The 57,671-nt window shown below is 53.1% G+C and carries 53 protein-coding genes and 1 pseudogene; 32 read left to right on the forward strand and 22 right to left on the reverse strand.

Going from position 1 to position 57,671, the window contains the following annotated elements:
* Nucleotides 1–180: pseudogene (locus DFO56_RS25045) on the reverse strand (hypothetical protein); the annotation flags it as partial.
* 55 nt (nucleotides 181–235) lie between these two features.
* Between DFO56_RS25045 and DFO56_RS23505 the strand changes: the two are divergent.
* Nucleotides 236–925 (forward strand): FadR/GntR family transcriptional regulator, encoded by a 690-nt coding sequence (locus DFO56_RS23505; RefSeq protein WP_020455877.1) that lies wholly within the window; start codon nucleotides 236–238, stop codon nucleotides 923–925.
* Between the two features lie 11 nt (nucleotides 926–936).
* Nucleotides 937–2,340: a multidrug transporter subunit MdtD gene (gene mdtD, locus DFO56_RS23510; RefSeq protein ID WP_020455876.1), complete on the forward strand. Its 1,404-nt coding sequence runs from the start codon at nucleotides 937–939 to the stop codon at nucleotides 2,338–2,340.
* Here mdtD and rbsR read toward each other — a convergent pair.
* From rbsR to kup, 7 genes are all read right to left on the reverse strand, one after another.
* Nucleotides 2,332–3,324, reverse strand: coding sequence for a ribose operon transcriptional repressor RbsR (rbsR, locus tag DFO56_RS23515; protein ID WP_097407231.1), 993 nt, complete (start codon nucleotides 3,322–3,324; stop codon nucleotides 2,332–2,334). The two genes, mdtD and rbsR, sit on opposite strands and share 9 nt — an antisense overlap.
* A 3-nt stretch (nucleotides 3,325–3,327) precedes the next feature.
* Nucleotides 3,328–4,257, reverse strand: coding sequence for a ribokinase (gene rbsK / locus DFO56_RS23520; RefSeq protein ID WP_045514651.1), 930 nt, complete (start codon nucleotides 4,255–4,257; stop codon nucleotides 3,328–3,330).
* Between the two features lie 108 nt (nucleotides 4,258–4,365).
* The gene (gene rbsB / locus DFO56_RS23525; protein ID WP_045514654.1) at nucleotides 4,366–5,256 is read right to left on the reverse strand and encodes a ribose ABC transporter substrate-binding protein RbsB; all 891 of its coding nucleotides are present in this window, start codon (nucleotides 5,254–5,256) and stop codon (nucleotides 4,366–4,368) included.
* Between the two features lie 26 nt (nucleotides 5,257–5,282).
* Complete coding sequence (rbsC, locus tag DFO56_RS23530) at nucleotides 5,283–6,248, reverse strand: ribose ABC transporter permease (protein WP_020455873.1); 966 nt, start codon at nucleotides 6,246–6,248, stop codon at nucleotides 5,283–5,285.
* A gap of 5 nt (nucleotides 6,249–6,253) precedes the next feature.
* Nucleotides 6,254–7,759, reverse strand: a complete 1,506-nt coding sequence (rbsA, locus tag DFO56_RS23535; RefSeq protein WP_020455872.1) for a ribose ABC transporter ATP-binding protein RbsA — start codon at nucleotides 7,757–7,759, stop codon at nucleotides 6,254–6,256.
* A 7-nt stretch (nucleotides 7,760–7,766) separates the two neighbouring features.
* A complete protein-coding gene (gene rbsD / locus DFO56_RS23540; protein WP_045514636.1) occupies nucleotides 7,767–8,186 on the reverse strand; it encodes a D-ribose pyranase in 420 nt (139 codons plus the stop codon).
* Nucleotides 8,187–8,390: 204 nt separating this feature from the next.
* The gene (kup, locus tag DFO56_RS23545; RefSeq protein WP_020455870.1) at nucleotides 8,391–10,259 is read right to left on the reverse strand and encodes a low affinity potassium transporter Kup; all 1,869 of its coding nucleotides are present in this window, start codon (nucleotides 10,257–10,259) and stop codon (nucleotides 8,391–8,393) included.
* A gap of 223 nt (nucleotides 10,260–10,482) precedes the next feature.
* Here kup and ravA point away from each other — a divergent pair, with 223 nt between their 5' ends.
* On the forward strand, nucleotides 10,483–11,982 hold the full coding sequence (gene ravA / locus DFO56_RS23550; RefSeq protein ID WP_045514638.1) for an ATPase RavA: 1,500 nt from the start codon (nucleotides 10,483–10,485) through the stop codon (nucleotides 11,980–11,982).
* Entirely contained in the window at nucleotides 11,976–13,427 is a 1,452-nt protein-coding gene (gene viaA / locus DFO56_RS23555; protein ID WP_045514640.1) for an ATPase RavA stimulator ViaA, read from the forward strand. Before ravA ends, viaA begins: the two co-directional genes overlap by 7 nt.
* Here the strand turns inward: viaA and asnA are convergent.
* Nucleotides 13,424–14,416, reverse strand: coding sequence for an aspartate--ammonia ligase (asnA, locus tag DFO56_RS23560; RefSeq protein WP_045514642.1), 993 nt, complete (start codon nucleotides 14,414–14,416; stop codon nucleotides 13,424–13,426). The genes viaA and asnA overlap by 4 nt on opposite strands.
* A gap of 150 nt (nucleotides 14,417–14,566) precedes the next feature.
* Here asnA and asnC point away from each other — a divergent pair, with 150 nt between their 5' ends.
* The 13 genes from asnC to DFO56_RS23625 all read left to right on the forward strand — a co-directional run bounded on the left by asnC (nucleotide 14,567) and on the right by DFO56_RS23625 (nucleotide 26,038).
* The gene (gene asnC, locus DFO56_RS23565) at nucleotides 14,567–15,025 is read left to right on the forward strand and encodes a transcriptional regulator AsnC (RefSeq protein WP_007369362.1); all 459 of its coding nucleotides are present in this window, start codon (nucleotides 14,567–14,569) and stop codon (nucleotides 15,023–15,025) included.
* Between the two features lie 118 nt (nucleotides 15,026–15,143).
* A complete protein-coding gene (gene mioC, locus DFO56_RS23570; protein WP_045514644.1) occupies nucleotides 15,144–15,593 on the forward strand; it encodes an FMN-binding protein MioC in 450 nt (149 codons plus the stop codon).
* Between the two features lie 372 nt (nucleotides 15,594–15,965).
* Entirely contained in the window at nucleotides 15,966–17,855 is a 1,890-nt protein-coding gene (mnmG, locus tag DFO56_RS23575) for a tRNA uridine-5-carboxymethylaminomethyl(34) synthesis enzyme MnmG (protein WP_045514646.1), read from the forward strand.
* 53 nt (nucleotides 17,856–17,908) lie between these two features.
* Nucleotides 17,909–18,532 carry a 16S rRNA (guanine(527)-N(7))-methyltransferase RsmG gene (gene rsmG, locus DFO56_RS23580; protein WP_045514648.1) on the forward strand — a complete coding sequence of 208 codons (624 nt, stop codon included), beginning with the start codon at nucleotides 17,909–17,911 and terminating at the stop codon, nucleotides 18,530–18,532.
* A 617-nt stretch (nucleotides 18,533–19,149) separates the two neighbouring features.
* A complete protein-coding gene (gene atpI, locus DFO56_RS23585; protein ID WP_017458042.1) occupies nucleotides 19,150–19,530 on the forward strand; it encodes a F0F1 ATP synthase subunit I in 381 nt (126 codons plus the stop codon).
* A gap of 8 nt (nucleotides 19,531–19,538) precedes the next feature.
* Nucleotides 19,539–20,357 (forward strand): F0F1 ATP synthase subunit A, encoded by an 819-nt coding sequence (gene atpB / locus DFO56_RS23590; RefSeq protein WP_020455863.1) that lies wholly within the window; start codon nucleotides 19,539–19,541, stop codon nucleotides 20,355–20,357.
* A gap of 48 nt (nucleotides 20,358–20,405) precedes the next feature.
* Nucleotides 20,406–20,645: a F0F1 ATP synthase subunit C gene (gene atpE, locus DFO56_RS23595; RefSeq protein ID WP_007369368.1), complete on the forward strand. Its 240-nt coding sequence runs from the start codon at nucleotides 20,406–20,408 to the stop codon at nucleotides 20,643–20,645.
* A 58-nt stretch (nucleotides 20,646–20,703) separates the two neighbouring features.
* A complete protein-coding gene (atpF, locus tag DFO56_RS23600; protein ID WP_017458044.1) occupies nucleotides 20,704–21,174 on the forward strand; it encodes a F0F1 ATP synthase subunit B in 471 nt (156 codons plus the stop codon).
* Nucleotides 21,175–21,187: 13 nt separating this feature from the next.
* Nucleotides 21,188–21,721, forward strand: coding sequence for a F0F1 ATP synthase subunit delta (atpH, locus tag DFO56_RS23605; protein WP_017458045.1), 534 nt, complete (start codon nucleotides 21,188–21,190; stop codon nucleotides 21,719–21,721).
* Nucleotides 21,722–21,733: 12 nt separating this feature from the next.
* On the forward strand, nucleotides 21,734–23,275 hold the full coding sequence (gene atpA / locus DFO56_RS23610; RefSeq protein WP_017458046.1) for a F0F1 ATP synthase subunit alpha: 1,542 nt from the start codon (nucleotides 21,734–21,736) through the stop codon (nucleotides 23,273–23,275).
* 50 nt (nucleotides 23,276–23,325) lie between these two features.
* Nucleotides 23,326–24,189 (forward strand): F0F1 ATP synthase subunit gamma, encoded by an 864-nt coding sequence (gene atpG, locus DFO56_RS23615; protein WP_017458047.1) that lies wholly within the window; start codon nucleotides 23,326–23,328, stop codon nucleotides 24,187–24,189.
* 26 nt (nucleotides 24,190–24,215) lie between these two features.
* Nucleotides 24,216–25,598 (forward strand): F0F1 ATP synthase subunit beta, encoded by a 1,383-nt coding sequence (gene atpD / locus DFO56_RS23620; protein ID WP_017458048.1) that lies wholly within the window; start codon nucleotides 24,216–24,218, stop codon nucleotides 25,596–25,598.
* Between the two features lie 20 nt (nucleotides 25,599–25,618).
* Entirely contained in the window at nucleotides 25,619–26,038 is a 420-nt protein-coding gene (locus tag DFO56_RS23625; protein WP_017458049.1) for a F0F1 ATP synthase subunit epsilon, read from the forward strand.
* Nucleotides 26,039–26,373: 335 nt separating this feature from the next.
* Here DFO56_RS23625 and DFO56_RS23630 read toward each other — a convergent pair whose 3' ends face one another.
* Entirely contained in the window at nucleotides 26,374–28,491 is a 2,118-nt protein-coding gene (locus DFO56_RS23630; RefSeq protein WP_045507306.1) for a right-handed parallel beta-helix repeat-containing protein, read from the reverse strand.
* A gap of 343 nt (nucleotides 28,492–28,834) precedes the next feature.
* Between DFO56_RS23630 and glmU the strand changes: the two genes are divergently transcribed.
* The 8 genes from glmU (at nucleotide 28,835) to phoU (ending at nucleotide 37,788) form a co-directional block, all read left to right on the forward strand.
* On the forward strand, nucleotides 28,835–30,205 hold the full coding sequence (gene glmU, locus DFO56_RS23635; protein ID WP_045507309.1) for a bifunctional UDP-N-acetylglucosamine diphosphorylase/glucosamine-1-phosphate N-acetyltransferase GlmU: 1,371 nt from the start codon (nucleotides 28,835–28,837) through the stop codon (nucleotides 30,203–30,205).
* Nucleotides 30,206–30,412: 207 nt separating this feature from the next.
* Nucleotides 30,413–32,242: a glutamine--fructose-6-phosphate transaminase (isomerizing) gene (glmS, locus tag DFO56_RS23640; RefSeq protein WP_045507931.1), complete on the forward strand. Its 1,830-nt coding sequence runs from the start codon at nucleotides 30,413–30,415 to the stop codon at nucleotides 32,240–32,242.
* 66 nt (nucleotides 32,243–32,308) lie between these two features.
* Nucleotides 32,309–32,887 (forward strand): hypothetical protein, encoded by a 579-nt coding sequence (locus tag DFO56_RS23645; RefSeq protein WP_045507312.1) that lies wholly within the window; start codon nucleotides 32,309–32,311, stop codon nucleotides 32,885–32,887.
* A gap of 272 nt (nucleotides 32,888–33,159) precedes the next feature.
* Nucleotides 33,160–34,200, forward strand: coding sequence for a phosphate ABC transporter substrate-binding protein PstS (gene pstS / locus DFO56_RS23650; protein ID WP_020455856.1), 1,041 nt, complete (start codon nucleotides 33,160–33,162; stop codon nucleotides 34,198–34,200).
* Between the two features lie 123 nt (nucleotides 34,201–34,323).
* Nucleotides 34,324–35,283, forward strand: coding sequence for a phosphate ABC transporter permease PstC (gene pstC, locus DFO56_RS23655; RefSeq protein WP_017458058.1), 960 nt, complete (start codon nucleotides 34,324–34,326; stop codon nucleotides 35,281–35,283).
* The gene (gene pstA, locus DFO56_RS23660; RefSeq protein WP_017458059.1) at nucleotides 35,283–36,173 is read left to right on the forward strand and encodes a phosphate ABC transporter permease PstA; all 891 of its coding nucleotides are present in this window, start codon (nucleotides 35,283–35,285) and stop codon (nucleotides 36,171–36,173) included. Before pstC ends, pstA begins: the two co-directional genes overlap by 1 nt.
* Nucleotides 36,174–36,219: 46 nt before the next feature.
* Nucleotides 36,220–36,993 (forward strand): phosphate ABC transporter ATP-binding protein PstB, encoded by a 774-nt coding sequence (gene pstB, locus DFO56_RS23665; RefSeq protein WP_017458060.1) that lies wholly within the window; start codon nucleotides 36,220–36,222, stop codon nucleotides 36,991–36,993.
* 69 nt (nucleotides 36,994–37,062) lie between these two features.
* The gene (phoU, locus tag DFO56_RS23670) at nucleotides 37,063–37,788 is read left to right on the forward strand and encodes a phosphate signaling complex protein PhoU (protein WP_045507316.1); all 726 of its coding nucleotides are present in this window, start codon (nucleotides 37,063–37,065) and stop codon (nucleotides 37,786–37,788) included.
* Nucleotides 37,789–37,822: 34 nt separating this feature from the next.
* Here phoU and DFO56_RS23675 read toward each other — a convergent pair whose 3' ends face one another.
* The 3 genes from DFO56_RS23675 to yieH are packed head-to-tail and all read right to left on the reverse strand — an operon-like array spanning nucleotide 37,823 to nucleotide 40,029.
* Nucleotides 37,823–38,725 (reverse strand): ADP-ribosylglycohydrolase family protein, encoded by a 903-nt coding sequence (locus DFO56_RS23675; protein WP_045507319.1) that lies wholly within the window; start codon nucleotides 38,723–38,725, stop codon nucleotides 37,823–37,825.
* Between the two features lie 24 nt (nucleotides 38,726–38,749).
* The gene (gene cbrC, locus DFO56_RS23680; protein ID WP_020455854.1) at nucleotides 38,750–39,337 is read right to left on the reverse strand and encodes a PF03691 family colicin E2 tolerance protein CbrC; all 588 of its coding nucleotides are present in this window, start codon (nucleotides 39,335–39,337) and stop codon (nucleotides 38,750–38,752) included.
* A 26-nt stretch (nucleotides 39,338–39,363) separates the two neighbouring features.
* On the reverse strand, nucleotides 39,364–40,029 hold the full coding sequence (yieH, locus tag DFO56_RS23685) for a 6-phosphogluconate phosphatase (RefSeq protein ID WP_045507322.1): 666 nt from the start codon (nucleotides 40,027–40,029) through the stop codon (nucleotides 39,364–39,366).
* A 169-nt stretch (nucleotides 40,030–40,198) separates the two neighbouring features.
* Between yieH and DFO56_RS23690 the strand changes: the two genes are divergently transcribed.
* Nucleotides 40,199–41,536, forward strand: a complete 1,338-nt coding sequence (locus DFO56_RS23690) for an NCS2 family permease (protein WP_045507324.1) — start codon at nucleotides 40,199–40,201, stop codon at nucleotides 41,534–41,536.
* Nucleotides 41,537–41,573: 37 nt separating this feature from the next.
* On the opposite strand, the gene DFO56_RS23695 is transcribed toward DFO56_RS23690, so the two are convergent.
* The 7 genes from DFO56_RS23695 to rpmH form a co-directional block, all read right to left on the reverse strand.
* Entirely contained in the window at nucleotides 41,574–42,140 is a 567-nt protein-coding gene (locus DFO56_RS23695) for an NADPH-dependent FMN reductase (RefSeq protein ID WP_020455851.1), read from the reverse strand.
* Nucleotides 42,141–42,159: 19 nt separating this feature from the next.
* Nucleotides 42,160–42,903, reverse strand: a complete 744-nt coding sequence (locus DFO56_RS23700; RefSeq protein ID WP_020455850.1) for a 4'-phosphopantetheinyl transferase superfamily protein — start codon at nucleotides 42,901–42,903, stop codon at nucleotides 42,160–42,162.
* Nucleotides 42,904–43,100: 197 nt separating this feature from the next.
* Nucleotides 43,101–44,465, reverse strand: coding sequence for a tRNA uridine-5-carboxymethylaminomethyl(34) synthesis GTPase MnmE (mnmE, locus tag DFO56_RS23705; RefSeq protein ID WP_045507326.1), 1,365 nt, complete (start codon nucleotides 44,463–44,465; stop codon nucleotides 43,101–43,103).
* Nucleotides 44,466–44,537: 72 nt separating this feature from the next.
* Nucleotides 44,538–46,184, reverse strand: a complete 1,647-nt coding sequence (yidC, locus tag DFO56_RS23710; RefSeq protein ID WP_020455848.1) for a membrane protein insertase YidC — start codon at nucleotides 46,182–46,184, stop codon at nucleotides 44,538–44,540.
* A gap of 2 nt (nucleotides 46,185–46,186) precedes the next feature.
* The gene (gene yidD / locus DFO56_RS23715) at nucleotides 46,187–46,444 is read right to left on the reverse strand and encodes a membrane protein insertion efficiency factor YidD (protein WP_017458070.1); all 258 of its coding nucleotides are present in this window, start codon (nucleotides 46,442–46,444) and stop codon (nucleotides 46,187–46,189) included.
* Nucleotides 46,408–46,767, reverse strand: a complete 360-nt coding sequence (rnpA, locus tag DFO56_RS23720; RefSeq protein WP_017458071.1) for a ribonuclease P protein component — start codon at nucleotides 46,765–46,767, stop codon at nucleotides 46,408–46,410. The genes yidD and rnpA overlap by 37 nt, the downstream gene beginning before the upstream one ends.
* A 16-nt stretch (nucleotides 46,768–46,783) precedes the next feature.
* Complete coding sequence (gene rpmH, locus DFO56_RS23725) at nucleotides 46,784–46,924, reverse strand: 50S ribosomal protein L34 (RefSeq protein ID WP_000831330.1); 141 nt, start codon at nucleotides 46,922–46,924, stop codon at nucleotides 46,784–46,786.
* Nucleotides 46,925–47,529: 605 nt separating this feature from the next.
* On the opposite strand from rpmH, the gene dnaA reads away from it, so the two are divergent.
* The 5 genes from dnaA (at nucleotide 47,530) to yidA (ending at nucleotide 54,659) form a co-directional block, all read left to right on the forward strand.
* On the forward strand, nucleotides 47,530–48,927 hold the full coding sequence (dnaA, locus tag DFO56_RS23730; protein ID WP_017458072.1) for a chromosomal replication initiator protein DnaA: 1,398 nt from the start codon (nucleotides 47,530–47,532) through the stop codon (nucleotides 48,925–48,927).
* Between the two features lie 4 nt (nucleotides 48,928–48,931).
* Nucleotides 48,932–50,032: a DNA polymerase III subunit beta gene (gene dnaN, locus DFO56_RS23735; protein WP_045507329.1), complete on the forward strand. Its 1,101-nt coding sequence runs from the start codon at nucleotides 48,932–48,934 to the stop codon at nucleotides 50,030–50,032.
* Between the two features lie 146 nt (nucleotides 50,033–50,178).
* Nucleotides 50,179–51,252 (forward strand): DNA replication/repair protein RecF, encoded by a 1,074-nt coding sequence (gene recF, locus DFO56_RS23740; protein ID WP_017458074.1) that lies wholly within the window; start codon nucleotides 50,179–50,181, stop codon nucleotides 51,250–51,252.
* Nucleotides 51,253–51,280: 28 nt separating this feature from the next.
* Entirely contained in the window at nucleotides 51,281–53,695 is a 2,415-nt protein-coding gene (gene gyrB, locus DFO56_RS23745) for a DNA topoisomerase (ATP-hydrolyzing) subunit B (protein WP_020455844.1), read from the forward strand.
* A 151-nt stretch (nucleotides 53,696–53,846) separates the two neighbouring features.
* Nucleotides 53,847–54,659: a sugar-phosphatase gene (gene yidA / locus DFO56_RS23750; protein WP_045507332.1), complete on the forward strand. Its 813-nt coding sequence runs from the start codon at nucleotides 53,847–53,849 to the stop codon at nucleotides 54,657–54,659.
* A 21-nt stretch (nucleotides 54,660–54,680) separates the two neighbouring features.
* Here yidA and DFO56_RS23755 read toward each other — a convergent pair whose 3' ends face one another.
* Nucleotides 54,681–55,769 (reverse strand): FAD-binding protein, encoded by a 1,089-nt coding sequence (locus DFO56_RS23755; protein WP_045507335.1) that lies wholly within the window; start codon nucleotides 55,767–55,769, stop codon nucleotides 54,681–54,683.
* Between the two features lie 124 nt (nucleotides 55,770–55,893).
* Between DFO56_RS23755 and DFO56_RS23760 the strand changes: the two genes are divergently transcribed.
* Entirely contained in the window at nucleotides 55,894–57,120 is a 1,227-nt protein-coding gene (locus DFO56_RS23760) for a DUF3748 domain-containing protein (protein WP_045507337.1), read from the forward strand.
* A 1-nt stretch (nucleotide 57,121) separates the two neighbouring features.
* On the opposite strand, the gene DFO56_RS23765 is transcribed toward DFO56_RS23760, so the two are convergent.
* Complete coding sequence (locus tag DFO56_RS23765) at nucleotides 57,122–57,448, reverse strand: YceK/YidQ family lipoprotein (RefSeq protein WP_044489763.1); 327 nt, start codon at nucleotides 57,446–57,448, stop codon at nucleotides 57,122–57,124.
* Nucleotides 57,449–57,671: the final 223 nt, after the last annotated feature.

Below are 57,671 nucleotides of genomic sequence, written 5' to 3' on the forward strand. Positions count from 1 at the left end.
GATTGCTTCACCTGACAGGCCGGTGTGTTTGCCGTTGTGCCGTGTCAGTGGAGGCGCATTATAGGGAGTTAATTCCCGCTGACAACCCCTAATTTCAAAAAACTTTTCAACCGTCTCTTTTTTCAACAAAGCGTGGTAAAAAGCGGCATAAATTGCCGATTTCGCTGTTTTTACCACCACTGAAAGGTATCGAATGGCATACTAACCAGTGAAATAAAGAAATAAGGAAGTAAAAATGCCGCTAAACGCACAACAACTTGCCGCGCAGAAAAACATCTCCTGGGTTCTGGCTGAGAAACTGGCGCAACAAATCCTGAAGGGAGAATATGCTCCAGGAAGTATTCTGCCGGGTGAGATGGAGCTGGGTGAGAAGTTTGGCGTAAGCCGCACCGCGGTCAGAGAAGCGGTAAAGACATTAACCGCAAAAGGGATGGTGCTTCCCCGCCCGCGTATTGGTACTCGCGTCATGCCGCGCGGAAACTGGAACTTCCTTGATAAGGAACTGCTCTCCTGGTGGATGCATGAGGATAACTTCCAGGACGTTGTTCAACACTTTCTCATTATGCGCAGCAGTCTTGAGCCTCAGGCGTGTCTGCTCGCCGCCACGCTGGGTAGCGCGGAACAAAAAGCGTATCTCAATACATTAATGGAAGAGATGGTGTTGCTGAAAAAGAACTTCAACCGCGAACGCTGGGTAGAAGTCGATATGGCATGGCATGAACATATTTATGCGATGAGCGATAACCCGTTTCTTATTTCATTCTCCACACTGTTTCATTCTATCTATCACACCTACTTTACCTCTATTACACAAAATGAAGTGGTCAAGCTCGACCTTCACCAGGCGATTGTGGACGCCATCCAGGAAAGCGATGGCGACAGCGCGTTCCGGGCGTGCCAGCTATTATTGAATACGCCGAATTAACAGGACCAGGTATGACAGAGAAGAAAGCGCGCAGTATGGCCGGCCTGCCGTGGATTGCGGCAATGGCTTTTTTTATGCAGGCACTGGATGCCACGATCCTTAACACCGCACTCCCCGCAATAGCACAAAGCCTTGGGCGTTCCCCTTTAGCAATGCAATCGGCGATTATCAGCTACACACTGACCGTCGCCATGCTTATCCCCATGAGCGGCTGGCTGGCCGATCGCTTCGGCACACGGCGCGTCTTTATGCTGGCAGTTAGCCTGTTTACCCTTGGCTCGCTGGCCTGCGCACTTTCTAATTCATTACCGATGCTGGTCGTGTTCCGCGTGATTCAGGGGATCGGCGGCGCGATGATGATGCCGGTTGCACGCCTGGCTTTACTTCGGGCTTATCCGCGTAGCGAATTGCTGCCGGTACTGAACTTCGTCACCATGCCAGGGCTGGTCGGGCCGATTCTGGGACCGGTAATGGGCGGCGTGTTAGTCACCTGGGCAAGCTGGCACTGGATCTTCTTAATTAATATTCCGATTGGCCTCGCCGGTCTGTTTTATGCCCGCAAATACATGCCGAACTTCACCACGCCACGCCGCAGTTTCGATATGGGCGGTTTTTTCCTGTTCGGTTTGAGCCTGGTGCTGTTCTCAAGCGGAATGGAGTTGTTCGGTGAGAAGCTGGTCGCCAGTTGGATCGCTTTTACTATCATTCTGAGCGGCATTTTGCTGCTACTGGCCTACGTTCGCCACGCGCGCCGCCATCCAACGCCGCTGATCTCACTCAACCTGTTTAACACCCGCACCTTCTCCGTCGGGATCGCCGGGAACATAGCTTCGCGGTTGGGTACCGGCTGTGTTCCTTTCCTGATGCCGCTGATGTTACAGGTGGGGTTCGGGTATCCGGCATTGATCGCCGGTTGCATGATGGCTCCCACCGCGCTGGGTTCTATCCTCGCAAAATCGATGGTAACCCAGATATTGCGCTGGCTTGGTTACCGTAAAACACTGGTGGGAATCACGCTGTTTATTGGTTTGATGATTGCCCAGTTCGCCTTACAAACACCGGCAATGGCAATATGGATGCTGGTATTGCCGCTGTTCATCCTCGGGATGGCAATGTCCACGCAGTTCACCTCAATGAACACTATTACGCTTGCAGACTTAACTGACGAGAACGCCAGCAGCGGTAATAGTGTGCTGGCGGTAACACAGCAACTGTCGATTAGCCTCGGCGTGGCGGTTAGCGCAGCGGTGCTGCGTTTCTATGAAGGGTTTGACAGCACAAACACAGTGGAGCAATTCCACTACACCTTTATCACTATGGGCGCGATCACGCTGATTTCCGCGTTAGTGTTTATGTTGTTGAAAGCAAAAGATGGTCGCAACCTGATTAAAGAACGGCACAAAAAGTCAGGCTGAGCCGCGCTCCATCAATATTGGCGTGAGCTGCAAACGCTGCTGTTGCAGGCCAGGCTCCGCAATGCGGTGAATAAGCACATCAATCGCCAGCTCACCCAGTTCATCTTTCGGCTGATGAATAGTGGTGAGCGGCGGCGTCATGTAGCGCGCCAGTTCAATGTCGTCATAACCGACGATCGCCATATCCTGCGGGATTTTCAGCCCCGCCTGGTACAGCGCCTGATAGGCGCCAACGGCCATCGCATCATTACCAATAAATACCGCCTGCGGGCGTTCGTGCATTGCCAGCAGTGCCTGCATCGCGTCGAAACCGCCGCCAAACTCAAAATCGCTCTCGATCTCATCCCCTTCACGGATCACCAACCCGGCACGGGCCATCGCTTCGCGATACCCTTCCAGGCGCAGACGTGCAGGAGTCTTATCCAGCGGACCGGTAATGCAGGCAATACGCGTATGGCCTTTGTTGATCAAATACTGGGTCGCCATATCGCCGCCGAGCAACGAGTTGTCCTGAATCAGATCGCTGTCGCCGTCGAAGGGCGCCCAGTCCATCATTACTGTGGGAATTGAAGGGTAGCGCTGCATAATCTCTTGCGAAGGCTGGTGCGTTTCGGTACACAGCAACAACAACCCATCGACGCGTTTTTGCATCAATGTTTCCAGGTTGCGGTTCATCCGCTGCTCGTCACCCTCGGTGTTGCACAGCACCAGACTGTAACCCCGCTCGAAGCAGCTACGCTCCACGCCGCGTACCAGCTCCGAGTAAAAGGGGTTAGTACTGGCGGTGATCAGCATGCCAATCGTACGCGTCTGGTTGATCTTCAGGCTACGCGCGATAGCAGAAGGCGCGTAATTCAGCGTCTTGATCGCCGTTTCCACTTTTTCGCGGATAGCCTCACTGACAAAGCGATCTTTGTTAATTACGTGGGAAACGGTTGAAGTGGAAACGCCCGCCAGGCGGGCAACATCCTTCATGGTCGCCAAGCGTCACCTCTGCGAAGAGAGAAAATCGTCAATCTCATTGCGCCACGGCACAGACGGTTGCGCACCCTTACGCGTGACGGCAATCGCCGCCGCCGCATGAGCAAAACGAATCGCCTCATCCAGAGGTTTATCTTCCAGTAGCGCGGTCAGCAACGCGCCGTTAAACGTGTCACCCGCCGCAATGGTGTCGATGGCTTTCACTTTAAAGCCCGGTACGCGTTTGCCTTCGCCATTAACGCTGGCCCAGACACCACGGCTACCGAGAGTAATGATCACCGTTTTAATACCTTTGGCGTGCAGCGCCTGTGCAGCCCGCGCGGCGTCTTCGTCGCTGGACACCTTAATTCCGGTGAGTTTTTCCGCTTCGGTCTCATTTGGCGTGATGATATCCACCAGCGCCAGCAGTTCATCGGAAAGCTGGCGCGCCGGTGCCGGATTCAGCGCCACGGTGGTATTGTTCTGATGCGCAATACGCGCCGCAGCCAGTACGCTTTCAACCGGTGATTCCAGTTGCATTAACAGCGCAGAAGCCTGCGCAATCAGGTCATGCTGCGCGTTGACGCGATCAATTGAGAGCGCCGCATTCGCTCCCGCATGAATACCGATAACATTCTCACCTTCACCGTTGACGAAAATCAGCGCAACACCTGTGGATTCGCCCGCGACAACGCTCACCGGCGCAACATCAATATTGTCGCTCTCAAGCTGTTTACGCACGCGCGCACCGGTATCGTCATCGCCGGTACAGGCGATAAACGCAATATCCGCACCGCTACGTCCGGCAGCTACCGCCTGGTTTGCCCCTTTACCGCCAAAAGCCACCTGATACTGGTTGCCTGTCACGGTTTCGCCCGGAGTAGGGAAAGATTCAAGGTTAAGAATGTGATCGGCATTGATACTGCCAAGGACAACGAGTTTGCCTGCGGTTTTCATGATGAGCTTGTCCGTAAAATGCGCCACCTTTCGGTGGCGCGTGCCATGCTTTTCTTTTTTGTATTGTCCCTCCAGCGGCGGGATTGCGCCCTCCACCAGAATGACGAATTACTGCTTAACCACCAGCTTCAGATCAACCGGGTTTTTGGCGTAGACTTTTTCACCTTTCAGCACTTTGTCTGCGGTATCCACGCCTTTCGCGCCGATCTGCTCCGGCAACTGAGCGATAGTCGCCGCCAGTTTACCGTCGTTAACCGCTTTCACGCCGTCTGGCGTACCGTCAAAGCCGACCACCATCACATCAGTTTTACCGGCAGTTTGCAGTGCGCGCAGCGCACCCAGCGCCATTTCATCGTTCTGTGCGAAAACAGCCTGCACGCCCGGATGCGCGGTCAGCAGATTCTGCATCACGTTCAGGCCTTTAGTGCGGTCGAAGTCAGCCGGCTGGCTGGCCAGCACGTTGAATTTGTGCGCAGCAACTGCCTGCTGGAAGCCCTCACCACGTTCACGTGCAGCGGACGTCCCGGCAATACCCGCCAGTTCGATCACTTTCGCGCCTTCGCCCGCTTTCTTAGCAATGTAATCACCGGCGATTTTGCCGCCCAGTACGTTATCAGAAGCGATATGGCTTACCACTTCGCCGCTGGAAGCCACACGGTCAAGGGTGATTACCGGGATTTTCGCCTGGTTTGCCATTTTCACAGCATTACCTACAGCGTCGGAATCGGTCGGGTTGATCAGCAGCAATTTGGTGCCGCGCACGGTCAGGTCCTGCACGTTCGCCAGCTCTTTCGCCGGGTTGTTTTGCGAGTCCAGTACCACCAGGTCATAACCCAGTTTGTCCGCTTCTTTCTGCGCGCCATCCTTCAGGGAAACGAAGAACGGGTTGTTCAGCGTGGAAATCACCAGAGCAATAGAGTCTTTCGCCATCGCGTTTGCGCTTACGGTGGCGCTCAGTGCAACAGCAGAAACCAGAGTGGCCAGTTTTTTCATGTTCATTTTCATGAGTCCTGTTGTGTAGGTAATTACTGCTTTTTGTTGTCTACCAGCACCGCAAGCAGAATCACCACTGCTTTAACGATCATCTGGTAATAGGAGGAAACGCTCAGCAAATTCAATCCATTATTGAGGAAGCCAAGGATCAATGCGCCGATTAGTGTACCGACAATACGTCCTTTGCCACCTGCGAGACTGGTCCCACCCAAAACAACCGCAGCGATAGCATCCAGCTCATAACCTGCTCCCGCAGTAGGTTGCGCCGAGGAAAGACGCGCCACTTCAATAATGCCCGCCAGCGAGGCCAGAAGGCCGCACAGGGAGTAAACGATAACTTTGACTTTATCAACGCTGATACCGGACAAGCGCGTCGCCGCCTCGTTACCGCCTAATGCATAGATATAGCGGCCCAAACGGGTGTGATGCAACAGATACCACGCCGCGATAAAGACGATGGCCATCAGCCATACCGGTGTCGGAATACCGAACGGCCGACCAATACCGAACCAGCCAAACACATCCGCGTTATCAGTAAAACCGGTATTCACCGGGCTACCGTTGGTATAAACCAGCGTCACACCACGCAGCAGCAACATCATCACCAGCGTGGCGATAAACGCCTGCACGCGGCCTTTCGCGACAATCGTACCGGTCAGTGCGCCAACAGCCGCACCGAGCGCCAGCGCGCCGACAACCGCCACCAGCGCGTTAACTTCCATTCCCACCAGCGAGGCGGCAACCGCGCCGGTGAGCGCTAACAGGGAACCGACGGACAGATCGATCCCTGAGGTTAAAATAACCAGCGTCATACCGACCGCCATAATGGCGTTGACCGAGGTCTGTTGCAGAATGTTTAACAGGTTATTGACGGTAAAAAAGTTGGGGCTCATGGTCGAGACAATCGCAATCAGCACCAGCAGGGCAATCAACGATTTTTGTTCCATCAACCATGCTTTGGTGAAATAACGGCGACCAGAAACAGCCTGGGTAGTCATCTTTTTTACTCCTGATTCACACGATTAAGCTTGCCCACAGCGGCAGCCATCAACACTTCCTGAGTGGCCTGCTCGCGCGTGAATTCACCGCCGAGATGCCCTTCATGCATCACCATTATGCGATCGCTCATGCCCAGCACTTCCGGCATTTCGGAGGAGACAAGAATGATGCTCAGGCCATCGGCCTTGAACTGGTTAATTAACTGATAAATCTCTTTTTTCGCCCCAACGTCGACACCTCGCGTCGGCTCGTCGAGGATCAGCACTTTCGGCCGCGTCATCAGACCGCGAGCAATCGCCACTTTTTGCTGATTCCCGCCGGAGAGCAAACCAATGGCCTGCTCCATAGAAGGCGTTTTCACATTAAACAGACGAATAAAATCATTTACCGCCTGCTGCTCATCTTTGTGTTTCAGCGTACCGCCCGCATGACTGAAATAACGCAGCGCGGTCAGCGACATATTCTCTTTCACGGACATGCCGAGCACTAAGCCATCGCGCTTGCGGTCTTCCGAAATATAAACAATGCCGTTTGCCAGCCCGTCCTGCGGTGAGCGGGTGATCACTTCATGGCCGTCGAGCGTGACATAACCGCTGGTGCGCGGCAGCGCGCCATACAGCACTTTCATCAGCTCGGTGCGCCCCGCGCCCATCAATCCGGCCACGCCAAGAATTTCGCCTTTACGCAGTGTGAAACTGACGTTTTCCACGCCCGGCCCACAGAGCTTATCAACGGTAAGGCGAATTTCGCCCGGCGCTTTATCCAGCCGCGGATATTGATCTTCCAGTTTGCGGCCTACCATCATTTCAATCAGCGTATCTTCGGTCAGCGTGGCTACTTCGCGTTCGGCAATAAATTGCCCGTCACGAAAGACGGTCACGTCATCGCAAATCTCGAAGATCTCTTTCATGCGGTGAGAAATATAGACGATGCCGCGCCCCTGCGATTTCAGCTCGCGAATGACGCGAAACAGCGATTCGGTTTCGGTATCGGTCAGGGCATCGGTTGGCTCATCCATAATGATGACCTGCGATTCGTAGCTCATCACTTTGGCGATTTCGACCATCTGCTGATCGCCAATCGACAGTTCGCCGACCAGCCGCTCGCTTTTAAACCGCAGATTCAGCTTCGCCAGCAGTTTGTCAGCTTCGGCAAACATCTTTTTCCAGTCGATTTTGCCAAAGCGATTCACAAACTCGCGGCCGAGAAAGATGTTCTCGGCAATGGTGAGTTGCGGGATCAGGTTCAGTTCCTGGTGGATGATGCCAATACCGGCTTCCTGGGAGGATTTCGGCCCGGTGAAGGTGGTTTCTTTGCCTAACCACAGCAGCGAACCAGCGTCACGGGTGTAGATACCCGTCAGCACTTTCATCATCGTTGATTTGCCGGCGCCGTTTTCACCCACCAGCGCCATTACACGGCCTGGGTAAACATTCAGCGCCGCGCCGGAGAGGGCTTTTACGCCGGGAAAGGCTTTGTCGATGCCTTTGAGTTGTAGTAACGCGTCCATGATGGCCTCAGAAGGTCACGCCAGCACAGAGAATGATATTCGCAAACGGGGAACACTCCCCGCTGCGAATCACCGCATGACTGTCCGCGGTGTGTTTTTTAAATTGCTCGTGCGTAACGTACCGCACTTCTATGTTATTTCCCTGGTGTTGCTGCAGCTGCTCAATATGCTTGAGCAACGTTTCATGGAGCTGCGGATTATGCTGCTTAATCTCCGAGGCGATAATCGCGGACTCAACCTGCATTTCCGCCGTCACCACTTCCAGTACTTGCATAAAGGAAGGCACGCCCTGCGTTAATGCCATATCAATACGTTGCGTGTTACGCGGCACCGGCAACCCGGCATCACACACCACCAGCGAATCGGTATGACCAAGACGAGAGATGACTAACGAGATATCAGCGTTAAGCACACGACCTTTTTTCATTTTTTATGCTCCATCAGCGAAACGTTTCGCTGGATGCAGTGTAGTACGAAGAATGTGCAGAAAACCATCTTGCCGTTACAGAAGTGTGATCGATATCGAAACGTTTCGCTTGTCGAAATGATGAAAAAAACAGCTTTCCTGTTTTAAGTGAAATAGACAGTAATTAATAGCAAAAACCCCTTATAGAGAGGGGTTTTATTAGCATTAAATTTCGACCTGCGTTCCCAGTTCTATCACCCGGTTTGGCGGGATCTCAAACTGGTCTGGTGCACGCAACGCGTTGCGCTGCAGCACCAGATAAAGCTTACCGCGCAGACGCAAATACCAGGGACGTTTGCCCAGAATCAACGACTCATGCGACATAAAGAACGAGGTTTCCATCATGCGACAGTTCAGCCCTTCCAGCCCGCAACGGTGGAACACCTCTTCCACATTTGGCGTTTCGCGCCAGCCGTAGCTCGCCACCACACGCCAGAAAGTCGGCGACAATTGCTCAATCTGCACCCGGCGTACATTGTGCACGTACGGCGCATCTTCAGTACGCAGGGTCAGCAGGATCACTCGCTCATGCAGCACCTTGTTGTGCTTCAGGTTATGCATCATCGCGAACGGAATAACGTTCAATGCCCGCGACATATACACCGCTGTGCCCGGTACGCGCACCGGCGGTGATTTCTCCAGCGAGGCAATCATCGCCTCCAGAGAGTTACCGTGTTCATGCATACGGCGCAGCAGGCGGAAACGCTCGCTCTTCCAGGTCGTCATGACCATGAACATCACCAGCCCCAGGGTTAATGGCAACCAACCGCCGGAGACGATTTTATCGAGGTTCGCCGAGAACAGCGGCACATCGATAGAGAGGAATAAAAGCAGAAGCAGCCCCACCAGCACTTTGTTCCAGTGCCAGTTTTTGCGCGCCACCGTGGTGGAGAGAATGGAGGTCAGCACCATCGTACCGGTTACGGCGATACCGTACGCCGCCGCCAGGTTACTGGAGTGCTCAAAGCTGACAATAACCAGCACCACCGCAAAGTAGAGCAGCCAGTTAATGAACGGGATATAGATCTGCCCGGATTCCATCTCCGAGGTATGGATGATGCGCATCGGTGCCAGATACCCCAGACGCACGGCCTGGCGCGTCAGCGAGAACACGCCGGAAATCACCGCCTGCGAGGCAATCACCGTCGCCAGCGTGGCGATAATCAGCATTGGGATCAGCGCCCATTCCGGCGCAAGCAGGAAGAAGGGGTTTTTAATCGCTTCCGGCGTTTTCAGTAGCAACGCGCCCTGGCCAAAGTAGTTCAGCACCAGCGACGGCAGCACAACGATAAACCACGCCACGCGGATCGGCAGCTTACCGAAGTGGCCCATATCCGCATACAACGCTTCCACCCCGGTGATCGACAGCACCACCGCGCCCAGCGCCACAAAGGAGATAGCTTTATATTGCAGGAAGAAGTTCACCGCCCAAACGGGGTTCAGCGCCTGCAACACCTCAGGATTATCAATAATGCTGCGTGCACCGAGCACCGCGAGAATCAAAAACCACGCCAGCATAATGGGCGCAAACAGCTTACCCACAAGACCAGTACCGTGTTTCTGGATCGCGAACAGCAGGGTTAACACCACAATCGACAGCGGCACAATCCAGGCGTCGAGCGAAGGCGCGATAATTTCCAGCCCCTCTATCGCCGACATCACCGAGATGGCGGGTGTGATGACCACTTCGCCATAGAAGAAGCTGCCGCCAATCAGTCCCATGATCACCAGCACCGAGGTCATCCTTGCGGATGTATTGCGCCCGGCCAGCGACATGAGGGTTAAGATCCCGCCTTCACCGGCGTTATCCGCCCGCATGACAAAGGTCAGGTACTTAATGGAGACAACGAAAATTAGCAGCCAGAAGATGAGCGACAGAAAGCCGAACACAGCATCCCGTTCAACACCAAAGCCGAACTGACCGGACAAACATTCACGAAGTGTATAAAGCGGGCTGGTACCGATATCACCGTAGACAACCCCAATCGCCGCAAGCGTAACCGCGGGCAATGATTGCTTATTATCAGTGCTCATAGACTAATCTTTTAATTGAATGCCACAATGTGTGCTTAGTCCCTTGGCCCACAAAAAGCGCACAGTATGCACGATTATTTGCGAAATCGTACCCCTAAATGCGGCCACATTAATCTGGCGCAAAGAAAATAAAGCCGTTCTTCAGTCTATTACAAGCCCTTTCAGGAACGTCTATACTCGCTTTTGCAAGCCGGATAACACGGCGAAAGGACGCAAATCTATTATGGCTCACTCACATTTATTAGCAGAAAGAATTTCCCGCTTAAGCAGCGCACTGGAAAAAGGACTCTTCGAGCGCAGCCACGCCATTCGCCTGTGTTTGCTGGCGGCACTCAGCGGTGAGAGTGTGTTTCTTCTTGGCCCGCCGGGCATTGCCAAAAGCCTGATTGCTCGCCGTCTGAAGTTTGCCTTCAAACATGCCCGCGCTTTCGAATATTTGATGACCCGTTTCTCCACACCGGAAGAGGTGTTTGGCCCGCTTTCCATTCAGGCGCTGAAAGATGAAGGTCGCTATGAGCGTTTAACCAGCGGCTATTTACCGGAAGCTGAAATTGTCTTTCTGGATGAGATCTGGAAAGCCGGTCCGGCCATTCTCAACACCCTGCTGACCGCAATTAACGAACGGCGTTTTCGCAATGGTGCCAGCGAAGAGAAAATACCCATGCGCCTGCTGGTGGCCGCCTCAAACGAACTGCCCGAAGCGGACAGCAGCCTTGAAGCGCTGTATGACCGCATGTTGATTCGCCTGTGGCTCGACAAAGTACAGGAGAAGGGCAATTTCCGCTCGATGCTGATTAGCCAGCAGGATGAGAACGACAATCCGGTGCCAGCTGAGTTGCAAATCACCGATGAAGAGTACGCCAGCTGGCAACAGGAGATTGGCAAGGTCAAACTGCCGGATAATGTCTTTGAGCTTATTTATACGTTGCGCCAGCAGCTTGATGCGTTGCCGAGCGCGCCGTATGTTTCCGATCGTCGCTGGAAAAAGGCTATCCGCCTGTTACAGGCCAGCGCCTTTTTCAGCGGTCGCGATGCAGTCGCGCCGATTGATTTAATCCTGCTGAAAGATTGCCTGTGGCACGATGCGGAAGGCATGCGTCTGCTGGAGCAGCAACTGGAAGTATTGATGACCGGGCACGCCTGGCAGCAGCAATCGATGATTGCGCAGCTCACCACAATTTCGCAGCGCCACCTGCAACTTCAGCAACAACAAAGCGACAAAACAGCACTCAAAGTGAGCCGTCAGGGCGGGATGTTCAGCCGTAAGCCGCATTATGAGTTACCCGCCGGTTTAACCGAACCGGTGTTGACCCTCCTTCTGCAACAGCCGTTAAAACTGCATGATTTGCAGGTTATCCACGTCACTATTGAACGCGGTGCGCTGGAGCAGTGGCTGGCGAAAGGCGGTGAGATCCGCGGCAAACTCAACGGCATTGGTTTTGCGCAAGTGCTGAATCTGGAAGTGGATACCAGCCTGCATCTGTTGATCCGCGACGTCAGCCTGCAAGGATCGCGTCTTGCCCTGCCCGGTGGCAGTACCACTGAAAATGTGCCGGAAGAGATCAAGCAACAACTGGAAGCACTGGACAATACCTGGCACCAGCAGCACACCCGCTTTAGCGAACAGCAAAAATGCCTGTTTATTGCCGCCGACTGGTTAGGTCGCATTGAAGCCAGCCTGCAGGATGTCAGAGCGCAGATCCAACAGGCGCGGCAATGCTAACGCTGGAAACTCTGAATGTAATACTCACCATCAGTGAGGAGGCGTTAGTTGAAGAACTTATCGTCCTCCTGCTGGCTTCACCGCAACTGGCGCTGTTTTTCGAAAAATTTCCAAAACTTAAACATGCGATAATAGAAGATGTGCCGCGCTGGCGCGAGGCACTGAAAAAGCATCTGAAAGAGGCGGAAGTACCGCCGGAGCTGGCGCAAGAGGTGCTTAGCTACCAGCAAAATCAGTTGCTTTCGACTTCGCAATTTACTATTCAGTTGCCACAAATTCTGGCATTGCTGGATAAGCTGCACTCCCCTTTTGCCACCCAGGCGCGACAAATGGTTGCCGATAACCCGGTTTTCACGCCCGCGCTGCATACCCTGTTTTTGCAACGCTGGCGGCTGAGCCTGGTGGTGCAAACTACCGCTTTCAACCAGCAGTTACTGGAAGAGGAGCGTGAGCAGCTGCTCAGTGAAGTGCAGGAACGCATGACGCTCAGCGGCCAGCTAGAACCGGTTCTGATCGAAAATGAAAATGCCGCAGGCAGGCTATGGGATATGAGCGCAGGGCAGCTCAAACGCGGTGATTATCAGTTGATCGTGAAGTACGGTGATTTTCTCAAAGAGCAACCGGAACTCCAGCAACTGGCGGAACAGCTTGGCCGCTCACGGGAAGCCAGGTCGGTGCCGCGTAAAGATGCGCCGATGGAAACCTTCCGCACCATGGTGCGCGAACCGGCAATCGTACCGGAGCAGGTTGACGGACTGCACCAGAGCGACGATATCCTGCGCTTATTGCCGCCGGAGCTGGCAACGCTGGGTATCACCGAACTGGAGTATGAGTTTTACCGGCGGCTGGTGGAAAAACAGTTGCTGACTTATCGCCTGCATGGCGATGCCTGGCGGGAAAAAGTGACGGAACGCCCGGTCGTTCACCAGGATTTTGACCAGCAACCGCGCGGCCCCTTCATTGTCTGTGTCGATACCTCCGGCTCCATGGGCGGTTTCAACGAACAGTGCGCCAAAGCGTTCTGCCTGGCGTTAATGCGCGTGGCGCTGGCGGACAAACGGCGCTGTTTTATTATGCTGTTTTCCAGCGAAGTGGTGCGCTATGAACTTACCAGTGCGCAGGGGCTGGAGCAGGCGATCCGTTTTCTCAGCCAGCGCTTTCGCGGTGGCACCGATCTGGCGAGTTGTTTTCGCGCGATCATCGAACGGATGCAGGGCGGAGAGTGGTATGACGCGGATGCAGTGGTGATTTCGGATTTCATCGCCCAGCGCCTGCCGGACGATGTCGTCAGTAAGGTAAAGGAACTCCAGCATATTCATCAACATCGCTTTCACGCGGTGGCGATGTCGTCCCACGGCAAGCCCGGCATCATGCGTATCTTCGACCATATCTGGCGCTTCGACACCGGGATGCGCAGCCGCCTGTTACGGCGCTGGCGGCGTTAAAGCAGGCCGGAAACCTGCTCGCGGACGTGCGCAGGCCACACGCCACACTGCACTTGCCCGATGTGCGGTAATTGCAGCAGCAGCATGGTAAGGCGCGATTGACCGATGCCGCCGCCGATAGTTTGTGGCATCTCACCGCGCAACAGCGCCTGGTGCCACTCCAGTTGTAAGCGATCTTCATCGCCGGTCAGCTTTAACTGGCGTTTTAAGGAGTCGGCATCGACGCGAATGCCCATCGACGACAGTTCCAGCGCGTCTTCCAGTACCGGGTTCCACACCAGAATATCGCCATTCAAACCGCTGAAACCCGCTTCCGCCGCCGTGCTCCAGTCATCATAATCCGGCGCACGCACATCATGACGCTTGCCGTCGCTAAGTTTGCCGCCAATGCCCATCAGGAACACCGCGCCCAGCTCTTTCGCGATCGCTCTCTCGCGACCTTTGGCGTCGAGATGCGGAAAGCGGCTGAGCAGCGCTTCGCTGTGCACAAAGTGGATCTGCTCTGGCAGGAACGGTGCCAGACCAAATCGCTCGCTGACGGCAGCTTCAGTCTCTTTGATCCCTGACCAGATCGCCTCTACAGTGCTTTTTAACGTGGCCAGCTTGCGTTGATCATCACCGAGTACGCGTTCCCAGTCCCACTGATCCACATAGACGGAGTGAATAGAAGAAAGGCGATCTTCATCCGGGCGCAGGGCTTTCATGTGCGTGTATAGCCCTTCACCGGCGCTGAAGTCGTGCTGGCCAAGCGTCTGACGTTTCCATTTAGCCAGTGAATGCACCACTTCGAAACGGGCATCCGGTAACGTTTTCACATTGACCTGTACCGCTTTTTCACACCCCGACAGGTTATCCTGCGTGCCATCACCCACGCGGCTAAGGATCGGCGCCTGAACTTCAATCAGCCCCAGTTTCTCCTCAAGCTGGCGAGAGAAAAAAGATTTCACGAAAGCAATCTGACGTTGTCTGGCGATGTAAGCGGTTTTCATTATGTTACTCCTGTGTCCTGTTGCTATACATTAAGCAATAAAACATCGCAATAACTCAATAATTCACAATTAAAAAGCCGGTAACGCTTTTGATTCGTTAATACAGTAAGCTAAAATAGAAAGAATCATTATTCTTCATAAGAAAATTCTATGGAAAATTATCAGATCGACAATCTGGACCGCGGCATCCTGGATGCCTTAATGGCAAATGCGCGTACCGCCTATGCCGAGCTTGCCAAACAGTTCGGCGTCAGCCCCGGCACCATTCACGTGCGCGTAGAGAAAATGAAGCAGGCAGGGATCATTACCGGTGCGCGCATTGATGTAAGCCCGAAACAACTGGGATATGACGTCTGCTGTTTTATCGGCATTATTTTGAAAAGCGCCAAAGATTACCCCTCCGCGCTGGCGAAGCTGGAAAGTCTGGAAGAGGTGACCGAGGCTTATTACACCACCGGGCACTACAGCATCTTTATTAAGGTAATGTGTCGATCCATTGACGCCTTGCAGCAGGTACTTATCAACAAGATCCAAACAATTGATGAAATTCAATCCACGGAGACGCTGATCTCCCTGCAAAACCCGATCATGCGCACGATCCGCCCTTAACCGGGCGTTTTCATCCTCAAATAATACCCGTATTGTCCACAGGTAGATCCCAGCCCATTCACAGCGTACAATGCCCCCCTATTTATCGCCGAATGGCGGGTAAAACGGAGCGGGCTTCATGGCAGACATCACTCTTATTAGCGGCAGCACCCTTGGCGGCGCGGAATATGTGGCAGAACATCTGGCGGAAAAGCTGGAAGACGCGGGTTTCAGTACCGAGACGCTGCACGGCCCGCTTTTAGAGGATCTTGCTTTGCAGGGCACCTGGCTGGTGGTGAGTTCAACCCATGGTGCGGGCGATCTGCCCGAAAACCTGCAGCCGCTTTTAGACGATTTGAACGCGCAAAAACCGGATCTCTCCCAGGTACGCTTTGGCGCTATCGGTATCGGTAGCCGCGAATATGACACGTTCTGTCAGGCGATCGAAAAACTGGAAGCTTCATTAACAGCGTGCGGAGCAAAACAGATCGGCGAAACGCTGAAGATCAACATCCTTGATCACGATATTCCGGAAGATCCAGCGGAAGAATGGCTGGGATCCTGGAAAAATTTACTCAATAACGATTAAAGATCGTGCGATCAGATGTGGATAACTATACTTAAAAGCACTGATCAACCGGTAGTTATCCCATTAGCAACTGCAGTTCAGTTTTTGACTTGTGTATAACTAGCCATTCTGATCCCAGCTTATACGGTTCAGGATCACCGATCATTCACAGCTAATGATCCTGACTAATGACTTGATCTTAAAGTGATGATCAGGGTTATCCACAGCACCTGTCGATCCTAATAAGAGATCACAATAGAACAGATCTCTACATATAAAAGATCTTCTTTTTAATAGCCGGGATCCGATCCTTTCTCACTGGACTAAAGTTGAGTAGAATCCACGGCCCAGGCTTCAATCCAATTTCTAACCGCTCAGGCGAGGCATACCACCATGTTTTATCCGGATCCTTTTGACGTCATTATCATTGGCGGGGGTCATGCAGGCACTGAGGCCGCGATGGCCGCAGCGCGTATGGGTCAGCAGACCCTGCTGTTGACACACAATATCGACACGCTGGGGCAGATGAGCTGCAACCCGGCGATCGGCGGTATTGGGAAAGGACACCTGGTAAAAGAAGTGGATGCGCTCGGCGGGCTGATGGCGAAGGCGATCGATCAGGCGGGTATTCAGTTTAGGATACTAAACGCCAGCAAAGGCCCGGCAGTCCGTGCGACACGAGCGCAGGCAGACCGCGTGCTTTACCGTCAGGCAGTGCGCACAGCGCTTGAAAACCAACCGAACCTGATGATCTTCCAGCAGGCGGTTGAAGATCTGATCGTCGAAAACGATCGCGTTGTGGGTGCCGTGACCCAGATGGGGCTCAAATTCCGTGCGAAAGCGGTGGTGCTGACCGTAGGGACCTTCCTCGACGGTAAAATCCATATTGGTCTTGATAACTACAGCGGTGGTCGTGCGGGCGATCCGCCATCGATTCCGCTGTCGCGTCGTCTGCGCGAACTGCCGCTGCGCGTCAGCCGCCTTAAAACCGGTACACCGCCGCGTATTGACGCGCGCACTATCGATTTCAGCGTTCTGGCCCAGCAGCATGGCGATAACCCGATGCCGGTGTTCTCGTTTATGGGCAACGTCGCGCAGCATCCGCGTCAGGTGCCGTGCTATGTCACGCATACCAATGAAAAAACCCACGATGTGATCCGCAATAACCTCGATCGCAGCCCGATGTATGCCGGTGTTATCGAAGGGATCGGCCCGCGTTACTGCCCGTCGATCGAAGATAAAGTCATGCGCTTTGCCGATCGCAATCAGCACCAGATCTTCCTTGAGCCGGAAGGACTAACCTCCAACGAAATTTACCCGAACGGTATCTCCACCAGCCTGCCGTTTGATGTGCAGATGCAAATTGTGCGTTCCATGCAGGGGATGGAAAACGCGAAGATTGTTCGCCCTGGCTACGCCATTGAGTACGACTTCTTCGATCCGCGCGATCTGAAACCTACGCTTGAAAGTAAATTTATTCAGGGTCTGTTCTTTGCCGGCCAGATTAACGGCACCACCGGGTACGAAGAAGCTGCGGCCCAGGGGCTGCTGGCGGGGCTTAATGCCGCGCGCTTCTCTGCCGAAAAAGAGGGCTGGGCGCCGCGTCGCGATCAGGCTTATCTTGGCGTGCTGGTGGACGATCTCTGCACCCTGGGGACAAAAGAGCCGTACCGTATGTTTACCTCTCGCGCGGAGTACCGCCTGATGCTGCGCGAAGACAATGCCGATCTGCGCCTGACGGAAGCGGGTCGTGAACTGGGTCTGGTGGATGACGAGCGCTGGGCGCGTTTCAACGAAAAACTCGAGACTATCGAGCGTGAACGTCAGCGCCTGAAATCTCAGTGGGTATCGCCAGCCTCTGAACATGCGCCTGCGGTCAACGAACATCTGACTGCACCGTTATCGCGCGAAGCCAGCGGCGAAGATCTGCTGCGTCGTCCTGAGATGACCTACGAGCAACTGGTTCAGTTGGCGCCGTTCGCTCCGGGCCTGGACGATCAACAAGCTGCCGAGCAGGTGGAAATCCAGGTGAAATACGAGGGTTATATTGCGCGTCAGCAGGATGAGATCGAAAAACAGCAGCGCAATGAGAACACGCTGTTGCCCGCAACGCTGGATTACCGCCAGGTTAACGGGCTTTCCAACGAAGTGATCGCTAAGCTTAACGATCACAAACCGTCGTCCATTGGCCAGGCATCACGCATTTCCGGTATCACCCCGGCGGCGATCTCCATTCTGCTGGTGTGGCTGAAAAAACAAGGTATGCTGCGCCGTAGCGCCTAATCTTACTTATCTGCCCGGTTTTACCGGGCATTTTAATTCCACAGGTAACAACCGTGCTTAACAAACTCTCTCGTCTGCTCGATGAAGCAGGTATTTCGTTGTCCGATCACCAGCAACAACAACTGGTGGCTTACGTCGAACTGCTGCACAAATGGAACAAAGCGTACAACCTGACTTCCGTACGCGATCCCAACGAGATGCTGATCCGCCATATCCTCGACAGTGTTGTGGTTGCGCCTTACCTGCAAGGTTCACGCTTTATTGACGTCGGGACCGGCCCCGGATTACCTGGCATTCCGTTGTCTATCGTATGTCCTGAATCGCACTTCACGTTGCTCGACAGCCTTGGCAAACGGGTACGGTTTTTACGCCAGGTTCAGCATGAATTGAAACTGAGCAATATCGAACCGGTGCAGAGTCGTGTCGAAGATTTCCCGGCAGAACCGCCATTTGACGGTGTTATCAGCCGCGCTTTTGCTTCGCTGAATGACATGGTGAACTGGTGCCGGCATTTGCCTGGCGAAGAAGGGCGTTTCTATGCGCTTAAAGGGTTAGTGCCGGAAGAGGAAATTGCGCTGTTACCCGCTGATTTGTGTGTAGAAACAATTGTTAAACTGCATGTTCCGCACCTGGATGGCGAGCGTCATTTAGTCGTCGTTAAAGCAAATAAAGTTTAATTTTTATCAAAAAATGTATCATTCGTGCGGTTGCCGCGATGTTAAAAAACGACATTAAAAACGGTGATACGTTCAGTTACATTTAACCGTATTTTTACCAGGATTTTTCTGACATTTAACGCTGGGAATTTTATTCACGCTTAAAATAATCAACTGTGAAAATATCAGTCCGCTAAAAATCGGCCTCGATAACCAAATGTTGTTGTTAAATAATTATTAAAAATGTCAATAAATCGTTTTCATAGTAGATGCGAGTGTTTTAAAAAGAGTTGTGATAAATCGGCTTAAATATCAGAAAGATGAAAAGTATCAAATTCCTGCTGCGATAAATAAGGCGAGTGCATAAATGTTTATTTTGTGACCGAGTGCACGCTTTGCCAGCAGGAATTTCGCGTTATTTGCACTTTTGCTCGAAGGTTCACAGTTTCTGCAAAAGTTTAAAAATAGCGCTTGGGAAAAATATTTAAACATTTATTCACCTTTTCGCTACTTATTGTTTGAAATCACGAGGCCGCACCGTATAATTTGACCGCTTTTTGATGCTTGACTCCGGGCCCCAAAGAACGTTTTATACGACACGCGGCATACCTCAAAGGGAGCAGGAGTTAAGAAACGCAATGTCTGTGTCGCTCTATAGTCGAAACGTTGCTCGCAGGCTTCTGCTTATTCAGTTTCTGGCAGTAATGGCAAGTGGATTGCTGTTTAGCCTCAAAGACCCCTTCTGGGGCATTTCCGCCGTGTGCGGAGGTATGGCAGTCTTACTGCCGAATATGTTGTTTATGATTTTTGCCTGGCGTCATCAGGCGCATACACCCGCTAAAGGCCGCGTGGCCTGGACCTTCGCCTTCGGTGAAGCGCTCAAGGTGTTGATGACATTCGTGTTACTGGTGGTGGCGCTGGCGGTTTTCAAGGTGGCTTTTTTGCCGCTGATAGTCACGTGGGTTTCGGTGCTGGTAGTTCAGATACTGGCACCTGCTGTAATTAACAACAAAGGGTAAGAGGCATCATGTCTGCAGGAGAATACTCAACACCGCAGGAGTACATCGGTCACCATCTGAATAACCTTCAGATTGACCTGCGTACCTTCTCACTGGTGGATCCGCATAACCCCCCGGCCACTTTCTGGACGCTGAATATCGACTCCATGTTTTTCTCAGTGGTTCTGGGTCTGTTGTTCCTGGTGATGTTCCGTAGCGTAGCGAAAAAAGCCACCAGCGGTGTCCCGGGGAAATTCCAGACGGCGATTGAGCTGGTGATTGGTTTTGTTCATGGTAGCGTCAAAGACATGTACCACGGCAAAAGCAAGCTTATCGCACCACTGGCCCTGACGATCTTCGTCTGGGTATTCCTGATGAACCTGATGGATCTTTTGCCTATCGACTTCCTTCCGTGGATTGGCGAGCACGTCCTGGGTCTGCCTGCACTGCGCGTGGTGCCGTCTGCTGACGTCAACATCACCCTGTCGATGGCGCTGGGCGTATTTATCCTGATTCTGTTCTACAGCATCAAAATGAAGGGTATTGGCGGTTTCGCTAAAGAGCTGACTCTCCAGCCGTTCAACCATCCGGTATTTATTCCGGTAAACCTTATCCTTGAGGGCGTGAGCCTGCTGTCCAAACCGGTTTCACTCGGTCTGCGACTGTTCGGCAACATGTACGCGGGTGAGTTGATTTTCATTCTGATCGCGGGTCTTCTGCCGTGGTGGTCACAGTGGGTTCTGAATGTGCCGTGGGCCATTTTCCACATCCTGATTATTACGCTGCAAGCCTTTATCTTCATGGTTCTGACGATTGTCTATCTGTCGATGGCATCCGAAGAGCATTGATTTTTAACAACACTACTACGTTTTAACTGAAACAAACTGGAGACTGTCATGGAAAACCTGAATATGGATCTGCTGTACTTGGCTGCCGCTGTGATGATGGGTCTGGCGGCAATCGGTGCTGCGATCGGTATCGGCATCCTCGGGGGTAAATTCCTGGAAGGCGCTGCGCGTCAGCCGGATCTGATTCCTCTGCTGCGTACTCAGTTCTTTATCGTAATGGGTCTGGTGGATGCTATCCCGATGATCGCTGTGGGTCTGGGTCTGTACGTGATGTTTGCTGTCGCGTAGTAAGGGTTGCTTTTCAAGCAATTGTTTAGAACGTTAACCAGATAAGAGGCATTGTGCTGTGAATCTAAACGCAACAATCCTCGGCCAGGCCATCGCGTTTGTCCTGTTCGTTCTGTTCTGCATGAAGTACGTATGGCCGCCGTTAATGGCTGCCATCGAAAAACGTCAGAAAGAAATTGCTGACGGTCTTGCTTCCGCAGAACGAGCTAAAAAGGACCTTGACCTTGCACAGGCCAATGCGACCGACCAGCTGAAAAAAGCGAAAGCTGAAGCTCAGGTAATCATTGAACAGGCGAACAAACGTCGTTCTCAGATCCTGGACGAAGCGAAAGCAGAAGCCGAGCAGGAACGTACCAAAATCGTGGCGCAGGCGCAGGCGGAAATTGACGCCGAACGCAAACGCGCCCGCGAAGAGCTGCGTAAGCAAGTGGCTCTGCTGGCAGTAGCCGGCGCCGAGAAAATCATTGAGCGTTCCGTGGATGAAGCTGCTAACAGCGACATCGTGAATAAACTGGTCGCTGAACTGTAAGGAGGAGGGGCTGATGTCTGAATTTGTAACGGTAGCTCGCCCCTACGCCAAAGCAGCTTTTGACTTTGCCGTCGAAACTCAGAGCGTTGACCGCTGGCAGGATATGCTGGCGTTCGCCGCCGAGGTGACGAAAAATGAAGACATGGCAGAGCTTATCTCCGGCGCGTTAGCACCGGAAACGCTCGCTAAGTCGTTTATCGCAGTTTGTGGGGAGCAACTTGACGACAAAGGTCAGAACCTGATCCGGGTGATGGCTGAAAATGGTCGAATCAAAGTGCTTCCTGATGTTCTTGAGCAGTTTATTCAGTTACGCGCAGCCAGCGAGGCTATCGCAGAAGTCGAAGTGACTTCCGCGTCCGCACTGAGTGAAGAACAGCTTTCGAAGATCCGCGCCGCGATGGAAAAACGTCTGTCACGCAAAGTGAAGCTGAATTGCAATATCGATAAGTCTGTAATGGCAGGCGTAATCATCCGTGCGGGTGATATGGTCATTGATGGCAGCGTACGCGGCCGTCTTGAACGCCTTGCAGACGTCTTGCAGTCTTAAGGGGACTGGAGCATGCAACTGAATTCCACCGAAATCAGCGAACTGATCAAGCAGCGCATTGCTCAGTTCAGTGTTGTGAGCGAAGCTCACAACGAAGGTACTATTGTTTCTGTAAGTGACGGTGTTATCCGCATCCACGGCCTGGCCGACTGTATGCAGGGCGAGATGATTTCTCTGCCGGGTAACCGTTACGCTATCGCACTGAACCTGGAGCGCGACTCCGTAGGTGCAGTTGTGATGGGTCCGTACGCTGACCTCGCCGAAGGCATGAAGGTGAAGTGTACTGGCCGTATTCTGGAAGTTCCGGTTGGCCGTGGCCTGCTTGGCCGTGTGGTCAACACCCTGGGCGCGCCGATCGACGGGAAAGGTCCGGTTGATAACGATGGCTTCTCGCCAATCGAAGTTATCGCCCCAGGCGTTATCGATCGTCAGTCCGTCGATCAGCCGGTACAGACGGGTTATAAATCCGTTGACGCCATGATCCCAATTGGTCGTGGTCAGCGTGAATTGATCATCGGTGACCGTCAGACCGGTAAAACCGCGATGGCAATCGATGCGATCATCAACCAGCGCGATTCCGGCATCAAATGCGTATACGTCGCTATCGGCCAGAAAGCCTCTACCATTGCTAACGTGGTACGTAAGCTGGAAGAGCACGGCGCACTGTCCAACACCATCGTTGTTGTGGCAACCGCTTCTGAATCTGCTGCACTGCAATACCTGGCGCCGTATGCCGGTTGCGCAATGGGCGAATACTTCCGCGACCGCGGCGAAGATGCGCTGATCGTATACGATGACCTGTCCAAACAGGCAGTCGCTTACCGCCAGGTTTCCCTGCTGCTCCGTCGTCCGCCAGGACGTGAAGCATTCCCGGGCGACGTATTCTATCTCCACTCTCGTCTGCTGGAGCGCGCATCCCGCGTTAACGCTGAATACGTTGAAAACTTCACCAAAGGTGAAGTGAAAGGTAAAACCGGTTCTCTGACCGCACTGCCGATCATTGAAACCCAGGCGGGTGACGTTTCTGCGTTCGTTCCGACCAACGTAATTTCTATTACCGATGGTCAGATCTTCCTGGAAACCAACCTGTTTAACTCCGGTATTCGTCCGGCGGTTAACCCGGGTATCTCCGTATCTCGTGTGGGTGGTGCAGCTCAGACCAAGATCATCAAGAAACTGTCCGGTGGTATTCGTACCGCACTGGCGCAGTATCGTGAACTGGCGGCGTTCTCGCAGTTTGCGTCCGATCTGGATGAAGCGACCCGTAAACAGCTGAGCCACGGTCAGAAAGTGACCGAGCTGCTGAAACAGAAACAGTATGCCCCTATGTCTGTTGCACAACAGGGCCTGGTGCTGTTCGCAGCTGAGCGCGGTTACCTCGAAGATGTGGAACTGGCGAAAATCGGTAGCTTCGAAGCCGCTCTGTTGGCTTTCGCTGACCGTGATCACGCTCCGCTGATGCAAGAGATCAACCAGTCCGGTGGCTATAACGACGAAATCGAAGGCAAGCTGAAAGGCCTCCTCGATTCCTTCAAAGCAACCCAATCCTGGTAACGTCTGGCGGCTTGTCTTAGGGCAGGCCGCAAGGCATTGAGGAGAAGCTCATGGCCGGCGCAAAAGAGATACGTAGTAAGATCGCAAGCGTCCAGAACACGCAGAAGATCACTAAAGCGATGGAGATGGTCGCCGCTTCCAAAATGCGTAAATCGCAGGATCGCATGGCGTCCAGCCGTCCTTATGCAGATACCATGCGCAAAGTGATTGGTCACCTTGCAAACGGTAATCTGGAATATAAGCACCCCTATCTGGAAGAACGCGACGTTAAACGCGTGGGCTACCTGGTGGTGTCGACCGACCGTGGTCTGTGCGGTGGTTTGAACATTAACCTGTTCAAAAAACTGCTGGCGGATATGAAAGCGTGGTCCGATAAAGGCGTTCAGAGCGAGCTCGCGATGATCGGCTCTAAAGGCGTCTCTTTCTTTAATTCCGTAGGTGGCAACGTTGTCGCTCAGGTGACTGGTATGGGTGATAACCCGTCCTTGTCAGAGCTGATCGGCCCGGTAAAAGTAATGTTGCAAGCCTACGACGAAGGTCGTCTCGACAAGCTTTATATTGTTAGCAACAAATTTATCAACACCATGTCTCAGGTACCGACCATCACTCAGCTGCTGCCGTTACCGGCTGCAGAAGATGAAGAGTTGAAGCGTAAATCCTGGGATTATCTGTATGAACCTGATCCAAAAGCGCTGCTGGACACTCTCCTGCGTCGTTATGTTGAATCTCAGGTTTACCAGGGTGTTGTGGAAAACCTGGCCAGCGAGCAGGCCGCACGTATGGTGGCGATGAAAGCCGCGACCGACAATGGCGGCAGCCTGATTAAAGAGCTGCAGTTGGTATACAACAAAGCTCGTCAGGCCAGCATTACTCAGGAACTCACCGAAATCGTCGGTGGTGCATCCGCGGTATAACCAGGTTAATTCGTAGAGGATTCATGATGGCTACTGGAAAAATTGTCCAGGTAATCGGCGCCGTAGTTGACGTCGAATTCCCTCAGGATGCCGTACCGCGCGTGTACGATGCTCTTGAGGTTAAAAATGGTAACGAGACGCTGGTGCTGGAAGTTCAGCAGCAGCTCGGCGGCGGTATCGTACGTACCATCGCCATGGGTTCTTCTGACGGTCTGCGTCGTGGTCTGGAAGTTAATGACCTTGCGCACCCGATCGAAGTCCCGGTAGGTAAAGCTACACTGGGTCGTATCATGAACGTGCTCGGTCAGCCGATCGACATGAAAGGCGACATCGGTGAAGAAGAGCGTTGGGCGATTCACCGCGCGGCACCTTCCTATGAAGAGCTCTCCAGCTCTCAGGAACTGCTGGAAACCGGCATCAAAGTTATCGACCTGATGTGTCCGTTCGCCAAGGGCGGTAAAGTCGGTCTGTTTGGTGGTGCGGGCGTAGGTAAAACCGTAAACATGATGGAGCTGATCCGTAACATCGCGATCGAGCACTCCGGTTACTCTGTTTTTGCGGGCGTGGGTGAACGTACTCGTGAGGGTAACGATTTCTACCATGAAATGACCGACTCCAACGTTCTGGATAAAGTATCCCTGGTTTACGGCCAGATGAACGAGCCGCCGGGAAACCGTCTGCGCGTTGCGCTGACCGGCCTGACCATGGCTGAGAAGTTCCGTGACGAAGGTCGTGACGTTCTGTTGTTCGTCGACAACATCTACCGTTATACCCTTGCCGGTACTGAAGTATCCGCACTGCTGGGCCGTATGCCTTCAGCGGTAGGTTACCAGCCAACGCTGGCGGAAGAGATGGGTGTTCTGCAGGAACGTATCACTTCTACCAAAACCGGTTCTATCACCTCCGTTCAGGCGGTATACGTACCTGCGGATGACTTGACTGACCCGTCACCAGCCACCACCTTTGCGCACCTTGACGCAACCGTGGTACTGAGCCGTCAGATCGCGTCTCTGGGTATCTACCCGGCCGTTGACCCGCTGGATTCCACCAGCCGTCAGCTGGATCCGCTGGTTGTTGGTCAGGAACACTACGACACCGCGCGTGGCGTACAGTCTCTGCTGCAACGTTATCAGGAACTGAAAGACATCATCGCCATCCTCGGTATGGATGAGCTGTCTGAAGAAGACAAACTGGTGGTAGCTCGCGCACGTAAGATCCAGCGCTTCCTGTCCCAGCCGTTCTTCGTAGCGGAAGTATTTACCGGTTCTCCGGGCAAATACGTCTCCCTGAAAGACACCATCCGTGGCTTTAAAGGCATTATGGAAGGCGAATACGATCACCTGCCGGAGCAGGCGTTCTACATGGTTGGTTCCATCGAAGAAGCAGTGGAAAAAGCCAAAAAACTTTAACGCCTTAATCGGAGGGTGATATGGCAATGACTTACCACCTGGACGTCGTCAGCGCAGAGCAACAAATGTTCTCTGGTCTGGTCGAAAAAATCCAGGTAACGGGCAGTGAAGGTGAACTGGGTATTTTCCCGGGTCACGCACCGCTGCTCACCGCCATTAAGCCTGGTATGATCCGCATCGTAAAACAGTTCGGTCATGAAGAGTTTATCTATCTGTCCGGCGGCATTCTTGAAGTGCAACCGAGCAGCGTGACCGTTCTGGCTGATACCGCTATTCGTGGCCAGGATCTCGACGAAGCGCGAGCCCTGGAATCGAAGCGTAAAGCAGAAGAGCACATTAATAGCTCTCACGGTGACGTGGATTACGCTCAGGCGTCTGCGGAGCTGGCGAAAGCCATCGCGAAACTGCGTGTTATCGAGTTGACCAAAAAAGCGATGTAACACCGGCTTGAACGTTAAAAAGCCAGTCTGGTTTCCAGGCTGGCTTTTTTATGGCTGCGTTCCAGTAAATATGAAACTGAAAATGTGTTTTATTATTTTGTGATGCATATCACAAAAATGTTGATCGGTTAAAAAATGAGGCGTAGACTCTTTTTTGTGAAGTTCATCACAGAAAATAACCTTCAGTCAAAGCAGGAAACCATTATGAAACTGATCAACAAAATCATCGCTCTCTTCAGCAACATGAACATCTCTTTCGGTACGTTCAATCATTAATTGCTGATATGCCGAGTGGCGCCACGCTTACCGTTGTGTGATAAGCGAGCGCCATCTGGCTACATCTTCAGTTCCGCCAGCACCGCCCCACTATCCAGCACTTTCCCCTTGTTGTTCACGCTCTGCCCTTTCTCAATAAAATAATTCGTCTCATCAATATTTCCGACCACCGCATCGTCATAGCGGCCCGGCGCACTGCGCACGGATTTGTTGTGGGTGAATTTCCCCTGAGTGGAAGCATCACCATAGGGGCTCGGACGAAAAATAAAGTTAAAGCGTTGATTATCCGCAGCGATATTGTTCTCTACCACCAGCGCACCAGGATTAAAATTGTCGGTGAAACCGTCCAGATGGTTAGCAATCGCTTTACTGTTCCGCACCTGATGCGCCACTGGCTGCCCTTCTCCCCCCAGTTTGAAACCGTTGCTGGTATTGTTGCTGGCAATAGAATTCTCTATCACCACAACACCGTTGCCGCCGTCCTCAATCTTATTAAACAAATCAAAGCCGTCATCAATATTGTCATGGGAGTAGCATCTCTCCAGGCGGTTACCGTCACCGACGCGCATCTTCACCGCGAAGCCGTCAGCGTTGATTTTGCCGGGATCTTCATTCCCCCAGGACTCAGCATCGATCACGCGGTTATGGCTCGCCCACAGTGCGCGACCAATGTTTTCCGGTGAGGAGATCTGAATGCCGGTATCGTCATTACGCCAGGCGACCACTTTTTCGATCACGTTATGGCTACCCTGCACGCGCAGGCTCTTGTCGGTAACGCCAATACCTTTGATATGCCAGTAGCTGGCATCAACCAGTAAACCGTGGACCACCGTTTTGCCATCGGCTTGCAGCGTTTTTGGTTTATCACGCAAGCCGCTGGCGGTGAGCGGGATCTCTGCCCGGGCATAATCTCCGGCTTTCAGGTTAATCGTCCCGCCTGGTGGCAACAGAGATATAGCGGTCGGCAAATCCAGAGGTGATGCAGCGGTACCTTCACCATCCGCTTTACCATCGGCGGCGGCATATAGAGTAGAAGCCATGGTTCCGGCAACCCTTTCGACAGCGAACGTCTGCGAAATGGGCGTTATCTCTTTACCGCTTGTTGGTGTAAAGGTCAGTGCAAAGGTGTTCTCTGCCGCCAGGTGAGTTGGCAGGGTATACATTTCACCTGCTTTCACCGGTTTTTCATTACCGATCACCACTTCGTTCTGCCGCACGCTAAACAAGCCATCATAATTAGCGCGTGCCTGCACCGTGTAGGCTTCGCCAATGCTCTGGGCGGGAGAGGCTATTTGTACGACAACCGGCAACGGCTTAGCCTGCCAGGGTTTAGAATCAATAGTCTGGGCTTTGCTGGTGGTTAATGTGGCATCGCTAACCACAATTTTGGCGTTACGCGAGGCAAAAAAACCCACGTAATAGTGGTCTTTATTTTGCACCGAAATCAAATCGGCGCGCGGTACGCTGCGGCTGACCCATTTATCACTCCCCTGCGGCGCCCATGCGCTGATAAAACCGTCGTTGGTACGTTCTAGTTTCAGGCGAAAGGTTGGCGTCTGGCGAAGATCAATCTCTTCCTGATAACTCTGTTTCGATATAGTGGCACCGGCATTCCCCCACGGCTGGCTAATCCCCTCGCGGGTAATCGCTTGCATCTTCACGCGGAAATTATCTTTTTTATCCTGCGTCATAATGGCGTTCATCACCATATTTGATGCCGCCGGAAACTCTTCATAACCCTCTTTCAGCGGCTGCTGGCGCGGAGCACCAATCACGTCTCGTACCAGCAAACCTGCACCTTCCTGCGCGGCGGGTTTTGCTCCGTTTTCAGGACCGAACTGTTCAACGGTAATGGTTGCCTGTAAGACAAAATTTTCGTTACCAGGAAGTCGGGTATAAAAAAACGTCAGTCCGTCGTGAGAATTGGCAATTTTGCCGCCACGGCTTTCAATAGTGATCGGATTTGTTAACGTTGCTTCATCCGCAACAGAGAGCTTTTTACCGGCGATGGTGACATCATTGACGCCTATTTTTTCCGGTAACACATTCGATGAGAAATTCATGTCGGTAGATTGCCCAAAAGCAATTGCTTTCCAGACAGGGGCTGTTGCAGCCAACGCAGGAATGGAAATAAGTGAACTGCAAATCGTGAGGGCCAGAGGTATTTTATAATTCATTTTATTCTCCTGATTGATAATTGCCTGCCATTATCATCAAGATGAAACGGTGTTTCTTTTTTGTACGTCACACTCTTTGATAATTAAAACGCTGTTTTGTTTTTGTGCGATCTTTATTCAGGGTGAGAATAATGGCTAACTCATTGTATGAATTAGCACCAGCGGGAAATGGCGCTATTTTTCAGCGGCAAACTGATTTACTCTGCGCACCAAATAGTCTTCAAATGGCCTGAAATAGCGGAACTTGAGCGTTTCGTCGGCAATCCATTTCATGCTACAAAATATGTAGAATTTTCAACACGAAAGAGGTTTACTTCTTTCCCAAAATAGAGTCAGGACGCAAATGTTGAACACAAAAATGAGTGTGGTGATCCTTGCTGCGGGCAAAGGTACACGCATGTATTCCGATCTTCCCAAAGTGCTGCATCCGCTTGCAGGGAAAGCGATGGTTCAGCATGTCATTGATACCGCAACTGTTCTTGGCGCGAACCACGTCCATCTGGTGTATGGCCACGGTGGCGATCTGCTCAAACAACGCCTTTCTGACGATAAACTCAATTGGGTTCTGCAAGCTGAACAGCTGGGTACTGGCCATGCGATGCAGCAGGCTGCACCGTTCTTTGCGGATGACGAAGATATTCTCATGCTCTACGGTGATGTGCCGCTGATTTCGATGGAAACACTGGAACGTCTGCGTGCTGCAAAACCGCAAGGTGGGATCGGTTTGTTAACTGTAGTTCTGGATGACCCTACTGGATATGGCCGCATCACGCGCGAAAACGGCATGGTGACTGGTATTGTTGAGCAGAAAGATGCCAGTGAAGAGCAGCGTAAGATTAACGAAATCAATACCGGTATTTTGATCGCCAATGGCGGCGATATGAAACGCTGGCTTGGTAAACTCACCAACAATAATGCCCAGGGTGAATACTACATCACCGATATCATTGCACTGGCTTATCAGGAAGGGCGTGAAATCGTCGCTGTGCACCCGCAGCGTCTGAGCGAAGTGGAAGGCGTTAACAATCGTCTTCAGTTGTCACGCCTGGAACGCGCTTATCAGTCTGAGCAAGCCGAAAAATTGCTGCTGGCAGGCGTTATGCTGCGCGATCCTGCGCGTTTCGATCTGCGCGGTACGCTGGAGCACGGGCGGGATGTCGAGATCGATGCTAACGTCATCATTGAAGGTCACGTTAAGCTTGGCGATCGCGTGAAAATTGGCGCCGGTTGCGTTCTGAAAAACAGCGAAATTGGCGACGATTGTGAAATCAGCCCATATAGCGTTGTGGAAGATGCTCGTCTGGAAGCGGAATGTACCATCGGGCCTTTTGCGCGTTTGCGCCCGGGCGCTGAACTGTTGGCTGGCGCGCATGTCGGCAACTTTGTGGAAATGAAAAAAGCGCGTCTGGGGAAAGGTTCGAAAGCGGGCCATCTGACTTATCTGGGCGATGCAGAAATTGGCGACAACGTGAATGTCGGTGCAGGCGTTATTACCTGTAACTATGATGGCGCGAACAAGCATAAAACTATTATTGGTGATGATGTCTTCGTTGGTTCTGACACGCAACTGGTGGCACCTGTCACAGTCGGTAAAGGTGCGACGATTGCCGCCGGTACCACGGTGACGCGCAACGTTAACGAAAATGAATTGGTTTTAAGCCGCGTGCCGCAGGTCCAAAAACAGGGCTGGCAGCGTCCGGTGAAGAAGAAGTAACGATTTCAGGGATGAGGGGAAAGATAATTCCCCCGCCCGCATGCAGTACCTATAAAAATAACCCCACTCTCTACAAGGCTCGGGGAGTCCGATAATCGGACACTTACACTCAGTAATTCGCGTTGTACAAAGGCAGCGTCGAAGAATGACGTGTAAACAGGTTGACCGACAACAAAAGGCATAATGCCAAAATCGGAATCAAAAAATATGTGTGGAATTGTTGGCGCAGTCGCGCAGCGTGATGTAGCTGAAATCCTTCTCGAAGGCCTTCGTCGTCTGGAATACCGTGGTTATGACTCTGCTGGTCTGGCGGTGGTTGATGCACAAGGTCATATGACCCGTCTGCGCCGTCTTGGTAAAGTGCAGATGCTCTCTCAGGCGGCGGAAGAACACCCGCTGCATGGTGGCACCGGTATTGCTCATACGCGTTGGGCAACGCATGGTGAACCGTCAGAAGGCAACGCGCATCCGCATGTTTCTGACCATATTGTGGTGGTGCATAACGGTATTATCGAAAACCACGAGCCGCTGCGTGAAGAGTTAAAAGCACGCGGTTATGTGTTTGTTTCTGAAACGGATACCGAAGTTATCGCGCACCTGGTGCACTGGGAACTGGAGCAGGGCGGCACGCTGCGTGAAGCTGTACTGCGTACTATTCCTCAGTTACGTGGGGCATATGGCACTGTCATCATGGATACGCGCGATCCGGGTACGTTGCTGGCAGCGCGCTCTGGCAGCCCGCTGGTTATTGGCCTGGGCATGGGTGAAAACTTTATTGCATCCGATCAGCTGGCCTTGCTGCCGGTTACCCGCCGCTTTATCTTCCTTGAAGAGGGCGATATTGCTGAAGTGACTCGCCGTAGCGTGACTGTTTTCGATAAATCTGGCGCGCAGGTTAAACGCCCTGATATCGAATCTAATCTGCAATACGACGCTGGCGATAAAGGTATTTACCGCCACTACATGCAAAAAGAGATCTACGAGCAGCCGAACGCCATCAAAAACACCCTGACTGGCCGTATCAGCCATGGTGAAGTTGATCTGAGCGAACTGGGGCCGAATGCCAACGAACTGCTGTCGAAAGTTGAACATATTCAGATCGTTGCCTGCGGTACGTCTTATAACTCCGGTATGGTTTCCCGCTACTGGTTTGAAGCGCTGGCGGGTGTTCCGTGCGATGTCGAAATCGCTTCTGAGTTCCGCTATCGCAAATCTGCGGTGCGTCGAAATAGCCTGATGATCACCCTGTCGCAGTCTGGCGAAACGGCGGATACGCTGGCGGCACTGCGTTTGTCAAAAGAGCTGGGTTATCTGGGTTCGCTGGCTATTTGTAACGTTCCGGGTTCTTCGCTGGTGCGCGAATCCGACCTGGCGATGATGACCAAAGCCGGTACGGAAATCGGCGTTGCATCAACCAAAGCGTTTACCACTCAGCTCACCGTGTTGCTGATGCTGGTGGCGAAACTGAGCCGCCTGAAAGGGCTGGATGCGGCCATTGAGCACGATATCGTTCATGGTTTGCAGGCGCTGCCGAGCCGCATTGAACAGATGCTGTCGCAGGATAAACGCATTGAAGCACTGGCAGAAGATTTCTCCGACAAGCATCATGCGCTGTTCCTTGGCCGTGGCGACCAGTATCCGATCGCACTGGAAGGTGCGCTGAAGCTGAAAGAGATCTCCTATATTCATGCCGAAGCCTATGCCGCAGGTGAACTGAAACATGGCCCATTGGCGCTGATTGATGCCGATATGCCAGTGATTGTCGTTGCGCCAAACAACGAGCTGCTGGAAAAGCTGAAATCCAACATCGAAGAAGTTCGCGCCCGTGGCGGCGTGCTGTATGTCTTTGCCGATCAGGATGCCGGTTTCACCAGCAACGACAATATGCACATTATCAATATGCCGCATGTAGAAGAGGTGATCGCGCCAATCTTCTATACCGTGCCGCTGCAACTGCTGGCTTACCATGTTGCGCTGATCAAAGGCACCGACGTGGATCAGCCGCGTAACCTGGCGAAATCGGTTACTGTGGAATAAGGTCTTAAGCTTGTCATAGTGTAGAGAGAGGTTGCCTGATGGCAGCCTCTTTTTTTAAGGATAGCCATGAGTTTGTTGGAAAAAATGGCAGGTGCAAGATTGCTTGCACTCATCAATTATTGCCGGGGTGTTGATGCGGGAATAGCGGGTCGCAAGCTGGCACAGTTGAAGCTGGCGGCGGAGGCATTTAAAGAGATGCCAAAGGCCTATCCTGCAGGCAGAGGCGGGATGACATTTTATGGCAGCGTAACGGTAGTGTTTTATGCCTTGTTACTAAGCTATGTTTGCCTTGCGCTGACGGTGAAAACCGCCATTGGTGGCCTGGGTTTCATCGCAGGTGTAGCGGTATTTTTAGTCCTGGTCGTGGCGCTCATCGGCGTAGAAAAAGGGCGCACGCTCTCCTTAAAATTATTCCTGGCTGTCTGGTTGCTGTTATGTGTTTGCAACGTGCCAGTGGCAGGATGGCTTCTCATTGCTCCTTTTTCCGCACTGTCTCTGGTTTTTTGGGGGAGTAGTATGGTTCTGTTATGGCTGACGCGGAAAGTGATGAATGGGCCGGAACTCACGAAATTAATGCAGTGGCGTGTATCGCTAAAAATAGCCCAATTCCGGCGTCAGGCGTTGACGCAATCCAGGCGTAAATAAAGTGATAAGCGGTGGCTTTTTCTCGCGTTTTGTTAGGACTTCTTGTCAGATTCAGCTACGTTTTTAATGTCATAAAACTAAAATCTTGCTGACATTTTATCGTCATCAACTTTTTTATCTCGCTGATAAATCATCCTGAATTCGTTAAATCTGGCCGTAATCCGTTGCTGTCATCAAACAGTAACAATCTTTGCATATAACTGTCATCAAAGTGTCCTATTTTGCTCATCGTAGCCACTAAACAACGATTTACGATTCTTGCAGGAGACATTATGAACGTTATGCGTACCACTGTCGCAACTGTTGTCGCCGCGACCTTTTCTCTGAGTGCATTTGCTGTAAACGCAGCTGCCAGCCTGACAGGCGCGGGCGCAACTTTCCCGGCGCCGGTGTATGCCAAGTGGGCTGATACCTACCAGAAAGAAACAGGTAACAAGATTAACTACCAGGGTATCGGTTCGTCTGGTGGCGTTAAACAAATTACTGCTAAAACTGTTGATTTCGGTGCGTCCGATGCCCCGCTGGCTGACGACAAACTGGCTCAGGAAGGCCTGTTCCAGTTCCCGACTGTGATCGGCGGTATCGTGCTGGCAATCAACGTTCCGGGTGTTAAATCCGGTGAACTGGTGCTGGACGGTAAGACCCTGGGTGATATCTACCTGGGTAATATCAAAAAATGGGATGACGCGGCTATTGCCAAACTCAATCCAGGCCTGAAACTGCCTTCACAGAACATCGCTGTGGTTCGCCGCGCTGATGGTTCCGGTACCTCCTTCGTTTTCACCAGCTACCTGGCGAAAGTGAACGAAGAGTGGAAATCTAAAGTCGGTTCTGGCTCTACCGTTAACTGGCCGACCGGTCTGGGCGGTAAAGGTAACGACGGTATCGCCGCGTTCGTTCAGCGTCTGCCGGGCTCTATCGGTTACGTTGAATATGCTTACGCTAAGCAGAACAACCTGACCTACACCAAGCTGCTCTCTGCCGATGGTAAAGCGGTTAGCCCGACGGAAACCAGTTTCTCCAACGCGGCTAAAGATATCGACTGGAGCAAGTCTTTCGCACAGGACCTGACTAACCAGAAAGGTGCGGACGTGTGGCCAATCACTTCCACCACGTTCATTCTGGTGCATAAAGAACAGGCTAAACCTGAGCAAGGCGCTGAAGTGCTGAAATTCTTTGACTGGGCCTACAAAAAAGGCGGCAAACAAGCTAACGATCTCGACTACGCAACCCTGCCGGATAGCGTTGTTGAACAAGTTCGCGCTGCCTGGAAAGCAAATGTGAAAGACAGCAGCGGTAAAGCACTGTACTAAGTACTGGTTTTTGAAGAACATGGCGGATGGCGCTTACACCATCCGCCTTACAGATCTTCTGTAGGCCGGCAAGCGCAAGTGCCTGCGGGCAAATTCGTAAGACGTTAAACTGAAGAGTAATTTATGGCTGCAACCAAGCCGGCATTTAATCCCCCGGGTAAAAAAGGCGACATGTTATTCAGCGCACTGGTAAGACTGGCTGCGCTGATTGTGTTATTGCTGCTCAGCGGCATTATCGTGTCCCTGATTTTCTCCTCATGGCCAAGCATTCAGAAGTTTGGTTTTTCTTTCCTGTGGACCAAAGAGTGGGATGCGCCGAATGACGTCTACGGGGCGCTGGTACCGATTTACGGCACCATTGTTACCTCGGTCATCGCGCTACTTATCGCGGTTCCGGTGAGTTTTGGTATCGCGCTGTTTCTGACGGAGCTGTCGCCAAACTGGCTGAAACGCCCGCTGGGCATCGCCATTGAACTGCTGGCGGCGATCCCGAGTATTGTGTACGGCATGTGGGGGCTGTTTATTTTTGCTCCGCTGTTCGCGACTTACTTTCAGGAGCCGGTGGGCAATGTCCTTTCTAACATTCCATTTGTCGGCGCGCTGTTTTCCGGCCCCGCATTTGGTATCGGCATTCTGGCCGCCGGGGTGATCCTCGCCATTATGATCATTCCGTACATTGCGGCGGTAATGCGCGATGTATTCGAACAAACACCGGTGATGATGAAAGAGTCGGCCTACGGCATTGGCTGCACCACCTGGGAGGTTATCTGGCGTATCGTGTTGCCATTTACCAAAAACGGGGTGATTGGTGGCGTAATGCTGGGGCTGGGGCGCGCACTGGGTGAAACCATGGCGGTGACCTTTATCATCGGTAACACCTACCAGCTCGACAGTGCTTCACTGTTTATGCCTGGCAACAGTATTACCTCTGCACTGGCGAATGAGTTTGCCGAAGCCGAATCGGGCTTGCATGTCGCGGCATTGATGGAATTAGGGCTTATCCTGTTCGTGATCACCTTTATCGTATTGGCCATTTCTAAATTTATGATCATGCGCCTGGCGAAAAACGAGGGGGCACGCTAATGGCTACGCTTGAAATGCAAAGTACCGCGCAACTGGCTGAATCGCGCCGCAAAATGCAGGCGCGCCGCCGTCTGAAAAACCGCATTGCCCTGACATTGTCGATGGCGACGATGGCCTTTGGTCTGTTCTGGTTGATTTGGATCCTGCTGTCGACGGTTACCCGCGGTTTTGATGGTATGTCGCTGGCGATGTTTACCGAAATGACGCCGCCGCCAAATACGGCGGGCGGTGGCCTGGCTAACGCCCTGGCGGGCAGCGGCCTGTTAATTCTCTGGGCGACGGTTGTCGGTACACCACTGGGCATTATGGCCGGGATTTATCTGGCGGAGTATGGCCGTAAATCACTGTTGGCTGAAATTATTCGGTTTATCAACGACATCCTGCTTTCAGCGCCTTCTATCGTGGTTGGCCTGTTCGTTTACACCATCGTTGTCGCGCAGATGCAGCACTTCTCCGGTTGGGCCGGTGTGATTGCGCTGGCGCTGTTACAGGTGCCGATTGTCATCCGTACTACGGAAAACATGCTGAAACTGGTGCCGGACAGCCTGCGCGAAGCGGCTTACGCGTTGGGAACGCCGAAATGGAAGATGATTTCCGCCATTACCCTGAAAGCCTCGGTTTCCGGGATTATGACCGGCGTGCTGCTGGCTGTCGCGCGTATTGCGGGTGAAACGGCGCCGCTGCTGTTTACCGCGCTCTCCAACCAGTTCTGGAGCACCGATATGATGCAGCCTATCGCTAACTTGCCGGTGACGATTTTCAAATTCGCTATGAGCCCGTTTGCCGAGTGGCAGCAGCTGGCCTGGGCCGGGGTGCTGATCATCACTCTCTGCGTACTGTTGTTAAATATTCTGGCGCGCGTCATTTTCGCGAAGAGTAAACACGGTTAATTTTTGCGACGCGGCGAAAGCGGCGTCGAGTTGAGGAAAGAGATAAATGAGTATGGTTGAAACGACGCCGGGCAAGATTCAGGTTCGCGATTTGAACTTCTATTACGGCAAATTCCATGCACTGAAAAACATCAGCCTGGATATTGCCAAAAATCAGGTGACGGCGTTTATCGGGCCGTCGGGCTGCGGTAAGTCCACGCTGCTGCGTACGTTTAATAAAATGTTTGAGCTCTATCCTGAGCAGCGCGCGGAAGGCGAGATCCTGCTGGATGGCGACAATATTCTGACTAACACGCAGGATATTGCGCTGCTGCGCGCGAAAGTAGGGATGGTGTTTCAAAAGCCAACGCCGTTCCCGATGTCGATTTACGACAATATCGCTTTCGGTGTGCGCCTGTTTGAGAAGCTTTCACGCCCGGATATGGACGAGCGTGTGCAGTGGGCTTTGACTAAGGCCGCATTATGGAACGAAACCAAGGATAAACTGCACCAGAGCGGGTACTCTCTCTCCGGTGGTCAGCAACAGCGTTTGTGCATTGCCCGTGGTATCGCGATCCGCCCGGAAGTGCTGTTGCTTGATGAACCCTGTTCAGCGCTCGACCCGATCTCAACCGGTCGTATCGAAGAGCTGATTACGGAACTGAAACAGGATTACACCGTTGTTATCGTAACGCACAACATGCAGCAGGCGGCGCGCTGTTCCGATCACACGGCATTTATGTACCTCGGTGAGTTGATTGAGTTCAGCAATACAGATGATCTGTTCACGAAGCCGAAGAAGAAGCAAACGGAAGACTACATTACCGGGCGCTATGGTTGATTTGCCGAGCCATAAAGGTCTCAGCAACCCTGTTACAACGTGAAATCTGTCGGGCATTTGGAGTGCACCATGGACAATCTCAACCTTAACAAACACATTTCCGGGCAGTTCAACGCTGAGCTGGAAAGCATTCGCACTCAGGTAATGACCATGGGTGGAATGGTGGAGCAGCAGCTTTCTGATGCGATCACCGCCATGCACAACCAGGACAGCGAGCTGGCTAAGCGCGTTGTTGAGGGTGACAAGCAGGTCAATAGGATGGAAGTTGCCATCGATGAAGCCTGTGTGCGCATTATTGCTAAGCGTCAGCCGACGGCGAGCGATTTACGCCTGGTGATGGCGATCATCAAAACCATCGCTGAGCTGGAACGTATTGGCGACGTGGCGGATAAAATCTGCCGTACCGCGCTGGAAAAGTTCTCCCAGCAACATCAGCCGCTGCTGGTAAGCCTTGAATCGCTGGGCCGCCACACTGTGCAGATGCTGCATGACGTGCTGGACGCTTTCGCCCGTATGGATCTGGACGAAGCGGTGCGTATCTACCGCGAAGATAAAAAAGTGGATCAGGAATATGAAGGCATTGTGCGTCAGTTAATGACCTACATGATGGAAGATTCCCGCACCATTCCGAGCGTGCTGACCGCGCTGTTCTGCGCCCGTTCCATCGAGCGTATCGGCGACCGTTGCCAGAATATCTGTGAATACATCTTCTACTTCGTGAAGGGGCAGGATTTCCGTCACGTTGGCGGCGATGAACTGGATAAGCTGCTTGCGGGAAAAGATCCCAAAGAGTGATGCGAAAACCCCCTCAGCGACGAGGGGGTTTTTTTCAGGCCGATTTTGCCAGCAGCTTTCTTGCCAGCCTATCGATATCCTCATACTGCCAGAGTTTGTCACGCCACGTTTGCGGAATGCCATCTACCCCGTAGAACGCGCCAGCCAGTTGTCCGGCAATGGCGGCGGTAGTATCCGCATCATCGCCGAGGTTGGTGGCCAGCAGGATGGTTTCTTCAAAGTCGTTACCTTTGGCGAAACACCACAGCGCCGCTTCCAGGCTCTGCACGCAGTAACCGGTACCAAAAATCTCCGCCCGGTTTTTTTGCAGATAGCAACCCTCAGCGATGTGGCGCAGGTTTTCCTGCTCCGGCAACTGCGCGATATCGGTCAGCGTTTCCTGCTTACTTTTGCCCTGCAAGGCATTCATAAGCTGTTGTGCGAACAGACGGCAGCTGGCGAGTGCTTCCGGCGCGGCGTGCGTCGTGCGTGAAGAGGCTTGTGCATATTCCAGCACTTGCGCTTGATCCGGAAAGAACCACAGCACCACAGGCGCCAGACGCATCAGTGAGCCGTTGCCGGCCGTTCGCGGGTTGCTGGAACCGGCAAACGGCTCGCCATCATTGGCGAACTTCTGCAGCGCGCTGGCAACGGTCATGCCGATATCAAAACAGTGACCTGTAGAGCTTAAATAGCCCCACTTCCACCAGTTCAGATAACGGTTCATCTGATCCTTTGCGTCAAACCCGTTACAGGTAACCAGGCTTTCCGCAAGGCACAGCGCCATTGAGGTATCGTCAGTCCACTGCCCGGCCTGTAAATGAAACGGGCCGCCGCCTTCCATCCCTTTCACGGGTGGAAAGGAGTCCTTCGCGCTGAACTCCACCGTGGTACCAACTGCATCACCTGCGGCCAGTCCGAGCAGGCAACCCTGGTAACGTGCAAGTAATTCAGGCATCTGTTGTGCTCCTGTCGTTTTCCATCAGGATAAATCGGCCCACAAGCGAAGTTTCCCGCAATGCAGGCAACGGAAGAGATAACCCTGGCAATCACCGCCGTCGAGCAGGTATTCGGGGAGCTTCTCGTAATCAATGCCGAAAGCATCGCAGTCGGCCCGCAGATCGGCAAATTGGTCCAGCTTGTCGGCAATCTCTTTCCAGCCAACGTAACCCTCGAAGGCGCAAAAATCATTACAGTGCGCCAGCCAGAACTCCTGCTGCCAGCCACAATATCCCGGCGTTCTTTCGGTTAATTCAATCACGCTGGCTTCCGGCCAGGGATTTTTAAAGCCGGTAAATTCGCCTTCGTCGTCGAACTCGCTTTCTATACCCTCCAGAGAGGATTCATCCTGAAAGCTGCCGCCAAATTTCTCTGCGGCCGCACCGTCTGCAATACACCATGGGCAGAGATAATCGACATCTTGCTGGGTATAGAACGGATTGGTGTAGTAGACATTGGTCGGCTGCTGACAGCAGGCGCAGGTGACCGTTTTGTCTTCAGAGAACACCCCGGTTTCCAGAGGCTGCGGGTGATATTTAAATACCGGTAGAGGGCGATGTGTCTGGGCCATAAAAACATCCTGTTTAGTGGTTTAGATTAACGCGTAACATGCCACCCGCGAGCGCGCCACAGCTCTGGCAATTGCGCCAGGTCAGTGAACATAGTCACTTTTGGGTGGTCGATGGGTTTGTTATGCGGATCGGCGCAGAAGTAAAATACTTCCATCCCTGCCGCGATACCAGATTGCGCCCCGGCGGTGGAATCATCCACCAGAATACAGTTTGCCGGATCGACATTAAGCGCTTTAGCTGCATGGTACATTATCGCCGGATCGGGCTTCCAGCGTTGGATGTCATAGCCGCTAAACAGTTTTTCAGGAAAGTGATGTAGCATTCCAAGTTTGCCCAAAGAGTGTTGCATTTTGCTGACGGGGCCATTAGACACGACGCACATCGGAATCGCCACCGCGTCCAGCAATGCATTCGCTCCGGCAATCACTTCCAGCTCGCTGTCAAACAGACGCGCTACTTCCGCGCGATACACCGGCTCCAGCGCGCTTTTATCCAGCGGTTTACCGTACTCCTCGCCGATAACATCGATGATTTCATACAGTTTCATGCCCTTAAATCGTTTAAAAACCTCGTTCAGATCGAGCGAAATACCAAACGCTTCAAACATATGCACGTACGCGCGGGAACAAATTACTTCGCTGTCGACCAGGGTGCCGTCACAGTCGAAAAATACCGCTTCAATGTGGGACATGCCGTTTCCTGTTTTATTGCAAGTTTAACGTTTACTTAACGCAGATTACGGGACGCAATCGTTGCCGTATAAGCAAATTCAATGAAAAAAAGTGTGTGATAACCGTCAACATTGTCTCATTTTGGTATAGGATAGCGACGAATTTTCCCTCCTATTCCGGAAATTGATAATGAGCCAACAACACACTACCCAGGCTTCAGGCCAGGGGTTGCTTGACCGCGTGTTTAAACTGCGCGAGCACGGCACTTCGGCACGCACTGAGGTGATCGCCGGTTTCACGACGTTTTTGACGATGGTGTATATCGTTTTTGTTAACCCCCAGATTCTGGGCGTCGCCGGAATGGATACCAGCGCAGTATTTGTGACAACCTGCCTGATTGCTGCTTTTGGCAGCATTCTGATGGGGCTGGTGGCGAATTTGCCGGTCGCACTGGCGCCGGCCATGGGCCTGAATGCTTTCTTTGCGTTCGTGGTCGTTGGCGCGATGGGCCTCTCCTGGCAGATTGGCATGGGGGCAATTTTCTGGGGCGCGGTCGGTTTGCTGCTGCTGACTATTTTCCGCGTTCGTTACTGGATGATTGCCAATATCCCGGTGAGCCTGCGTGTTGGTATTACCAGCGGTATCGGTTTGTTTATTGGCATGATGGGGCTGAAAAACGCCGGTGTTATCGTCGCCAACAAAGAGACGCTGGTGAGCATTGGCAACCTGACGTCTCACAGTGTTCTGCTGGGTGTGCTCGGTTTCTTTATCATCGCGATTCTGGCGTCGCGCAACATTCACGCCGCGGTGCTGATCTCTATCGTTGTGACAACGCTGCTGGGCTGGCTGATGGGTGATGTGCAGTACCACGGCATCGTTTCCGCGCCGCCGAGCGTGGCGTCCGTTGTCGGCAACGTTGATCTGGCTGGTTCGTTTAATATCGGTCTGGCGGGTGTGATTTTCTCGTTTATGCTGGTTAACCTCTTCGACTCTTCCGGTACGCTGATTGGCGTGACGGATAAAGCCGGGCTGGTGGATGAGAGCGGCAAATTCCCGCGCATGAAGCAGGCGCTGTTCGTTGACAGCATCACTTCAGTGACAGGTTCGTTTATCGGCACCTCTTCCGTGACGGCTTATATCGAATCGTCTTCGGGTGTCTCTGTCGGTGGGCGTACCGGCCTGACCGCAGTGGTGGTTGGTCTGCTGTTCTTGCTGGTTATCTTCCTGTCGCCGCTGGCGGGCATGGTTCCGGCTTATGCCGCTGCGGGTGCGCTGATTTACGTTGGTGTGCTGATGACATCCAGCCTGGCGCGCGTGAAATGGGAAGATATGACAGAAGCCGTGCCTGCATTCATCACTGCCGTGATGATGCCGTTTAGCTTCTCAATTACTGAAGGTATTGCGCTCGGCTTTATCTCTTACTGTGTGATGAAGATCGGCACTGGTCGTCTGCGCGATCTGAGCCCGTGTGTTCTGGTGGTTGCGGTGTTGTTCCTGCTGAAAATCATCTTTATTGACGCGCATTAATCTTTCTCCCTCTCCCGCAAGGGAGAGGGATTTACCACTACCGCTTAACGCGCTGAATATAATCACCAAACGCCGTTAGCTGCCCGGTCAAATGGTCGAGCGTACTTTGATCAACCACTTCTCCTGTTTGCTGATCCACCTTGTTCTGGATCACGCCGCCCATAAACTCCGGCTTGTTCATTACCATCGCATCCAGGAATACCAGGATCTGGCGTAAGTGATACTGGCAGCGAGCACCACCAATCGCGCCCATTGAACTGGTCTGGATCAACACCGGTTTTCCAGCCAGCGGTTGCTCAGGCAGACGCGATAACCAGTCGATGGCGTTCTTCAGGCCGCCAGGAACGGAGTAGTTATACTCAGGCGTCACAATGACCACGCCGTCCGCAGCGCGGATTTGTGCCGCGATCGCTTCCACACTTTGCGGGAAACCTTCTTCTTGCTGAATATCAGCGTCATACAGCGGAATATCAGCAATAGAAGGTAGCGGCGTTACTTCCATTCCTGCCGGAGCGAGTTTCGGTAACGTGCGTGCAACCATGGCATTGAATGAGCCTTTGCGCAGGCTTCCGAGAAGTGTCACAACCTTAAGTTCAGCAGACATAATGACTCCTGTGTAGGGATCAATTAAGGATTAGCGCTTTTTCCGCAGGCAGGCTGGTGAATCGCATTAAGCGGGATGCGGGATCGTTAGCGCGCGTTTGCACATCAGAAAGATAACGCCACCCTTTTTGACTGTCGAATTCCCAGATCTTCAGGCTTTCGATTGCCGGGCTCACGGCTACCGACCAAATCAATACATCTTCCGCGTCACACATCACTTCCACCTGCGACAGTTGCGCAGTGCGAAGACGCCCGGAGCCTGGCAATAACTGTAGCTGGCCCGGCTCATCCTGCATCTGGTGCAGCAATTTCATTACGCTCTGGCGAATGGTCAAAAGCTGGGTTTGCGCTTCGTTAGCATCGTTTTGGTTGTTGATCCACAACTGTTCATTATTGGTGAACGTGTGTTTATGGCCGTGCGGGCTATGAAAACTCCGTGTTGCGCGCTGTAACTCCATATCCAGCCCGCATTCGCCTTCGGTGGTGATAGCCACACCGACCATGTTCCCGGCATATGCCAGTGAGAAATGCGGCAGGCTGCTGTCGACAAACCTCGGTCTTCCGCTTGGCTCAACTTCTATTTCCGGCAGTTCACTCGCGCCGTACAGCATAAACAGCATTTCGGCGAGTAACGCGCGGGAAGCGAGAAAGCGTGAGCGGCGGTGTTCAGGAAGCTGGCGCGCCGTATCGTGGCAGGTTAGTGGTAATCGGGTAGAGATGAGATGCCCTTCTGACAGAATCCCTCTAGCAAAGTGCGTCGCCATTTTTCTCTCCGTGATAATGGTCTGAGTTGATCGAATCGATAATCAATATTATCGCCCATACTGCATAGGTTTTAATGCGGAAATTCGTATCTGAAAAGTCCTAACGGGGATATTTACACTTTCTTTCGCTGATCCGAAACACTTTAGGAAAATCCACCGTAGTAACACAAACGGCCGTTAAAACGGCCGCCATGTCATTACTTACCAATACAGAAACTTGAGAAAATGCGCCCCAGCAAATCGTCCGAGGTAAACTCGCCGGTGATTTCACTTAAGTTCTGCTGTGCCAGGCGTAGCTCTTCGGCAAGCAATTCACCTGCCCATGCACCTAACAGCTGTGCTTTGCCCTGTTGCAGATGCTCTGCGGCCGTTTCCAGCGCTTGTAAATGACGACGACGCGCGAGGAAGCCGCCCTCCATGTTGGTGTCAAAACCCATGCTCTGTTTAAGATGCTGGCGTAACACCTCCACACCTTCACTGGTTCGCGCTGAAAGGCGAACCAGTGAGTGATTATTCACTTCACTGATGCCAGGCTGTTCTCCGGTCACGTCCGCTTTATTGCGTACCACGGTAATCGGTAGTTTTGCTGGCAAACGGGCAATAAAATCGGGCCAGATCGCCGCAGGGTCAACGGCATCGGTAGTGGTGCCATCCACCATAAACAACACACGGTCGGCTTGTTCGATCTCCTGCCAGGCGCGTTCGATGCCAATGCGTTCCACTTCGTCGCTGGCTTCGCGCAACCCGGCGGTATCGATAATATGCAGCGGCATACCATCGATATGAATATGTTCGCGCAGTACGTCGCGAGTAGTGCCAGCGATATCGGTAACGATTGCCGCTTCGCGTCCGGCCAGCGCATTCAGCAGGCTCGATTTTCCGGCATTTGGGCGTCCGGCAATAACGACCTTCATCCCTTCGCGCAGCAGGCTGCCCTGGCGCGCTTCGGCGCGTACGGCGTCCAGATCGGCAATAACGTTATTCAGTTGCGCTTCGATTTTGCCGTCGGAGAGGAAATCGATCTCCTCATCCGGAAAGTCAATTGCCGCTTCGACGTAGATGCGCAGGTGAGTAAGTGCTTCCACCAGGTGATTCACGCGGGCGGAAAATGCGCCCTGCAATGAGTTAACCGCCGAACGTGCCGCCTGCTCAGAACTGGCATCAATCAGGTCGGCAATTGCCTCAGCCTGCGCCAGGTCGAGCTTGTCGTTAAGGAATGCGCGCTCAGAGAACTCGCCAGGATTGGCGATACGCAGCCCTGGCAGCGTCAGGATGCGTTTTAACAGCAGATCGAGGATCACCGGGCCGCCGTGGCCTTGCAGCTCCAGCACGTCTTCACCGGTGAAAGAATTCGGGCCGGGGAACCACAGCGCAATGCCCTGGTCCAGTGCGGTGCCGTCGACATCCATAAACGGCAGATAGTCGGCATAACGCGGTTTCGGTAGCTTGCCCAGCACCGCCTGCGCTACATCGCGTGCTTTGCTGCCTGAAATACGCAGGATGCCCACGCCACCGCGTCCCGGTGGGGTTGCCTGGGCGACAATCGTGTCGTTGTGGTTCATGGTTTATTTTCCGAAATCTCAAAATAAGAAAGGCGGTCAGTTGACCGCCTTCCGTAGAGCTATGACTTACTGTCAGGAGCTTTTCTTCTCGCGGCTATGCAAACCACGTTTCTCCAGACCACGGTAAATCAGCTGCTGCTGAATAATGGTCACCAGGTTGCTGACGATATAGTACAGCACCAGACCTGACGGGAACCACAGGAAGAACACCGTGAAGATGACCGGCATAAAGGTCATGATCTTCTGCTGCATCGGGTCGGTCACGGTGGTCGGCGACATCTTCTGAATGAAGAACATCGTTACGCCCATCAGGATCGGCAGGATGTAGTACGGGTCTTGCGCGGACAAGTCGTGGATCCACAGGGCGAACGGCGCGTGGCGCAGCTCAACGGAACCCATCAGCATATAGTACAGCGCGAGGAAGATTGGCATCTGAATCAGCAGCGGGAAACAGCCACCCAGTGGGTTCACTTTCTCCGCTTTGTACATCGCCATCATTTCCTGGCTCATACGCTGTTTGTCATCGCCTAAACGCTCACGCATCGCCTGAATTTTCGGCTGCAGCATGCGCATTTTCGCCATGGAGGTGTACTGCGCTTTCGTCAGCGGGTACATGATGCCACGTACGATAAAGGTGATGGCGATGATGGCGAAGCCCCAGTTGCCGAGGAAGCTATGGATCCATTTCAGCAGTTTGAACAGCGGCTGAGAGATGAACCATAACCAGCCGTAATCCACGGTCAGATCCAGGTGCGGTGCCGCAGCAGCCATTTTGTCCTGAATCTCCGGGCCAACCCACAGGGTGCTGTTTAGCGCGGTAGTCTGGCCAGGCTGAACAATAACCGGCTGGGATTTGTAGCCGATAGCGGCCACGCCATTACCCAGATTGCTGGTGTAGAAGTTATTGGCACTGTTGCTGCTCGGGATCCACGCCGTAGCGAAATACTGTTGCAGCATCGCAACCCAGCCGCCATTGGAGCTGACGTTCAGGTTTTCGTTATCGGCGATGGTGTCGAATTTGTATTTCTCATACTTCGCGTCTGGCGTCGAGTAAGCCGCACCGCGGAAAGTATGCAACGCAAAGTTGCTGCTGCCGGTATCACGGTGAGTCGGTAAATTGATGGATTGCTTCAACTGACCGAAGGCTGCCACTTCCAGCGGTTTTTCGCTGGCGTTCTGCACGTTATAGCCAACGTTCACCGTGTATTCACCGCGTTTCAGGGTGAAGACTTTGGTGAAGGTGTTGCCAGCCGCATCGGTATAGGTCAGCGGGATAGCCAGCTCGTTCTGGCCATCAGCCAGCACAAACGCATCTTTTTCCACGTTATACAGCGGACGTGGGCCGTTCGCCGGGTTATCCGGGCCATCACGACCTGTCAGGCCACTCTGCGCCTGATAGATAAACTGCGGGGTGGTTTCCAACAGCTGGAACGGCTCGCTGGAACCCAGCTCTTTCGGGTAAGCCGGAAGCAGTGCCTGCTCAACATCACCACCACGGGTGTTGATGGTCAGCTCGAGCACATCGGTTTTAACCGTAATCAGTTTCCCCTGGCCACTGGCCGGAACGCCCTGGTCGGCTGCGTTACCCGCTGCGGTGGTCGTAGTCTGCGTGGTCTGCTGCTGCGCCGGAGGAGGATTTTTATCCTTCTCCCACGTTTGCCAGATCATGAAAGACACGAACAACAAAGCGATGATAAAAAGATTGCGTTGCGAATCCATCGTTAGTGTTCTCTGGTTTTAGAAGGTCCTGGCGGGACGGGATCGTCTCCACCCGGGTGTAAAGGGTGGCATTTTAATACGCGTTTCACTGTCAACCAACTGCCTTTTATCACTCCAAACCTGCGCAATGCCTCAATTCCATAGTGAGAGCAGGTTGGGGTGAAACGGCAGTGCGGCCCGAGTAGCGGACTAATCAGGCGTTGATAGACCCGAATGAGGGCTATCAGGACCCTTGAGCCAGGCGACAATGGCGGCGCCATAATTTTTCCAACGCTTCCGAGAGAGCACGGTTATCGAGGTCGGCAACCCCTTTCTTCGCCACCACCACAAAATCCATTGCCGGCAGTTCATGCTGGCGTAAACGGAAACTTTCACGCGTCAGACGTTTAATCCGATTGCGTTCATGGGCGCGTTTGACGTTTTTTTTGGCGACGGTAAGACCGATACGGGGATGCCCCAGCGAATTCAGGCGGCCGAGGATGGTGATTTGCGGCGTGCCAGCCCGTTGTGGCTGCTGGAAGACGAAAGTGAAATGAGTGGGAGTTAACAAACGTAACTCCCTGGGAAAAGCGAGCTTAACCACTCAGGGGTTAGCTTTATTACTTGGAAACGGTCAGACGTGCGCGGCCTTTAGCGCGACGACGAGCCAGAACCTGGCGACCATTTTTAGTAGCCATACGAGCACGGAAGCCGTGAGAACGGTTGCGCTTCAGTACAGACGGTTGAAAAGTGCGTTTCATGGCGGTTTCTACCTAAACTTGAATAAATTCACTGACTTTTGCGTATGCCTGAACGGATATCGAACGACTGGCGCGCAAGCCATGGGTAATTAAAGAGGCCGGATTGTAATAATTGTACACTCCGGAGTCAATTCTCTTTCCTTATTGCGCTCCTATTTTTGCACAGATCCGCACAAAAAATAAGCAGCATTCGACGCCCAACAAGAGCAATACGCGCCGGGGGCAGAATTATACGGAGCCAACAGCAAAGCGCAAGGATCCTCCAGGATCTTCATTAGATCGTTTAAGCAATAAATCGGCGTTACTCATTAAATTTTCCAATATGCGGCGTAAATCGTCTCGCACGTCTGGTTGGATCGTTTACACTTACCCGATTCCGAATCGCCCTGTGGATAAATAGTGAAGAATCTGTGAGAAACACAAGATCTCTGCCGCGGTTTACGCTATGATCCGCGGTCCCGATCGCGATCCAGGATCGTGAGCAGGGCAAAAAACCGTAAATAGCGGTTCGCACGTCACCCGGTTGGGTCTTATCGACGTGTGTCAAAAAACATTAATGTTTCTGTCTTTACTATTTATCGATTTTCGTTCGAGTGGAGTCCGCCGTGTCACTTTCGCTTTGGCAGCAGTGTCTTGCCCGATTGCAGGATGAGTTACCAGCCACAGAATTTAGTATGTGGATACGCCCATTGCAGGCGGAACTGAGCGATAACACGCTGGCTTTGTATGCGCCAAACCGTTTTGTCCTCGACTGGGTTAGGGACAAATACCTTAATAATATCAACGGGCTGCTGAATGACTTCTGCGGCACGGATGTTCCGCAGCTGCGTTTTGAAGTGGGCACCCGCCCGGTTAGCCAGACCCTGAAAGAACCTGCTGTTGTCGCTGCGCCCGCGCAGGCGGCGCAAGTAGTTGTGCAACGTGCGGCACCGGCAGCTCGCCCTGGCTGGGATAATGTCCCGGCACCTGCGGAACCGACCTACCGCTCAAACGTTAACGTAAAACATACCTTTGATAACTTCGTTGAAGGTAAGTCTAACCAGCTTGCTCGTGCGGCGGCTCGTCAGGTAGCGGACAACCCCGGCGGTGCGTATAACCCATTGTTTTTATATGGTGGAACCGGTCTCGGTAAAACGCACTTGTTGCATGCGGTGGGTAACGGCATTGTGGCGCGAAAGCCCAACGCTAAAGTGGTGTATATGCACTCCGAGCGTTTTGTCCAGGACATGGTAAAAGCCCTGCAAAACAATGCGATCGAAGAGTTTAAACGCTACTACCGCTCCGTTGACGCCCTGCTGATCGACGATATTCAATTCTTTGCCAATAAAGAACGATCCCAGGAAGAGTTTTTCCACACCTTTAACGCCTTACTTGAAGGCAATCAGCAGATCATTTTGACGTCGGATCGTTATCCAAAAGAGATCAACGGCGTTGAGGATCGTCTGAAATCCCGCTTCGGCTGGGGGTTAACGGTGGCGATCGAGCCGCCGGAGCTGGAAACTCGCGTCGCGATCCTGATGAAAAAGGCCGACGAAAACGATATTCGTCTGCCGGGTGAAGTGGCCTTCTTTATTGCTAAGCGCCTGCGCTCTAACGTGCGTGAGCTGGAAGGGGCGCTGAACCGCGTTATCGCCAACGCCAACTTTACTGGCCGCGCGATTACTATCGATTTTGTCCGTGAGGCGCTGCGCGATTTGCTGGCGTTGCAGGAAAAACTGGTCACCATCGACAATATTCAGAAGACGGTGGCGGAGTATTACAAGATCAAGGTAGCGGATCTGCTGTCGAAGCGTCGATCCCGTTCGGTAGCCCGCCCGCGTCAGATGGCGATGGCGCTGGCAAAGGAGCTGACCAACCACAGTCTGCCGGAAATCGGCGATGCATTTGGTGGTCGCGACCATACTACCGTGCTGCACGCCTGTCGTAAGATTGAGCAGTTGCGTGAAGAAAGCCATGATATCAAAGAAGATTTTTCCAATTTAATCAGAACATTATCTTCGTGACGCTATGAAATTTACCGTTGAACGTGAACACTTATTAAAGCCGCTGCAACAGGTTAGCGGCCCGCTGGGCGGACGTCCGACGTTGCCTATTCTCGGTAATCTGCTGCTTCAGGTTACTGAAGGCGCGTTGTCGCTGACCGGCACCGATCTCGAAATGGAGATGGTGGCGCGTCTTGCATTAGTCCAGCCGCATGAAAAGGGAGCGACCACCGTACCGGCGCGTAAATTCTTCGACATCTGTCGCGGTCTGCCGGAAGGCGCTGAAATCGCTGTGCAGCTGGAAGGCGAGCGTATGTTGATCCGTTCCGGGCGCAGCCGTTTCTCTCTTTCCACTCTGCCTGCTGCTGATTTCCCGAATCTGGACGACTGGCAAAGCGAAGTGGAGTTCACGCTTCCGCAGGCCACCATGAAACGCCTGATCGAAGCGACGCAGTTTTCGATGGCGCATCAGGATGTGCGTTACTACTTAAACGGCATGCTGTTTGAAACCGAAGGCGAAGAGCTGCGCACGGTTGCGACTGATGGTCACCGTCTGGCAGTCTGCTCGATGCCGATTGGTCAGGCGCTGCCGAATCATTCGGTGATCGTGCCGCGTAAAGGGGTGATTGAGCTGATGCGTATGCTCGACGGCGGTGATACGCCGCTGCGCGTGCAGATTGGCAGCAATAACATCCGTGCGCACGTTGGCGATTTCATTTTTACCTCGAAGCTGGTTGATGGCCGTTTCCCGGATTATCGTCGCGTATTGCCGAAAAACCCGGACAAGACCCTCGAAGCGGGTTGCGATTCGCTGAAACAGGCATTTGCCCGCGCGGCGATCCTCTCTAACGAGAAATTCCGTGGCGTGCGTCTGTATGTCAGTGAGAATCAGATCAAAATCACCGCCAATAACCCGGAGCAGGAAGAAGCGGAAGAGTTTCTCGACGTCACCTACGGCGGGAGCGAAATGGAAATCGGCTTTAACGTCAGCTACGTGCTGGACGTACTGAATGCGCTGAAATGCGAAAATGTGCGCATTCTGCTGACCGATTCGGTTTCGAGTGTGCAGATTGAGGATGCGGCGAGTCAAAGCGCAGCCTATGTTGTCATGCCCATGCGTTTGTAGTGATTAAAAGGGGCTGGTTTACTTGCCATTTCGCCTTCCGGCAGTGCTCGAAATGCTCACGTACTTCGTGTACGCTCCGCTTTCTGTGCGCTGACGGTAGACGAACTGGCTGCGACACTCACGCCCCTGGACTGATGCTCTGAACTATGTCACTGACCCGCCTTCTTATTAAAGACTTCCGTAACATCGAGAATGCGGATCTCGCGCTCTCCCCTGGCTTTAATTTCCTGGTCGGTGCGAACGGCAGCGGCAAAACCAGCGTGCTGGAAGCGATCTATACGCTCGGTCATGGGCGGGCGTTTCGCAGTTTGCAAATCGGCCGTGTGATCCGTCATGAGCAGGAATCTTTTGTTCTGCATGGGCGTTTACAGGGCGAAGAGCGGGAAACGGCGATTGGTCTGACCAAAGACAAGCTCGGCGACAGCAAAGTGCGCATTGACGGCACCGACGGGCATAAAGTCGCGGAGCTGGCGCTGCTGATGCCGATGCAGCTGATCACGCCGGAGGGGTTTACTTTACTCAACGGCGGCCCCAAATACCGAAGAGCGTTCCTCGACTGGGGATGCTTTCACAACGAAACCGGTTTTTTCACCGCCTGGAGCAATCTCAAACGTCTGCTGAAACAGCGTAACGCCGCGTTGCGCCAGGTGAGCCACTACGCGCAGCTTCGTCCGTGGGACAAAGAACTTATCCCGCTGGCCGAGCAAATCAGCCGCTGGCGTGCGGAGTACAGCACCGCTATCGCTGAAGATATGGCGGATACCTGCCAACAATTTTTGCCGGAGTTTTCCCTGACGTTCTCTTTTCAGCGTGGCTGGGAGAAAGAGACGGACTACGGCGACGTGCTGGAGCGCAATTTTGAGCGCGACCGCATGCTGACCTACACCGCGCACGGCCCGCACAAGGCTGATTTCCGCATTCGTGCGGACGGCGCGCCGGTAGAAGACACGCTGTCGCGCGGGCAGCTAAAACTCCTGATGTGCGCGCTGCGTCTGGCGCAGGGCGAGTTTTTAACGCGCGAAAGCGGACGACGCTGTTTATACCTGATAGATGATTTTGCCTCAGAACTTGATGACGCGAAGCGCGGGCTGTTAGCTAGCCGCTTAAAAGCTACGCAGTCGCAGGTTTTCGTCAGCGCTATCAGCGCTGATCACGTGATGGACATGTCGGACAAAAATTCGAAGATGTTCACCGTGGAAAAGGGTAAAATAACGGATTAACCCAAGATTAAATGAGCGAGAAACGTTGATGTCGAATTCTTATGACTCCTCCAGTATCAAAGTCCTGAAAGGGCTGGATGCGGTGCGTAAGCGCCCGGGTATGTATATCGGCGATACGGATGACGGCACCGGTCTGCACCACATGGTATTCGAGGTGGTAGATAACGCTATCGACGAAGCGCTCGCAGGGTACTGTAAAGACATTATCGTCACGATCCATAGCGATAACTCTGTCTCCGTACAGGATGATGGCCGTGGTATTCCGACCGGTATTCACCCGGAAGAGGGGGTTTCCGCGGCGGAAGTGATCATGACCGTTCTGCACGCAGGCGGTAAGTTTGACGATAACTCCTATAAAGTTTCCGGCGGCCTGCACGGCGTGGGTGTTTCCGTGGTTAACGCCCTGTCGCAGAAACTGGAGCTGGTTATCCAGCGCGATAACAAAGTTCACCGCCAGATTTATGAGCACGGCGTTCCGCAGGCACCGCTGGCGGTTACCGGTGACACCGAAAAAACCGGGACGATGGTGCGTTTCTGGCCGAGCTATGAAACTTTCACCAACGTTACCGAATTCGAATATGAGATTCTGGCGAAGCGCCTGCGTGAGCTGTCATTCCTGAACTCTGGTGTGTCTATCCGCCTGCGTGACAAACGTGACGGCAAAGAAGATCACTTCCACTACGAAGGCGGCATCAAGGCGTTTGTTGAATACCTCAACAAGAACAAAACGCCGATCCACCCGAATATCTTCTATTTCTCCACCGAAAAAGACGGTATCGGCGTCGAAGTTGCGCTGCAGTGGAACGATGGTTTCCAGGAAAACATCTACTGCTTTACTAACAACATTCCGCAACGCGATGGCGGTACTCACCTTGCAGGTTTCCGTGCGGCGATGACCCGTACGCTGAACGCCTACATGGATAAAGAGGGCTACAGCAAGAAAGCCAAAGTCAGCGCTACCGGCGATGATGCCCGTGAAGGCCTGATTGCGGTCGTCTCTGTAAAAGTGCCGGACCCGAAATTCTCCTCGCAGACCAAAGATAAACTGGTCTCTTCTGAGGTGAAATCGGCGGTAGAACAGCAGATGAACGAACTACTCAGTGAATATCTGCTGGAAAACCCGTCCGACGCGAAAATCGTGGTCGGTAAAATTATCGATGCGGCGCGTGCGCGTGAAGCGGCGCGTAAAGCGCGTGAAATGACCCGCCGTAAAGGCGCGCTGGATCTTGCCGGTCTGCCTGGCAAACTGGCGGATTGCCAGGAGCGTGACCCGGCGCTGTCCGAACTCTACCTGGTGGAAGGGGACTCCGCGGGCGGTTCTGCGAAGCAGGGCCGTAACCGTAAAAACCAGGCGATTCTGCCGCTGAAAGGCAAAATCCTGAACGTTGAGAAAGCGCGTTTCGACAAGATGCTCTCTTCGCAGGAAGTGGCGACGCTTATCACGGCGCTGGGCTGCGGCATCGGCCGCGATGAGTACAATCCGGATAAATTGCGTTACCACAGCATCATTATCATGACCGATGCGGACGTCGATGGCTCGCACATCCGTACCCTGCTGCTGACCTTCTTCTACCGTCAGATGCCGGAAATCGTTGAGCGCGGCCATGTCTACATTGCGCAGCCGCCGCTGTACAAAGTGAAAAAAGGTAAGCAGGAGCAGTACATCAAAGATGATGAAGCGATGGATCAGTACCAGATCGCAATCGCCCTTGATGGCGCCACCCTGCACACCAACGCCAGCGCACCTGCGTTAGCCGGTGAGCCGCTGGAAAAACTGGTCGCTGAATACAACGCGGTGCAGAAAATGATTGGTCGCATGGAGCGCCGTTTCCCGCGCGCGCTGCTGAAAGAGCTAGTGTATCAGCCGACGCTGGCCGAAGCCGACCTTTCCGACGAACAGAAAGTGACTCGCTGGGTTAATGCCCTGGTCACTGAGCTGAACGAAAAAGAGCAGCACGGTAGCCAGTGGAAGTACGATGTGCGTGTTAATAGCGAGCTGAACCACTTCGAGCCGATTATTCGCGTGCGTACTCACGGCGTCGACACGGATTATCCGCTGGATAATGAGTTTATTATCGGTGGCGAATACCGTCGTCTCTGCGCGTTGGGCGAAAAGCTGCGTGGCCTGATTGAAGAAGACGCCTTTATCGAACGTGGCGAGCGCCGTCAGCCGGTTGCCAGCTTCGAGCAGGCGCTGGACTGGCTGGTGAAAGAGTCCCGCCGTGGTCTCGCTATCCAGCGTTATAAAGGTCTGGGTGAAATGAACCCGGATCAGCTGTGGGAAACCACTATGGATCCGGACAGCCGCCGTATGCTGCGCGTGACCGTCAAAGATGCGATTGCCGCAGACCAGCTGTTCACCACGTTGATGGGCGATGCGGTTGAACCGCGCCGCGCCTTTATCGAAGAAAACGCCCTGAAAGCGGCGAATATCGATATCTGATCCGCTGTTTCCCCTCTCCATCCGGAGAGGGGAAAATCTAAAAGAGGCACTTCCCGCCCCGTTTCTATCCCCCTTTTCCCGCCATCTCCGTGCTGTTTTTTGAGCGGAATCGCGTTAGCATGAGCCTGGAAATATCTCATCTGGGGATCTCATGGCTATCAAACTTATTGCAATCGATATGGACGGCACGCTGCTGCTGCCGGACCACACCATCTCTCCCGCGGTTAAAAACGCGATCGCCGCTGCGCGCGAACGCGGTATTAACGTGGTGCTGACCACTGGCCGGCCATATGCGGGCGTACACAGCTACATGAAAGAGCTGCATATGGAACGGGAAGGCGATTATTGCATTACCTATAACGGCGCACTGGTACAGAATGCCAGTGATGGCAGCACCGTCGCGCAAACTGCGCTGAGCTATGATGATTATCTCTATCTGGAAAAACTCTCCCGTGAAGTGGGTTCTCACTTTCATGCGCTGGATCGCAATACGCTCTACACCGCTAACCGTGACATCAGCTACTACACCGTGCATGAATCTTACGTCGCCACCATTCCGCTGGTGTTCTGCGAAGCCGAGAAAATGGATCCGGCAATCCAGTTGCTGAAAGTGATGATGATTGATGAGCCAACCATTCTTGATCAGGCCATTGCCCGTATTCCGCAGGAAGTGAAAGAGAAATATACCGTGCTGAAGAGCGCACCGTATTTCCTTGAAATCCTTGATAAACGCGTCAACAAAGGCACCGGCGTCAAATCGCTGGCCGATGCGCTGAATATCAAACAAGAGGAGATCATGGCGATTGGCGATCAGGAAAATGACATCGCGATGATTGAATATGCCGGCATGGGCGTGGCGATGGATAACGCCATCCCGGCGGTGAAAGAGGCGGCGAATTTCGTCACCAAATCGAACCTGGAAGACGGCGTTGCCTACGCGATCGAGAAATTTGCGCTGAACTAAGCCGTAACATGCGCAAGGGCGCTACGCCCTTGCCGCTGTTGTTGGTTTTTCTGCGGTCAGCGGGATATGCGCAACGCCGCTTTTCATGATCCATTTGCGTAACCACGGTGTGGTAAGAATGCGATTTTTAATGATTTTTCCCAGCAGTTTTATGCGTAATCGCCGCGTTTTTTGGCGATAGACTTTATTCGCATTATCCGGCGCATTGCAAAGCACGCCGCTGAGTATTTCGGCGCTATCCAGCGCGTAACTGATGCCTTCGAGCGAGCTGGCGCTGATAAAACCGGCCGCTTCACCAATCAAAAATGCATTATCTTCCCCACAAACAAAATCGCCCCAGCGCGACGGGCACAGAACGGTACATTTTTCGCTTTTCACCACCTCGCCAAAGCGAAAATTGAACGTCTCAAGCCGCGTTTTCAGCGCCTCAAAATTTTCACGGCTGTTTTTCAACGCAAACGCACCGCCAAAAATAAAGTAGCCCTCTTTACTGATGCTCCATGCATAACAATCGGTGGTCGCGTTATCGAAAACGCAGGAATAGAACGGCTGCGGGTGCTTGTCTTTAAACCATTGTTGCAGCGCGACATATTTACGAATGTCATGCGCAGGGTAAATAACCCGCCGCACCATTGAGTTTGCGCCGTCTGCGCCCACCAGATAACGGCATGTCACAGTGGATTCCGCGCCTTCGGCGCAAAATGTCAGATGCCAGAGATCGTTTTCGCGCCAGATTTTTCGGCACAGCGCATCGTGGTAAACATTGACCGAGGGTGGAACCAACGATTTCATCCACAAATCAAACGCATGGCGATCGATATTCAGGTAACTGCGCTGGTAGTTTCGCGTAAGGCCACTTTGCACATCGACCGTACGCACGCTAAAAATCTGCGGATCGGCCATCACCTGCACCGGAAGCGTAATACCTGCACGGATAAACGCCCGCTGCGCATCGGGTGCCAGCAGCCCACCGCACGGTTTTTTAAAGCCGCTATTGCCCTGCTGCTGCTTTTTATCCAGCGCGATAACGCTCAGGTTCCCGGCTAACTGCCGCGCCAGTGCCGCGCCTGCTGGCCCCAGCCCGATTATTGCCACGTCAAAATGCTGCATCATTTCCTCCTGTGTTAAGGGAGGAAGGCTATACCGAGTCTGTGAAGTGACCGTGAAGTGCAGAGTAGGCGAATCCCGCCCATTGCTATACCCTGAAGCGACATTATGGCTTCAGGGTCTTTTCATGAAACAGCTCACCTTTGCTCCGCGCAATCATCAGCTTACCAATATCAACACCTGGACGGCAGACAGCCAGTGGCTGGTATTTGATGTTCGGCCCTCTGGCGCATCGTTTACTGGTAAAACCATTGAACGGGTCAATGTGCGCAACGGTGACGTTGAGGTGCTGTATACCGCAACACACGGTGCGCATGTTGGGGTAGTGACGGTGAACCCTCGGGCGCAAGAGTATGTCTTTATCCACGGTCCGGAAAATCCGGACGCCAGCTGGCAGTATGATTTTCACCATCGGCGCGGCGTGGTGTTGGCAAATGGTATCGCCCGTAACCTTGATGCGCTGGACATTACCGCGCCTTACACGCCCGGTGCATTACGCGGCGGCACACATGTGCATGTGTTCAGCCCGAATGGTGAGTTTGTGAGCTTCACGTATAACGACCATGTATTGCACGAGCGCGATCCGGCTCTGGATTTACGCAATGTCGGTGTCGCGGTGCCGTTTGGCCCGGTTACGCCGCCTTGCACGCATCCACGCGAATATGGTGGAAGCCACTGGAGTGTTTTGGTTAGCCGCACGACGCCCGTGCCACAGCCGGGTAGCGATGAGATCAACCGCGCGTATGAAGAGGGGTGGGTGGGCAATCAGCGGCTGGCGTTTATCGGCGATACCTTGTCGCACAGCGGTGAAAAAGTGCCGGAGTTGTTTATTGTTGCGCTTCCCGGCAATGAACAGGGCTGGAAAACGCCGGGCGATGCGCCATTAGCGGGCAGCGAACAAACCCTGCCCGCGCCGCCAAAAGGTGTGATGCAAAAACGCCTGACGTTTACCCATCACCGCCGCTACCCAGGATTAGTGAATGTGCCGCGTCACTGGGTGCGCAGCAATCCGCAAGCCACGGCAATCGCGTTTCTGATGCGCGACGACGATGGCATTGTGCAATTGTGGCTGATAAGCCCGGACGGCGGCGAACCGCGCCAGTTAACGCATACAACTCACGGAATTCAGTCAGCTTTTAACTGGCATCCTTCCGGCAAAGCGCTGGGATTTGTGCTGGAAAACCGTATTGCGATGTGCGACGCGCAGCATGGCGATATCACCTTTTTGAGCGCCGATCATGCAAATCCCCCGTCGGCAGATGCGGTCGTGTTTTCACCGGATGGTAAGCAGATTGCCTGGATGGAAGAGGTGGGCGGTTTCCGCCAGCTATGGATGACGGAAACCGGCAGGTAATTTAATGTGCCGGCATGGGCGCGGGGGGGATCACCGAATCGGTCGCCAGCGAGGCTTTCTCGCTTTGTTCCACCCGCGATTTGAGAGAACTATCGCGGCGGAAAAGATCCCACGGCAGCAATAGCGTATCCAGGATGGCGGTAAAGGGCATATCCAGCACCACCAGTGATTTCGTGCCTATGCCGGTGTCATCATCAGACAGCATCGCCGAACTGGCGCGTGTGCCGGGGTACGTCCCCTCTTTGCCGCCAGTATGCGACATCACGCTTGAACACCCCGACAACACCATCCCGCTGAGCAATGCAGAAACTATCAGAATCGTTTTCATTTTCGATTTGTCATCGTTGTTTATCGTTTGAATGCTATCCAGGGGGTTATAGCCTCCCGAACGAGAAAGCGACAGCATTCGAGCTCCGCTCTGTGGCGGCATTCGCACTTTAACTTTTTGTGCTGCTACCCCAGTCTATGCGTTGTGCCAGAAAGTGCAAAAAAAAGTCCGAATTGCGGGCTTGAAAACCTCTCCTTCAACCACATTTTAGGAATGTAGCCCG

This window comes from Kosakonia sp. AG348, from assembly GCF_003337365.1.
In the GTDB taxonomy this organism is placed as follows: domain Bacteria; phylum Pseudomonadota; class Gammaproteobacteria; order Enterobacterales; family Enterobacteriaceae; genus Kosakonia.

Excerpts from the sequence above, each read along its gene's own strand:
- ravA (WP_045514638.1), top strand. The coding sequence starts at position 10,483 with ATGGCTCACTCACATTTATTAGCAGAAAGAATTTCCCGCTTAAGCAGC.
- pstB (WP_017458060.1), top strand. The coding sequence starts at position 36,220 with ATGAGTATGGTTGAAACGACGCCGGGCAAGATTCAGGTTCGCGATTTG.
- pstS (WP_020455856.1), top strand. The coding sequence starts at position 33,160 with ATGAACGTTATGCGTACCACTGTCGCAACTGTTGTCGCCGCGACCTTT.
- recF (WP_017458074.1), top strand. The coding sequence starts at position 50,179 with ATGTCACTGACCCGCCTTCTTATTAAAGACTTCCGTAACATCGAGAAT.
- DFO56_RS23675 (WP_045507319.1), bottom strand. The coding sequence starts at position 38,725 with ATGCCTGAATTACTTGCACGTTACCAGGGTTGCCTGCTCGGACTGGCC.
- atpA (WP_017458046.1), top strand. The coding sequence starts at position 21,734 with ATGCAACTGAATTCCACCGAAATCAGCGAACTGATCAAGCAGCGCATT.
- DFO56_RS23765 (WP_044489763.1), bottom strand. The coding sequence starts at position 57,448 with ATGAAAACGATTCTGATAGTTTCTGCATTGCTCAGCGGGATGGTGTTG.
- rpmH (WP_000831330.1), bottom strand. The coding sequence starts at position 46,924 with ATGAAACGCACTTTTCAACCGTCTGTACTGAAGCGCAACCGTTCTCAC.
- DFO56_RS23645 (WP_045507312.1), top strand. The coding sequence starts at position 32,309 with ATGAGTTTGTTGGAAAAAATGGCAGGTGCAAGATTGCTTGCACTCATC.
- mdtD (WP_020455876.1), top strand. The coding sequence starts at position 937 with ATGACAGAGAAGAAAGCGCGCAGTATGGCCGGCCTGCCGTGGATTGCG.
- DFO56_RS23505 (WP_020455877.1), top strand. The coding sequence starts at position 236 with ATGCCGCTAAACGCACAACAACTTGCCGCGCAGAAAAACATCTCCTGG.
- phoU (WP_045507316.1), top strand. The coding sequence starts at position 37,063 with ATGGACAATCTCAACCTTAACAAACACATTTCCGGGCAGTTCAACGCT.
- glmU (WP_045507309.1), top strand. The coding sequence starts at position 28,835 with ATGTTGAACACAAAAATGAGTGTGGTGATCCTTGCTGCGGGCAAAGGT.
- yidC (WP_020455848.1), bottom strand. The coding sequence starts at position 46,184 with ATGGATTCGCAACGCAATCTTTTTATCATCGCTTTGTTGTTCGTGTCT.
- yidD (WP_017458070.1), bottom strand. The coding sequence starts at position 46,444 with ATGGCGCCGCCATTGTCGCCTGGCTCAAGGGTCCTGATAGCCCTCATT.
- dnaN (WP_045507329.1), top strand. The coding sequence starts at position 48,932 with ATGAAATTTACCGTTGAACGTGAACACTTATTAAAGCCGCTGCAACAG.
- DFO56_RS23760 (WP_045507337.1), top strand. The coding sequence starts at position 55,894 with ATGAAACAGCTCACCTTTGCTCCGCGCAATCATCAGCTTACCAATATC.
- mnmE (WP_045507326.1), bottom strand. The coding sequence starts at position 44,465 with ATGAACCACAACGACACGATTGTCGCCCAGGCAACCCCACCGGGACGC.
- rbsA (WP_020455872.1), bottom strand. The coding sequence starts at position 7,759 with ATGGACGCGTTACTACAACTCAAAGGCATCGACAAAGCCTTTCCCGGC.
- mioC (WP_045514644.1), top strand. The coding sequence starts at position 15,144 with ATGGCAGACATCACTCTTATTAGCGGCAGCACCCTTGGCGGCGCGGAA.
- viaA (WP_045514640.1), top strand. The coding sequence starts at position 11,976 with ATGCTAACGCTGGAAACTCTGAATGTAATACTCACCATCAGTGAGGAG.
- pstC (WP_017458058.1), top strand. The coding sequence starts at position 34,324 with ATGGCTGCAACCAAGCCGGCATTTAATCCCCCGGGTAAAAAAGGCGAC.
- DFO56_RS23630 (WP_045507306.1), bottom strand. The coding sequence starts at position 28,491 with ATGAATTATAAAATACCTCTGGCCCTCACGATTTGCAGTTCACTTATT.
- rbsD (WP_045514636.1), bottom strand. The coding sequence starts at position 8,186 with ATGAAAAAAGGTCGTGTGCTTAACGCTGATATCTCGTTAGTCATCTCT.
- glmS (WP_045507931.1), top strand. The coding sequence starts at position 30,413 with ATGTGTGGAATTGTTGGCGCAGTCGCGCAGCGTGATGTAGCTGAAATC.
- DFO56_RS23700 (WP_020455850.1), bottom strand. The coding sequence starts at position 42,903 with ATGGCGACGCACTTTGCTAGAGGGATTCTGTCAGAAGGGCATCTCATC.
- atpE (WP_007369368.1), top strand. The coding sequence starts at position 20,406 with ATGGAAAACCTGAATATGGATCTGCTGTACTTGGCTGCCGCTGTGATG.
- yidA (WP_045507332.1), top strand. The coding sequence starts at position 53,847 with ATGGCTATCAAACTTATTGCAATCGATATGGACGGCACGCTGCTGCTG.
- atpI (WP_017458042.1), top strand. The coding sequence starts at position 19,150 with ATGTCTGTGTCGCTCTATAGTCGAAACGTTGCTCGCAGGCTTCTGCTT.
- yieH (WP_045507322.1), bottom strand. The coding sequence starts at position 40,029 with ATGTCCCACATTGAAGCGGTATTTTTCGACTGTGACGGCACCCTGGTC.
- rbsK (WP_045514651.1), bottom strand. The coding sequence starts at position 4,257 with ATGAAAACCGCAGGCAAACTCGTTGTCCTTGGCAGTATCAATGCCGAT.
- rbsC (WP_020455873.1), bottom strand. The coding sequence starts at position 6,248 with ATGACTACCCAGGCTGTTTCTGGTCGCCGTTATTTCACCAAAGCATGG.
- asnC (WP_007369362.1), top strand. The coding sequence starts at position 14,567 with ATGGAAAATTATCAGATCGACAATCTGGACCGCGGCATCCTGGATGCC.
- rbsB (WP_045514654.1), bottom strand. The coding sequence starts at position 5,256 with ATGAACATGAAAAAACTGGCCACTCTGGTTTCTGCTGTTGCACTGAGC.
- atpD (WP_017458048.1), top strand. The coding sequence starts at position 24,216 with ATGGCTACTGGAAAAATTGTCCAGGTAATCGGCGCCGTAGTTGACGTC.
- DFO56_RS23625 (WP_017458049.1), top strand. The coding sequence starts at position 25,619 with ATGGCAATGACTTACCACCTGGACGTCGTCAGCGCAGAGCAACAAATG.
- DFO56_RS23695 (WP_020455851.1), bottom strand. The coding sequence starts at position 42,140 with ATGTCTGCTGAACTTAAGGTTGTGACACTTCTCGGAAGCCTGCGCAAA.
- atpG (WP_017458047.1), top strand. The coding sequence starts at position 23,326 with ATGGCCGGCGCAAAAGAGATACGTAGTAAGATCGCAAGCGTCCAGAAC.
- atpB (WP_020455863.1), top strand. The coding sequence starts at position 19,539 with ATGTCTGCAGGAGAATACTCAACACCGCAGGAGTACATCGGTCACCAT.
- mnmG (WP_045514646.1), top strand. The coding sequence starts at position 15,966 with ATGTTTTATCCGGATCCTTTTGACGTCATTATCATTGGCGGGGGTCAT.
- kup (WP_020455870.1), bottom strand. The coding sequence starts at position 10,259 with ATGAGCACTGATAATAAGCAATCATTGCCCGCGGTTACGCTTGCGGCG.
- pstA (WP_017458059.1), top strand. The coding sequence starts at position 35,283 with ATGGCTACGCTTGAAATGCAAAGTACCGCGCAACTGGCTGAATCGCGC.
- gyrB (WP_020455844.1), top strand. The coding sequence starts at position 51,281 with ATGTCGAATTCTTATGACTCCTCCAGTATCAAAGTCCTGAAAGGGCTG.
- atpH (WP_017458045.1), top strand. The coding sequence starts at position 21,188 with ATGTCTGAATTTGTAACGGTAGCTCGCCCCTACGCCAAAGCAGCTTTT.
- DFO56_RS23690 (WP_045507324.1), top strand. The coding sequence starts at position 40,199 with ATGAGCCAACAACACACTACCCAGGCTTCAGGCCAGGGGTTGCTTGAC.
- DFO56_RS23755 (WP_045507335.1), bottom strand. The coding sequence starts at position 55,769 with ATGCAGCATTTTGACGTGGCAATAATCGGGCTGGGGCCAGCAGGCGCG.
- asnA (WP_045514642.1), bottom strand. The coding sequence starts at position 14,416 with ATGAAAACCGCTTACATCGCCAGACAACGTCAGATTGCTTTCGTGAAA.
- cbrC (WP_020455854.1), bottom strand. The coding sequence starts at position 39,337 with ATGGCCCAGACACATCGCCCTCTACCGGTATTTAAATATCACCCGCAG.